50 protein-coding genes, 1 other RNA gene and 2 pseudogenes (2 of these 53 running past the window's edge) are annotated in these 56,898 nt (G+C 65.0%); 35 read left to right on the forward strand and 18 right to left on the reverse strand.

Going from position 1 to position 56,898, the window contains the following annotated elements:
• Both HLH45_RS05745 and HLH45_RS05750 read right to left on the reverse strand, forming a co-directional pair.
• A protein-coding gene (locus HLH45_RS05745) for a uroporphyrinogen-III C-methyltransferase (RefSeq protein WP_008572010.1) crosses the window boundary here: on the reverse strand, positions 1 to 761 show its 5' portion. Its footprint begins 217 nt before the window's first position; the window shows 761 of its 978 coding nt (coding positions 1-761); the start codon lies at positions 759 to 761; its stop codon lies off the left edge, out of view.
• Positions 762 to 864: 103 nt separating this feature from the next.
• Complete coding sequence (locus tag HLH45_RS05750) at positions 865 to 1,644, reverse strand: uroporphyrinogen-III synthase (protein WP_008572011.1); 780 nt, start codon at positions 1,642 to 1,644, stop codon at positions 865 to 867.
• A 203-nt stretch (positions 1,645 to 1,847) separates the two neighbouring features.
• Between HLH45_RS05750 and HLH45_RS05755 the strand changes: the two genes are divergently transcribed.
• The 7 genes from HLH45_RS05755 (at position 1,848) to HLH45_RS05785 (ending at position 6,218) form a co-directional block, all read left to right on the forward strand.
• Positions 1,848 to 2,663 carry a glycosyltransferase family 25 protein gene (locus HLH45_RS05755; protein WP_008572012.1) on the forward strand — a complete coding sequence of 272 codons (816 nt, stop codon included), beginning with the start codon at positions 1,848 to 1,850 and terminating at the stop codon, positions 2,661 to 2,663.
• Positions 2,664 to 2,987: 324 nt separating this feature from the next.
• The gene (locus tag HLH45_RS05760; RefSeq protein WP_017156408.1) at positions 2,988 to 3,458 is read left to right on the forward strand and encodes a YiiD C-terminal domain-containing protein; all 471 of its coding nucleotides are present in this window, start codon (positions 2,988 to 2,990) and stop codon (positions 3,456 to 3,458) included.
• A 28-nt stretch (positions 3,459 to 3,486) separates the two neighbouring features.
• Positions 3,487 to 3,909, forward strand: coding sequence for a hypothetical protein (locus tag HLH45_RS05765; RefSeq protein ID WP_008572013.1), 423 nt, complete (start codon positions 3,487 to 3,489; stop codon positions 3,907 to 3,909).
• A gap of 75 nt (positions 3,910 to 3,984) precedes the next feature.
• Complete coding sequence (locus HLH45_RS05770) at positions 3,985 to 4,419, forward strand: rhodanese-like domain-containing protein (RefSeq protein WP_005912207.1); 435 nt, start codon at positions 3,985 to 3,987, stop codon at positions 4,417 to 4,419.
• Between the two features lie 109 nt (positions 4,420 to 4,528).
• Complete coding sequence (secB, locus tag HLH45_RS05775; protein ID WP_003488515.1) at positions 4,529 to 5,041, forward strand: protein-export chaperone SecB; 513 nt, start codon at positions 4,529 to 4,531, stop codon at positions 5,039 to 5,041.
• A gap of 15 nt (positions 5,042 to 5,056) precedes the next feature.
• Positions 5,057 to 6,082: an NAD(P)H-dependent glycerol-3-phosphate dehydrogenase gene (locus HLH45_RS05780; RefSeq protein ID WP_008572015.1), complete on the forward strand. Its 1,026-nt coding sequence runs from the start codon at positions 5,057 to 5,059 to the stop codon at positions 6,080 to 6,082.
• A gap of 62 nt (positions 6,083 to 6,144) precedes the next feature.
• A non-coding RNA gene (locus HLH45_RS05785) (sX9 sRNA) lies at positions 6,145 to 6,218 on the forward strand.
• A 333-nt stretch (positions 6,219 to 6,551) separates the two neighbouring features.
• On the opposite strand, the gene HLH45_RS05790 is transcribed toward HLH45_RS05785, so the two are convergent.
• Positions 6,552 to 7,148 (reverse strand): OmpO family porin, encoded by a 597-nt coding sequence (locus tag HLH45_RS05790; RefSeq protein ID WP_003488520.1) that lies wholly within the window; start codon positions 7,146 to 7,148, stop codon positions 6,552 to 6,554.
• 394 nt (positions 7,149 to 7,542) lie between these two features.
• Here HLH45_RS05790 and poxB point away from each other — a divergent pair, with 394 nt between their 5' ends.
• From poxB to HLH45_RS05820, 6 genes are all read left to right on the forward strand, one after another.
• The gene (gene poxB / locus HLH45_RS05795; protein ID WP_029818263.1) at positions 7,543 to 9,252 is read left to right on the forward strand and encodes a ubiquinone-dependent pyruvate dehydrogenase; all 1,710 of its coding nucleotides are present in this window, start codon (positions 7,543 to 7,545) and stop codon (positions 9,250 to 9,252) included.
• Positions 9,253 to 9,301: 49 nt separating this feature from the next.
• On the forward strand, positions 9,302 to 10,744 hold the full coding sequence (locus HLH45_RS05800; RefSeq protein ID WP_008572018.1) for a sensor histidine kinase: 1,443 nt from the start codon (positions 9,302 to 9,304) through the stop codon (positions 10,742 to 10,744).
• Positions 10,729 to 12,075 (forward strand): sigma-54-dependent transcriptional regulator, encoded by a 1,347-nt coding sequence (locus HLH45_RS05805; protein WP_008572019.1) that lies wholly within the window; start codon positions 10,729 to 10,731, stop codon positions 12,073 to 12,075. The genes HLH45_RS05800 and HLH45_RS05805 overlap by 16 nt, the downstream gene beginning before the upstream one ends.
• A gap of 190 nt (positions 12,076 to 12,265) precedes the next feature.
• Entirely contained in the window at positions 12,266 to 13,018 is a 753-nt protein-coding gene (locus HLH45_RS05810) for a hypothetical protein (RefSeq protein ID WP_014089009.1), read from the forward strand.
• A 102-nt stretch (positions 13,019 to 13,120) separates the two neighbouring features.
• A complete protein-coding gene (locus HLH45_RS05815) occupies positions 13,121 to 13,738 on the forward strand; it encodes a hypothetical protein (protein WP_003488352.1) in 618 nt (205 codons plus the stop codon).
• A 92-nt stretch (positions 13,739 to 13,830) separates the two neighbouring features.
• Positions 13,831 to 15,060 (forward strand): MFS transporter, encoded by a 1,230-nt coding sequence (locus HLH45_RS05820; protein WP_008572189.1) that lies wholly within the window; start codon positions 13,831 to 13,833, stop codon positions 15,058 to 15,060.
• Positions 15,061 to 15,410: 350 nt separating this feature from the next.
• On the opposite strand, the gene HLH45_RS05825 is transcribed toward HLH45_RS05820, so the two are convergent.
• Both HLH45_RS05825 and HLH45_RS05830 read right to left on the reverse strand, forming a co-directional pair.
• Complete coding sequence (locus HLH45_RS05825; protein WP_008572190.1) at positions 15,411 to 15,887, reverse strand: tRNA (cytidine(34)-2'-O)-methyltransferase; 477 nt, start codon at positions 15,885 to 15,887, stop codon at positions 15,411 to 15,413.
• 26 nt (positions 15,888 to 15,913) lie between these two features.
• Positions 15,914 to 16,375, reverse strand: coding sequence for an XAC0231 family protein (locus HLH45_RS05830; protein WP_008572191.1), 462 nt, complete (start codon positions 16,373 to 16,375; stop codon positions 15,914 to 15,916).
• A gap of 386 nt (positions 16,376 to 16,761) precedes the next feature.
• Between HLH45_RS05830 and HLH45_RS05835 the strand changes: the two genes are divergently transcribed.
• The 4 genes from HLH45_RS05835 to HLH45_RS05850 all read left to right on the forward strand — a co-directional run bounded on the left by HLH45_RS05835 (position 16,762) and on the right by HLH45_RS05850 (position 20,474).
• Positions 16,762 to 17,082, forward strand: a complete 321-nt coding sequence (locus tag HLH45_RS05835) for a DUF4156 domain-containing protein (RefSeq protein WP_008572192.1) — start codon at positions 16,762 to 16,764, stop codon at positions 17,080 to 17,082.
• A gap of 101 nt (positions 17,083 to 17,183) precedes the next feature.
• The gene (locus HLH45_RS05840) at positions 17,184 to 18,200 is read left to right on the forward strand and encodes a 3-oxoacyl-ACP synthase III (RefSeq protein ID WP_008572193.1); all 1,017 of its coding nucleotides are present in this window, start codon (positions 17,184 to 17,186) and stop codon (positions 18,198 to 18,200) included.
• An 83-nt stretch (positions 18,201 to 18,283) separates the two neighbouring features.
• Positions 18,284 to 19,423, forward strand: coding sequence for a protein adenylyltransferase Fic (gene fic / locus HLH45_RS05845; protein ID WP_008572195.1), 1,140 nt, complete (start codon positions 18,284 to 18,286; stop codon positions 19,421 to 19,423).
• Between the two features lie 148 nt (positions 19,424 to 19,571).
• Entirely contained in the window at positions 19,572 to 20,474 is a 903-nt protein-coding gene (locus tag HLH45_RS05850; RefSeq protein ID WP_033478632.1) for an alpha/beta fold hydrolase, read from the forward strand.
• 155 nt (positions 20,475 to 20,629) lie between these two features.
• Here the strand turns inward: HLH45_RS05850 and HLH45_RS05855 are convergent, their stop codons facing one another.
• Complete coding sequence (locus HLH45_RS05855) at positions 20,630 to 21,013, reverse strand: YkgJ family cysteine cluster protein (protein ID WP_008572198.1); 384 nt, start codon at positions 21,011 to 21,013, stop codon at positions 20,630 to 20,632.
• Between the two features lie 319 nt (positions 21,014 to 21,332).
• Here HLH45_RS05855 and oleC point away from each other — a divergent pair, with 319 nt between their 5' ends.
• The 3 genes from oleC to HLH45_RS05870 all read left to right on the forward strand — a co-directional run bounded on the left by oleC (position 21,333) and on the right by HLH45_RS05870 (position 24,459).
• A complete protein-coding gene (gene oleC, locus HLH45_RS05860) occupies positions 21,333 to 22,994 on the forward strand; it encodes an olefin beta-lactone synthetase (RefSeq protein WP_033478640.1) in 1,662 nt (553 codons plus the stop codon).
• A 231-nt stretch (positions 22,995 to 23,225) separates the two neighbouring features.
• Positions 23,226 to 24,236, forward strand: a complete 1,011-nt coding sequence (oleD, locus tag HLH45_RS05865) for a 2-alkyl-3-oxoalkanoate reductase (protein ID WP_008572201.1) — start codon at positions 23,226 to 23,228, stop codon at positions 24,234 to 24,236.
• 64 nt (positions 24,237 to 24,300) lie between these two features.
• Positions 24,301 to 24,459, forward strand: coding sequence for a DUF1328 domain-containing protein (locus HLH45_RS05870; protein WP_003468167.1), 159 nt, complete (start codon positions 24,301 to 24,303; stop codon positions 24,457 to 24,459).
• Positions 24,460 to 24,647: 188 nt separating this feature from the next.
• Here HLH45_RS05870 and HLH45_RS05875 read toward each other — a convergent pair.
• A pseudogene (locus tag HLH45_RS05875) lies at positions 24,648 to 25,391 on the reverse strand (D-alanine--D-alanine ligase family protein); the annotation flags it as partial.
• Positions 25,392 to 25,508: 117 nt separating this feature from the next.
• Between HLH45_RS05875 and HLH45_RS05880 the strand changes: the two are divergent.
• From HLH45_RS05880 to HLH45_RS05895, 4 genes are all read left to right on the forward strand, one after another.
• A complete protein-coding gene (locus HLH45_RS05880; RefSeq protein WP_008572220.1) occupies positions 25,509 to 26,153 on the forward strand; it encodes a ubiquinone biosynthesis accessory factor UbiJ in 645 nt (214 codons plus the stop codon).
• Positions 26,150 to 27,823 (forward strand): ubiquinone biosynthesis regulatory protein kinase UbiB, encoded by a 1,674-nt coding sequence (ubiB, locus tag HLH45_RS05885; protein WP_008572222.1) that lies wholly within the window; start codon positions 26,150 to 26,152, stop codon positions 27,821 to 27,823. The genes HLH45_RS05880 and ubiB overlap by 4 nt, the downstream gene beginning before the upstream one ends.
• Before the next feature lie 9 nt (positions 27,824 to 27,832).
• Positions 27,833 to 28,336 carry a cupin domain-containing protein gene (locus HLH45_RS05890; RefSeq protein ID WP_008572223.1) on the forward strand — a complete coding sequence of 168 codons (504 nt, stop codon included), beginning with the start codon at positions 27,833 to 27,835 and terminating at the stop codon, positions 28,334 to 28,336.
• Between the two features lie 260 nt (positions 28,337 to 28,596).
• Positions 28,597 to 29,349: a pseudouridine synthase gene (locus HLH45_RS05895; protein WP_033478642.1), complete on the forward strand. Its 753-nt coding sequence runs from the start codon at positions 28,597 to 28,599 to the stop codon at positions 29,347 to 29,349.
• Between the two features lie 183 nt (positions 29,350 to 29,532).
• Here HLH45_RS05895 and HLH45_RS05900 read toward each other — a convergent pair whose 3' ends face one another.
• Complete coding sequence (locus HLH45_RS05900; RefSeq protein ID WP_033478643.1) at positions 29,533 to 30,111, reverse strand: DUF2059 domain-containing protein; 579 nt, start codon at positions 30,109 to 30,111, stop codon at positions 29,533 to 29,535.
• 55 nt (positions 30,112 to 30,166) lie between these two features.
• Here HLH45_RS05900 and arfB point away from each other — a divergent pair, with 55 nt between their 5' ends.
• The 4 genes from arfB to dcp all read left to right on the forward strand — a co-directional run bounded on the left by arfB (position 30,167) and on the right by dcp (position 34,633).
• Positions 30,167 to 30,598, forward strand: coding sequence for an alternative ribosome rescue aminoacyl-tRNA hydrolase ArfB (gene arfB / locus HLH45_RS05905; RefSeq protein ID WP_005912264.1), 432 nt, complete (start codon positions 30,167 to 30,169; stop codon positions 30,596 to 30,598).
• A 2-nt stretch (positions 30,599 to 30,600) separates the two neighbouring features.
• Positions 30,601 to 31,230 carry a lysophosphatidylcholine acyltransferase gene (locus tag HLH45_RS05910; RefSeq protein ID WP_011345965.1) on the forward strand — a complete coding sequence of 210 codons (630 nt, stop codon included), beginning with the start codon at positions 30,601 to 30,603 and terminating at the stop codon, positions 31,228 to 31,230.
• Positions 31,231 to 31,318: 88 nt separating this feature from the next.
• Positions 31,319 to 32,335: an isoaspartyl peptidase/L-asparaginase family protein gene (locus HLH45_RS05915; RefSeq protein ID WP_033478634.1), complete on the forward strand. Its 1,017-nt coding sequence runs from the start codon at positions 31,319 to 31,321 to the stop codon at positions 32,333 to 32,335.
• Between the two features lie 108 nt (positions 32,336 to 32,443).
• Complete coding sequence (gene dcp / locus HLH45_RS05920; RefSeq protein ID WP_008572233.1) at positions 32,444 to 34,633, forward strand: peptidyl-dipeptidase Dcp; 2,190 nt, start codon at positions 32,444 to 32,446, stop codon at positions 34,631 to 34,633.
• 396 nt (positions 34,634 to 35,029) lie between these two features.
• On the opposite strand, the gene HLH45_RS05925 is transcribed toward dcp, so the two are convergent.
• Positions 35,030 to 36,085, reverse strand: coding sequence for an MBL fold metallo-hydrolase (locus HLH45_RS05925; protein WP_033478636.1), 1,056 nt, complete (start codon positions 36,083 to 36,085; stop codon positions 35,030 to 35,032).
• On the opposite strand from HLH45_RS05925, the gene HLH45_RS21740 reads away from it, so the two are divergent.
• Together HLH45_RS21740 and HLH45_RS05935 are read left to right on the forward strand one after the other, a co-directional pair.
• Complete coding sequence (locus HLH45_RS21740; protein WP_031420688.1) at positions 36,084 to 36,305, forward strand: hypothetical protein; 222 nt, start codon at positions 36,084 to 36,086, stop codon at positions 36,303 to 36,305. The two genes, HLH45_RS05925 and HLH45_RS21740, sit on opposite strands and share 2 nt — an antisense overlap.
• A gap of 9 nt (positions 36,306 to 36,314) precedes the next feature.
• Positions 36,315 to 36,947: a TetR/AcrR family transcriptional regulator gene (locus HLH45_RS05935; RefSeq protein WP_008572236.1), complete on the forward strand. Its 633-nt coding sequence runs from the start codon at positions 36,315 to 36,317 to the stop codon at positions 36,945 to 36,947.
• Positions 36,948 to 37,118: 171 nt separating this feature from the next.
• Here HLH45_RS05935 and HLH45_RS05940 read toward each other — a convergent pair whose 3' ends face one another.
• The 4 genes and pseudogenes from HLH45_RS05940 to HLH45_RS05955 form a co-directional block, all read right to left on the reverse strand.
• On the reverse strand, positions 37,119 to 37,466 hold the full coding sequence (locus HLH45_RS05940) for a VOC family protein (RefSeq protein ID WP_008572238.1): 348 nt from the start codon (positions 37,464 to 37,466) through the stop codon (positions 37,119 to 37,121).
• A gap of 68 nt (positions 37,467 to 37,534) precedes the next feature.
• Positions 37,535 to 38,263 (reverse strand): annotated as a pseudogene (locus tag HLH45_RS05945) (helix-turn-helix domain-containing protein).
• Between the two features lie 144 nt (positions 38,264 to 38,407).
• A complete protein-coding gene (locus HLH45_RS05950) occupies positions 38,408 to 39,670 on the reverse strand; it encodes a cation:proton antiporter (protein ID WP_008572243.1) in 1,263 nt (420 codons plus the stop codon).
• A 353-nt stretch (positions 39,671 to 40,023) separates the two neighbouring features.
• Complete coding sequence (locus HLH45_RS05955) at positions 40,024 to 40,980, reverse strand: LysR family transcriptional regulator (RefSeq protein ID WP_081397845.1); 957 nt, start codon at positions 40,978 to 40,980, stop codon at positions 40,024 to 40,026.
• Between the two features lie 118 nt (positions 40,981 to 41,098).
• Between HLH45_RS05955 and aceB the strand changes: the two genes are divergently transcribed.
• The 4 genes from aceB to HLH45_RS05975 all read left to right on the forward strand — a co-directional run bounded on the left by aceB (position 41,099) and on the right by HLH45_RS05975 (position 48,044).
• Entirely contained in the window at positions 41,099 to 42,715 is a 1,617-nt protein-coding gene (aceB, locus tag HLH45_RS05960; RefSeq protein WP_008572247.1) for a malate synthase A, read from the forward strand.
• A 158-nt stretch (positions 42,716 to 42,873) separates the two neighbouring features.
• The gene (gene aceA, locus HLH45_RS05965; RefSeq protein WP_008572248.1) at positions 42,874 to 44,169 is read left to right on the forward strand and encodes an isocitrate lyase; all 1,296 of its coding nucleotides are present in this window, start codon (positions 42,874 to 42,876) and stop codon (positions 44,167 to 44,169) included.
• A 299-nt stretch (positions 44,170 to 44,468) separates the two neighbouring features.
• Positions 44,469 to 45,527, forward strand: a complete 1,059-nt coding sequence (locus HLH45_RS05970; RefSeq protein WP_008572249.1) for a GGDEF domain-containing protein — start codon at positions 44,469 to 44,471, stop codon at positions 45,525 to 45,527.
• A 3-nt stretch (positions 45,528 to 45,530) separates the two neighbouring features.
• Entirely contained in the window at positions 45,531 to 48,044 is a 2,514-nt protein-coding gene (locus HLH45_RS05975) for a putative peptide modification system cyclase (RefSeq protein WP_008572250.1), read from the forward strand.
• Between the two features lie 27 nt (positions 48,045 to 48,071).
• Here HLH45_RS05975 and HLH45_RS05980 read toward each other — a convergent pair whose 3' ends face one another.
• On the reverse strand, positions 48,072 to 48,371 hold the full coding sequence (locus HLH45_RS05980) for an NHLP-related RiPP peptide (protein WP_008572251.1): 300 nt from the start codon (positions 48,369 to 48,371) through the stop codon (positions 48,072 to 48,074).
• A 161-nt stretch (positions 48,372 to 48,532) separates the two neighbouring features.
• On the opposite strand from HLH45_RS05980, the gene HLH45_RS05985 reads away from it, so the two are divergent.
• Positions 48,533 to 49,693 carry a putative peptide maturation dehydrogenase gene (locus HLH45_RS05985; protein WP_033478644.1) on the forward strand — a complete coding sequence of 387 codons (1,161 nt, stop codon included), beginning with the start codon at positions 48,533 to 48,535 and terminating at the stop codon, positions 49,691 to 49,693.
• A 229-nt stretch (positions 49,694 to 49,922) separates the two neighbouring features.
• On the opposite strand, the gene HLH45_RS05990 is transcribed toward HLH45_RS05985, so the two are convergent.
• The 4 genes from HLH45_RS05990 to HLH45_RS06005 form a co-directional block, all read right to left on the reverse strand.
• A complete protein-coding gene (locus HLH45_RS05990; protein ID WP_008572258.1) occupies positions 49,923 to 52,007 on the reverse strand; it encodes a S9 family peptidase in 2,085 nt (694 codons plus the stop codon).
• Positions 52,008 to 52,106: 99 nt separating this feature from the next.
• Entirely contained in the window at positions 52,107 to 54,134 is a 2,028-nt protein-coding gene (locus HLH45_RS05995) for an acetyl/propionyl/methylcrotonyl-CoA carboxylase subunit alpha (protein WP_008572260.1), read from the reverse strand.
• Positions 54,135 to 54,374: 240 nt separating this feature from the next.
• On the reverse strand, positions 54,375 to 55,985 hold the full coding sequence (locus HLH45_RS06000; protein ID WP_008572262.1) for a carboxyl transferase domain-containing protein: 1,611 nt from the start codon (positions 55,983 to 55,985) through the stop codon (positions 54,375 to 54,377).
• A 10-nt stretch (positions 55,986 to 55,995) separates the two neighbouring features.
• Positions 55,996 to 56,898: the 3' portion of an isovaleryl-CoA dehydrogenase gene (locus HLH45_RS06005; protein WP_008572264.1), read on the reverse strand. 261 nt of this gene lie beyond the right edge of the window; only the last 903 of its 1,164 coding nucleotides appear in the window; the start codon falls outside the window, past its right edge; its stop codon occupies positions 55,996 to 55,998.

Raw genomic sequence — 56,898 nt, forward strand, 5'->3', positions numbered from 1 at the left:
CGGGCCAGGCTGATTTCGATCTGCACTGCATCGCGCGCAGCACGCCGGTCGCCGCCGGTCAGCAAGGCGTCGCCGCGGCTGGGGCGGATGTCCACCAGCGGCGCCAGCGCCTTTTGCCACCACGGTTGCGCCGCGGCGCTGGCCTGTGCGGTCTGTTCCGGCAGGCGCTGCAACTCGGCGGCCAGGGTATCCAGATTCTTGCCCGCCTCCGCCTGCGGGCCAGCCCCCAGACGCTCCAGCGCATCGCGTTCCTGTACCAATGCCTGACGCAGATTGAGGTAACCGGGGTCGTCGATGCCGTTGAGTGCGCCGTTGGCCAGCGCATAGGCGCGCCGCGCGCCATCGGCATCGCCGGCGATACTCAGGCGCTGCTGGCCGAGCCGCAGCAGCAGCTCCACTTCATCCAGGCGCAGCGCCTGTGCGCCATGACGGTTGGGGTCGGCCAGCTTTTGCACGGTGTCTTCGAGCAACGCGCTGCGCTGACTCAAGCCCAGCATCTCGTCGCGCAGGACGCGGTTGGTGGCCGCCGCGTCCTGCAGACGCTCGTTGGCCAGGCGCTGATCGCGGCGCAGCGTCTCCAGCATCTGCTGGGTGCCGTCCCAGCGTTGCTGCTGCGCCTGCGCGGCCTGCAGCTGCGTTGCCTGATAGTTCTGCCACGCGCGCCAGCCCAGGAACAGCGCCACGCCAACGGCCGCCACGGCGACGACAAGCAGCAGCCATGCCAAGGGAAAGCGTCGCGCAGGAGCGGGCATTTCGGTCATTCGGACATCCTCGGGCAGTCACGACCGGCGCAGGCGCCGCAGTCATCGCACACAGCATGGCGTGCAGCGCCGGACGGCGGCAAGCTGTGCTTGAGTTCGCAGTTCAGCAAGGTCGTGGTGGTGTCATGATTGCCGCCTCAGCAGCAGCGGCGAGCTGCTGCGGCAACGGGCCTGCTGCGCGCATGCCATGCACGAAACCGGCTGCACGTGCGGCGTCGAGCATGCGATCGCTGGATGCCACTACCGGACGCTGTTGCCACGCAGCGACCAATTCGGCAGGCAGCTGTTGCAGAACCAGCGTCAGCGCTTCGGCGCTACTGAGCGCCAGCACGCTGCGCGGCAGTGCAAGCGACAACGCCTGGATGGACGAGGCGCGCAAGCGCAGCGGGACGCGTCGATAGACATCGGCACGCACGATGCGTGCACCGCGCTGCTGCAACGTGGGCGCCAGCATGCCGCGCCCGCCGGGGGCAGTGATCAGCCCGACGGCCTGTAGCGGTGCCTGCAGCAGCGGCAGCGCAAGCAGGCCTTCGCTGTCCATGCGCGCCGGCCGCACCACGCTGTCGATGCCGCAGGCGTGCAATGCGCGCGCAGTGCCGTCGCCCACGCTGACCCAGTGCGCCTGCGCCGGGCGCTGCAGCGGCGCCAGACGATGCGCTGCCTGCACCGCGGCCGGGCTGGTGAAAATCGCAATCGGCGCTGCCAGCGCCTGCCGCAGCGCGTCTCGCGCCTGTGCGGTGTCATGGGTCTGCAGGCGCCATGGCGACAGCGCAAGTACCCGTCCGCCATGCCGCGCAACTGCCCGCCGCAACGGCGCATGTTCACCGCTGGGGCGCAGCGAGATCAGGGTCCAGGCAGCATCGGGATGGGCAAGGCCGGTCATGAGGCGATTATGCGAGAGCGTGGGCCACCTGCGGCCCACTGTCGCCGCATCCGGGGATGCCAGTACGAATCGATGGCGCAATGCCGGCAGCCGGAGCGATGATTCGGCTGCCTGACTGGCGCCCTTCGACTCGATCCGGAACCTATTGCAACCGCCGGGAATCCGGTCACGATCCTGGCCGACAACCGTGCTGGAGCGGCGAAGTGATCAAGTCCTACCTTATCAACATGCAGCGCAGCGGCGACCGGTTGCAGGCCATGTCGGCGCGCTTCGATGCGCTGGGCCTGCCGTTCGAGCGCATTGCTGCCATCGATGGCGCCACGTTGACGGACGAGCAGATCGCCGACTTCGTACGCGATCGCCCGTTGGAAGGGTCGGGCGATGCCTTCAGCGCCGGCCCGCGCAAGTGGACGGCGTCCAACATCGGCTGCTTTCTCAGTCACCAGGCAGCGTGGCGCATTGCGGCCGATTCCGACGACGCCTACACGGCGATTTTCGAAGACGACATGCATCTGTCCGATGCGCTGCCGGCGTTGCTGGGCAGCACCGATTGGCTACCGGGTGGCCGCAGCATCGTGCGGCTGGAGCCGTCCTACAACCGCATCAAACTCGATGCCAAGGTGGCGGATGTCGCCGGACGCCAACTGCGCCTGGTGCGGCCATCGACGTATCAGCATTGCTGGCCGGTATGCGCCGGCGCGCTGATCATCAGCAGGGATGCGGCGCGATTGCTGCTGGCTGCGAAGGCGCGCTGGCACACCATGGCCGATATCTTTTTGTTCGGCTGGAACGAGTCGCCGGTGGCGCACCAGTTGTCCACCTATCAGCTCTCGCCGGCTGCGTGCATCCAGGACAAATTCTTCCATGCAGCTGCGGAAAACATCGTGTTTACCAGCACCATCGATGCGCCGCTGACGCTGACGCAGGCGCAGAAGCAGCGCAGCACGCATTGGAAAGCCAAGGCCACCGCGCTGTTGCGGGTGGCGCAGGGCTATCGCAAGGTGGTCTTTGCGCCTTAGCGCGGCAAATAAGCACTCGCGCGCAGGCGTCGGTCGTGCCGGGCGGTTGCGCGGTCGTTGGCGGGCGGTTTGATGCATGGCGCGCTATTTGCAACGCCACCGGCAGGCATCGTGGCGGATACCGCGTGCTGACCGAGCGCGTGATCCGGGTTGGGCCAAGGTGTCGAAAAAGTTGTTGCATGCGGCCAGCGCGATGCCGGCCCACACATCGCACGTGGCGATGACTGCATTCACCATGCGGTACCGCATGTCATGCAGGTGCACAAGACGCTCGCAGAACATTGCGGCATGATGCCGCCCTTCGCCGTCTTTCAGTCTTTGCCGATGACTCCTTCGTGCACGCTCGCATCCGCCCTGCAGTCGCTGCAGCAGCAGTTCATCGCCATGCCGCCGGTCCTGTCGATGGGCATTGCCGTGGACGGTCTGCACGATGGTGCGTTGCGCCTGCGGGCGCCGCTGCAGGCCAACGTCAACGACAAGGCCAATGCGTTCGGCGGCAGCCTGGCCTCGCTGATGACGCTGGCCAGCTGGGGGTGGCTGACCCTGCAGCTGCAATTGGCCGGGCACCACGCCGATGTCTACGTTGCAGACAGCCAGCTGCGCTATGTCGCGCCTGTGTACGAAGACCTGGTCGCCAATGCCGAGCCGTCCGAGTTGGGAAGCTGGGAGGCCTTTCTGGCGACGTTCCGGCAGCGTGGCAAGGCGCGCATCGGCATGCGCGCGCAGATCGCACTGGGCTCCGGTGCCGCCGCGGCCACGTTGAGCGGGCGCTTCGTGGCGTTTCCAAAACGGTAGGATGCCGGCTGGATCCGGGGGAATACGCATGCGTGCAGTCATTACAACGATCGTGCTGCTTGGGCTGGCACTGCTGAGCGGGGTGGCCAATGCCGGCAGCCGTGCCCAGGCGCGGGCGCTGGAAACCACCCAGGCTGCCTACACGGCCGCCGTGCGCTGGAACGATTTCGATGCCGCGCAGGGCTTCGTCGAGCCGGCCTATGCCCAGGCGCATCCGCTCAGCGACCTGGAACGTTCGCGCTACGAGCAGGTGCAGATTTCCGGCTACCGCGAGGTGCGCGTGGGCCAAGACCCCAATGGCGATCTGCGGCGCGAGGTCGAGTTGCGGGTGATCAACCGCAATACCCAGGCCGAACGGCTGGTGCGCAGCATCGAGATCTGGCGCTGGAATCCCGAGCAGAAGCGCTGGTGGCTGGCCAGCGGCCTGCCCGACCTGTGGAAGGGCCAGTAGCCTGGCCCCTGCGCGCCGGGCGTCGCGTGCGCCAGCTGTGCGACAATTCCCGCCCGCTCGACTGACCCTGACCCCGTGAATTTCGAAGAGCTGCAGGCCTTTGTCGGCCGCAACCCCATGTTGTCGCTGGCCCTGGTGGGCCTGACCATCGCCCTGATCGTCACCGAGGTCGCGCGCCTGTTCCGCGGCTATCGCGCGCTCAAGCCGGCCGAGCTGACCCGTCTGATCAACAGCGAAAATGCGCTGGTGATCGACCTGTCGCCCACTGCCGACTTCGAAAAAGGCCACATCGCCGGCAGCCGAAACGTGGCGCTGGCCAAGTTCGACCCGGCCGGCAAGCTATTGGCCAACGCCAAGGCCTCGCCGGTGGTGGTGGTGTGCCGCAGCGGCACCACCTCCGCCGGTGCAGCCAAGACGCTGAAGAAAGCTGGTTTCGAACAGGTGTACTGGCTCGAAGGCGGCGTGGCCGCCTGGCAGATGGCCGAGCTGCCACTGATCAAGGGCCGCTGATCCGCCTTGTGCGGCAACCGGCACGCCCCCATTGCTGGCGTGAGAGACTTGCGCTTTCACGTTCGCATCACTCAACGCTGCATCCACCGAACCGTTTCTGGAGTTAGGAATGTCCGACGAAATCCTCAACGGCGCCGCTGCGCCGGCCGACGCCGCTGCTGGTCCCGCCTTCACCATCGAAAAGATTTACGTCAAGGACGTGTCCTTCGAATCTCCGAACGCACCGGCCGTCTTCAATGACGCCAACCAGCCCGAGCTGCAGCTGAACCTCAACCAGAAGGTGCAGCGCCTCAACGACAACGCCTTCGAAGTGGTGTTGGCCGTGACTCTGACCTGCACCGCCGGTGGCAAGACGGCCTATGTGGCCGAAGTGCAGCAGGCCGGCGTGTTCGGCCTGGTCGGCCTGGACCCGCAGGCGATCGACGTGCTGCTCGGCACCCAGTGCCCAAACATCCTGTTCCCGTACGTGCGCACCCTGGTCAGCGACCTGATCCAGGCCGGCGGCTTCCCGCCGTTCTACCTGCAGCCGATCAATTTCGAAGCCCTGTACGCAGAAACCCTGCGTCAGCGTCAGAACGAAGGCACTTCGCTGGCCGATTCCGAGCCGGCTGGCAACGCCTAAGCGTTGATTGCGCCGATGAGCGATTGGACCCACAAGATCGCCGTTCTCGGCGCCGGTTCCTGGGGCACGGCCCTGGCCGCGCTGCTCGCCAGGCATGGTCATCCGACCGTGCTCTGGGGGCGCGATGCGGCGATGGTGGATACCATCGACCGCACCCACGAGAACGCGCGCTATCTACCGGGCATTGCGCTGCCCGACAGTCTGCGTGCCACCACCGACCTGCAGGCGGCGGTGGCTGACGCCACCTGGATCCTGGTGGTGGTGCCCTCGCATGCGTTCACCGAGACCATCCGGCTGATCGCACCGCTGCGTCCGGCCGGTGCCGGCGTTGCCTGGGCGACCAAGGGCTTCGAACCCGGTTCCGGGCGGTTCCTGCATGAAGTGGCACGCGACATCCTCGGCCCCAGCGTTCCGCTGGCCGTGGTGACCGGGCCCTCCTTCGCCAAGGAAGTCACGCTCGGCCTGCCGACCGCCATCACCGTGCACGGCGACGATGCGGCGTTCGCACAAGTGGTGGCCGATGCGATGCACGGCCCCACCTTCCGCGCCTACACCGGCGACGACATGGTGGGCGCCGAGCTGGGCGGGGCGATGAAGAACGTGCTGGCGGTGGCCACCGGCGTGGCCGACGGCATGCAGCTTGGTCTCAATGCACGGGCCGGTCTGATCACGCGTGGCTTGAACGAGATGCTGCGTCTGGCGGCGGTGATCGGCGCACGTCCGGAGACCCTGATGGGCCTGGCCGGATTGGGCGATCTGGTGCTTACCTGCACCGGCGATCTGTCGCGTAACCGGCGCCTGGGTCTGGCCCTGGGGCGCGGGCAGAGCTTGGACGATGCGATCCGCGAGATCGGCCAGGTGGTCGAATCGGTGCAGACGGCCGATGAGGTCATGCGTCAGGCCGAACACCACGGCATCGAACTGCCGATCTCCAATGCCGTGCGCGCGGTATTGCACGGTGAAATCACTCCGGAAGCAGGCCTGAAGGAACTGCTGGCACGCGAGCGCAAGCCAGAGTACCCGCAGACCTTGTTTACCTGAGAACAGCCGACAAACCGCTGCGCTTACTGCCAGTCGTGCGTGGGCCGGTGCTTAGAATCCTCGTGCGCCACCCTTGCGTGACGGTTCCGCGCGCTGTCCACGCCACCGGATGATTGCTCGCTCCGTCTTGTTCGCCGCGCCAAGACCGGTAGCGCCTCGGCATCCGATGCGAAAATGCACAACACAACGCCCGGCAGTACCGGGCGTTTTTTTTGTTTGGCCGCTTGCCGCGCGGCGCAAGCACGGCCTTGGCGGATCGGGCGCCAGGTCGTTGGGGCACCCAACGCGAGCGCGGCCCACCCTCGTGACGCAGATGCATCGTTGGCGAGGTTTCCTGTGCGAAGTGACGCGCATCGTGACGTGCATGTCCAAACCGCCAACCGATCGCCCAAAAGAAAGAAGCCCGGTCGGAGGACCGGGCTTCCAGTGCAACGCGGGAGAGAGAGCGCGCTGCAGTCAAACGTGCGGCTTACCAGCTGAAGCGCGGGCCGACCGACCATTCCTTGTTGCCGTCGCCATCCATACGGATGTCGCCGTTGATGCCCCAGTTCTGGTTCAACTTCACCTGGGCGCCAAGGCGGCCGTAGAAGTTGTCGCCGATGTCGATGCCACGCTTCTTGGAGAAATCTTCGTAGCCAGCCAGGGCATAGACTTCGAAGTGCTCGCCGAAGGCGTTACGCAGACCGGCTTCAACGCTGTAGCCGTCGAAATTGATGTTCGGGGTGTCCAGGTCCAGCTTGCGGTAGGCAACGCGCGCAACGAAGTCGGTGCTCGTGGCGATTTCGTGGTTGAAGCCCACGCCGACGCCCCACTGCTGGAAGTCCGAGTCGGTGTTCTCGAACACGTTGTTGTTGTCGTCAGCATTCTGCTTGCTGTAATCGCCGAACACGTGGAAGTTCGGAGCGATGGCGTAGGAGGCCTTCACGCCCCAGCCGTCCGCATCGCGACCTTCGGTCGGCGTGCGCACGTAGTCGCCTTCGACGAAGTTGTAGGAGAGGTTTTCAGCAGCCGAAGCCGCAAACGGCAGAGCTGCGAGAAGGCCGAGGGCCAGCAAAGAAGTCTTCATGATCGGGATACCTGTACTTATTTGATTGGACCGGCGCTGAGGCGGATGCCGTTCGCTGCCGAGATGTAAATTCTCCGTTATTCGATGGAACGCGACATGAATTTTGGACTGACCAGTTGATGAATCATCGCGCCAGATTCAGCTGCGCTTTCTTGTGTCGCGTGCAGATGCGCGTACAGCACGTGCAAAACGTGATGCTCTAGCGCTTACATGGCGCCGACGTGAGGCATGTGTACACAAACGCGGAAGATCGTACGGCTTCCAACGCTTCGTATGGCTTCCAACGTTTTACGCGCGCTCGCTCCACCAGCACATTGCACTGACACCGCCGCTGGGAGCATTGCACGCCTGTTGAACACACCTGTGGAGCTGCATCGTGGCGAAGAAAAAAACGTTGGCGCGCTTTCTGGCCGAGACGCTGCAGAGCGCCGGGGTCGAGCGGATATGGGGCGTGACCGGCGACAGCCTCAACGGCTTGACCGATGCCTTGCGCGAGATGCAGACCATCGCGTGGATGCATGTGCGGCACGAAGAAGTGGCCGCGTTCGCCGCAGGTGCAGAGGCGGCGGTGACCGGCCAGCTGGCGGTGTGTGCCGGCAGTTGCGGGCCGGGCAATCTGCACCTGATCAACGGGCTGTTCGATTGCCATCGCAGCCGCCAGCCGGTACTGGCGATTGCCGCGCATATTCCGTCGTCCGAGATCGGGCTGAGCTATTTTCAGGAGACCCACCCGCAGGAGCTGTTTCGCGAGTGCAGTCACTTCGTGGAGTTGGTGACCAACCCGGCGCAATTGCCGGAAGTGCTGCATCGGGCGATGCGCACGGCCATCCTGCAGCAAGGCGTGGCGGTGGTGGTGATTCCCGGCGATATCGCGTTGCTGGAGGTGGACAAGCATGTCTCCAGTGCGTGGCCGGCGCTGCGTCAGCCGCGGGTGCTGCCCGCCGCCGAGGACGTGCGGCAATTGGCCGAGCTGCTGCAGCAGAGCAAGGCGGTAACGCTGTTGTGCGGCAGTGGCTGTGCCGGCGCGCATGACGCAGTCGTGGCGTTGGCCGACACGTTGGGTGCGCCGGTGGTGCATGCGCTGCGCGGCAAGGAATACGTGGAGTGGGACAACCCGTTCGATGTCGGCATGACCGGCCTGATCGGTTTCAGTTCCGGTTATCACGCCATGCTCAATTGCGACACCTTGCTCATGCTGGGCACGGATTTTCCGTACCGGCAGTTCTACCCGAAGGACGCGACCATCGTGCAGGTGGATCGCGACCCGAGCGCGCTCGGTCGGCGCACGCCGTTGCAGCTGGGCATTGCCGCCGATGTGGGTGAAACCATTGCAGCATTGCTGCCACAGCTGCAGCGCCGCGAAGAACGTGGCTTTCTGGAAAAGTCGCTTGCGCACTACCGCAAGGCGCGCGAAGGGCTGGACGATCTGGCGGTGCCGGCAGATCCTGGGCAGCCGCTGCACCCGCAGTTCGTGACCCGGCTGATCAGCCAGATTGCCGATCAGGATGCAGTGTTCACCTGCGATGTCGGCACGCCCACGGTGTGGGCCGCCCGCTACCTGCGCATGAACGGCAAGCGTCGCTTGCTGGGGTCGTTCAATCACGGTTCGATGGCCAACGCAATGCCGCAGGCGCTTGGTGCGCAAGCGGCATTTCCCGGTCGGCAAGTCATTTCGCTATCGGGCGATGGTGGCTTTGCGATGCTGATGGGCGATTTCATCTCGCTGGCGCAATTGAACCTGCCGGTGAAGGTGGTGGTGTTCAACAACGCTTCGCTGGGATTTGTGGCGATGGAGATGAAGGCTGCCGGTTACCTGGATACCGGTACCGAGCTGCGCAATCCGGATTTCGCGGCGATGAGCAACGCGATGGGCATCCTCGGCATCCGTGTCGATGAGTCGTCGCAACTGGAGCGTGCATTGCGCCAAGCCTTCGCGCATTCGGGTCCGGCGCTGGTGGATGTGCGCATCGCCACGCAGGAGCTGGCGGTGCCGCCGGCGATCAAACTCGAACAGGCCAAGGGTATGGGCCTGTATCTGCTCAAGGCAGTGATGAGCGGGCGTGGCGATGAGGTCATCGAGTTGGTGAAGACCAACCTGCGTTAATTCAGTTGCACTCACGCACACTGGCTGTCCTCTTCAGGCCGCTTCGTCCATGCCCCGTTCGCTGCTCCGGCAACTGTTGCTGATCTGGATGGTGATCGTGGCCGCCTGTGTGGGCGTGGCCACGATGTTGTACGGCCTGTATCGGCAGACCGAGGGTGTGCGGCTGGAAGAGGCGCGCCAGCAATTGGGCGGGCAATGCGCGCGCATCGTGCAACGCTATGCCGGGGCAAGCGAGGCGGCGCGTCGCGGCGACGATGGCGCAGGCCTGGCAGCGGTGGTGGTGCAGTTGGTGCTGGCCGATGCGCCAGGCGTCGAAGGCGGTGTCTGGGACCTGCACAAGGGCTTTGTTGCCTATGCCTACCCGACCTACGACGGCAGCGATCACAAGACCGATATTCCCGCCGCGGAGTGGGCCAACATCGTCAACACGGCGCAGCAGAGCGTGACGACAAGGCAGGCGGCGCAATACCGTCGCGACGGTCGCCGCGAGGTGCTGCTGATCAGCGCTTGTCCGTTGGCATCCGGCAGCGCGGCATGGACAATGACGCGGGTGCCGGCCAGCAAGGCCGACGCATGGCGGCCATTGGTCGTTGGCATGCTGCTGATCTTCGCGATGGTGGCGATATCGGCCATTGCGCTGGGCGTGCTGGTACGGCGCTGGAGCCAGCGCCTGCAGCGGATCCAGCAGGCGCTGGCCGCCGACACCCAGACGCCGCACATTCCGCCGACCGGTGCGCCGGAACTGGACCGCCTGGGCGCGGCGGTCAACGACTATGCGCAGCGCAACGCGCAGGCGCTGGCGCAGACGCGCCGGCTGGCCGACGAGCTGTCGCGGCACGAACGGCTTGCCGCACTGGGGCGCATGACGGCCACGGTGGCGCATGAGATCCGCAACCCGATCGCCACGATGCGGTTGGCGCTGGAAAACGAGATCGCGCGCCGCGATGCGACGCCGGACGATGCGGCGCATGGCGAGTTGATGCTGGCGCAGATTCGTCGCCTGGATGGCGTGGTCGAGAGTCTGCTCGGCATGGTGCAGCCGATTCGTCTGCACCTGGAGACGGTGGTGGTGCAGGACTGGTTGGCGACGCTACTGGAACACAGCCCATTACCGCCGGGCACGCCGCCGCCCCGCCTGCTGCTGCCGGCCGCGCCGTTGCGCTGGACCCTGGATCCGCAGCAACTGGGGCGCGCCGTGCACAACCTGCTGCGCAATGCTGCGCAGCACGCCGATCCAGGCAGCGAGGTCACGCTGCAGGCGGCAGCAGTGGAGGGCATGTTGCAGCTGCAGGTCTGCAACCGTGGCGCGCCGATCGCAGAACCGATCGCTGCGCACCTGTTCGAGCCGTTCGTCAGTGGCCGCGCCGACGGCAATGGCCTGGGGCTGGCGCTGGTGCGCGAGATCGCGCGTGCGCATGGCGGGCACGCGCGCTACGCACATGCCGACGGGCTGACCCATTTCATCCTGGAGTTGCCATGGCGCGCATCCTGATCATCGACGACGACGCGGCGTTTCGCACCACCTTGCAGGCCACCTTGCGCTCGCTCGGGCATACGGTCGTCGCCGCCGAGAACGGGCCGGACGGGCTGGCGCGGCTGAGCGAAGGCGGCATCGACATGGCGTTCGTGGATTTCCGCATGCCGGGCATGGATGGCATCGCGGTGCTGCGTGCGCGCCTGGACGATGCGCAGGCGCGTCAGGTGCCGCTGGTGATGCTGACCGCCCATGTGTCCAGCGGCAACACGATCGAGGCGATGACGCTGGGCGCCTTCGATCATCTGGTCAAGCCGGTCGGCCGTGCCGATATCGTGGAGGTGGTGGAGCGCGCGCTGCTCAGTCGTGCCGATGCGCAGGCTGCAGCGACAGACAGCTCGCCTGCGCCGGTCGAAGATGAGGATGCACTGGTCGGCCACAGCCCGGCGATGCGCACCGTGCACAAGCGCATCGGGCTGGCAGCGGCGTCCGATCTGCCGGTGCTGATCACCGGGGAAACCGGCACCGGCAAGGAATTGGCCGCACGCGCGCTGCATCGCGCCAGCCCGCGCGCCAATGCGCCATTTGTCGCAGTCAACTGCGCGGCCATTCCGCTGGACTTGATGGAGAGTGAGCTGTTCGGCCATCGCAAGGGGGCGTTTTCCGGCGCCAGCAGCGACCGACGCGGGCTGATTCGCGAAGCCGATGGCGGCACGTTGTTTCTGGACGAAATCGGCGACATGCCATTGCCGATGCAGGCCAAGCTGCTGCGTTTCCTGCAGGAAGGCGAGGTGACGCCACTGGGTGGCAGCGGCCCGCAGAAGGTGGATGTGCGGGTGCTGGCCGCCACCCATCGCGACCTGGCGGCCTGCGTGGCCGACGGACGCTTTCGGAGCGACCTGCGTTACCGCCTCAATGTGGTGCCGATCGAACTGCCGCCATTGCGCGAGCGTGGCCAGGACATCCTGCTGCTGGCGCAGCACTTCCTGAGCGCCGATGCAGCGCGTGCGCAGAGCCTGTCGCCGGCCGCGCAGGAGCGCCTGCTCGCGCATCGCTGGCCTGGCAACGTGCGCGAATTGCGCAACGTCATGCAGCGCAGCCAGGTCTTGGTGCGTGGCGCCAGCATCGATGCGGCGGATCTGGATGAAGCGCTGGGCGAGGCGGGCGAGTTGCCGCCGCAGGAGCCATCGGTGGTGACCGGGACCCTGCCCGAGGCCGTGGCGCGGCTGGAAACGCAGATGATCCGGTCGGCGCTGGAACACAGCCAGGGCAATCGCGCCGAGGCCGCGCGCCGGCTGGGGATCCATCGGCAGCTGCTCTATCGCAAGCTGGAGGAATACGGCCTGTGACACTTGTACGCACATCGATCGCAGGCTGCGGGACAGGTGTCCCCAAACCAGACAGGGTGGATGAAATGCAGACGTCTCCGTCCGGCTGCAGAGCAAATAAAGCTCTTTCAAAACAATCAGTTATTGGTTGGCACGATTGCTGCTTTGTCTCTGGTACGCGGCCCCTTCCCGCCGCGCAGGAGACATCCCCATGATGCGTCAGACTGTTCTTGCAATTGCCCTGGCCTGCACCATCGGCGCCGCCGCCGCACAGGTGGCCGCCCCGCCGCCGCCGCCGGCGCCCAACGGCCCGATCGGCGGTCCGCCAGCCCCGCCGACCCCGGTCGCCGCCACACCGGTGAGCGTGAGCGGTACCGTCGAGCGCTTCCTGCTCAACCCCAATGGCGAGGTCGACGGACTGTGGCTGCGCGACGGCACCCAGGTCGGGTTTCCACCGCATCTGTCCAGCGAGGTGAAGGCAGCCGTACGGGCCGGCGACAATGTCGTCGTCAAGGGCTTCCGTCTGGGCAATCTGCCGGTGCTGCAGGTCAGTTCGATCCGCTCCGGCCGTAGCGGCCGCGAGGTGGTCGACCGTCCGCCCACCTTCGGCGCCGCCCCGCCGCCGCCGCCGACCCCCGGCCAGCTGACCCCGTTGCAGTCCGATGGCACGATCCAGCGCCTGGTCTATGGGCCTGCCGGCGAGGTCAATGGTGCGCTGGTCAGCGATGGCACGGTGGTGCGGATGCCACCGCATCTGGCGCTGCAGTTTGCCGATCTGCTGCGCGTGGGCGAGCCGCTGAGCGCTAGCGGCTTCGGTGTGGCCACCCCGGACGGCCGTGCGATCGAGGCGACCCAGCTGGGGCGTGATCGCTCCTCGCTGCGTGCGCTGTTCACCGCGCCGCGTCCGGACGGCCCGCTGCCGCCACCGCCGCCGGGCGCGCCGGTTCCGCCGGCCGGCCGTTGAGTCGTACCGCTCCTGTTTTGTTCGTTGGTTTCCTCCGCTGGTCACGCAGCCGCGTGGCCAGCGGCTTGACCGGCAATGCCGGTCCTTTTTCGGAGTAACACCATGCATTGGGTCGACCCTGATTTCCTCCCCGCCACCCGCGGCACCCTGGCGCGTTTCCTGCTCAACCCCAAGGCCGATATCGACGGCCTGCTGCTCACCGATGGCACCGAAGTGCACACCCCGCCGCATCTGTCCGAGGCGCTGCTGAAGGCGCTCAAGCCTGGTAGCGCGCTCACCGTACGTGGCCTCAAGCCGCGCGACGTGGAGATGCTGGTGGCGCTGGCAATCGATCCGGAAGGCGGCAAGCGCATCCTCGATGAAGGCCCGCATGGGCCGCATGCCAAGCCCAAACCCAAACCGCCCGGCAAACCGCCCAAGCCGGAAGTGGCCCAGCACAGCGGCACCATCACCCGGTTGCTGCACGGTCCGCATGGGCAGGTGCATGGCGTGCTGCTGGACGATGCGGTCACGGTGCGGTTTCCGCCGCATGCCGGTGGCGACTTCGCCAAGCAGCTAGTGGTCGGCAAGCCACTGGTGGCCGAAGGCGAGACCAAGGCCACGCCGCACGGCGTGCTGATCCATGCCCATGCCTTGGGTGGCAAGGCGGCGACGCTGAAGCAGATCGAGCATCCACCGCACGGCCCTGCGCATAAACCCAAGCCCAAGCCCAAACACTAGGAGCCTAACATGCGGCCACCGCGCGCCACTGAGATGCCCGCCCCGTGGCCTGCCACGTGCGCCTTCGTGCGCGCTCGCAGCGGAGCGGTGCCATGCCGATGACCAAGGCCAGGCCCCGTGGGACACGCGCGCTGGAAGCACTGCATTTCAGCGTGGCCGATGTGCAGGACGGGCTGGGGCCGTTCCTCAGCGTGTTTTTGCAATCCAAAGGCTGGTCGGTGGCGGCGATCGGCACGGTGATGAGCGTGGGCGGCATTGCCGGCATGCTCGCCACCACACCGGCCGGCGCGCTGGTCGATGCCACCCGGCGCAAACGCGCCGTGGTGGTGGTCGGTTGCCTGGCGATCCTGCTTGCCACCGCCTTGATCTGGCTGCAGCCCACCTCTTCGGGCGTGGTCGCCGCCCAGATCGCCTCGGCGTTGGCAGCGGCCGGCATTGGCCCGGCATTGACGGGCATTACGTTGGGGCTGGTGCACGCGCACGGTTTCGACCATCAGCTGGCGCGCAATCAGGTGGCCAACCATGCGGGCAACGTGCTGGCCGCGGTGCTGGCCGGCTGGTTGGGATGGCGCTATGGCTTCGCCGCCGTGTTCCTGCTGACCGCCTTTTTCGGCGCCCTGGCGCTGGTGGCGGTGCTGGCGATTCCGGCTGCGGCCATCGACCACCGCGCAGCACGCGGTCTGGCAAGCAACAACGGTGGGGATGCGTTGAGCGGTTGGCGTGTGCTGCTGACCTGCCGCCCGCTGGCGCTGCTGGCGGTGACGCTGGGGCTGTTCCATCTGGGCAATGCGGCGATGCTGCCGCTGTACGGCATGGCGATCGTGGCGGCGCACGCCGGCGACCCGAGTGCATTGACGGCCACCACCATCGTGGTGGCACAGGCCACGATGGTGGTGGTCGCGTTGCTGGCGATGCGCTGGATACGCGTGCATGGGCACTGGTGGGTGCTGCTGGTGGCGTTCATGGCCCTGCCGTTGCGCGCCTTGGTGGCGGCATCGGTGATTCACGGCTGGGGCGTGTTTCCGGTGCAGATCCTCGATGGGCTCGGCGCCGGCTTGCAAAGCGTGGTGGTGCCGGCACTGGTCGCGCGGTTGTTGCAAGGCACCGGGCGCGTGAATGTCGGCCAGGGCGCGGTGATGACCGTGCAGGGCGTCGGTGCGGCACTGAGTCCGGCGTTTGGTGGCTGGTTGGCGCATGCCTTCGGCTACCGCATCGCGTTTCTGACCTTGGGTGCGATCGCGCTGCTGGCAGTGGCGTTATGGGCCGGCTGTCGCGGCATGTTGCAGGCAGCGGCTTCCATGCAGGCCGAGACAGTGCTGTGACCGGTGCGCAGGGCGCGCGCAAGCGGAGCGACCGATCGCTGTCCGTCGCGACTTGCGCGCTATCGATCGCACTGCGTTGGTAGGGACGAGCAAGTGCGCTCTGACCAGGGGCGTGTCCTGTCGGCCGGCAGGCCTGGCAGTCGCGCAGATGACGCGGCGCACATCATCGCCTCGTTGGTCCGGATCGATGCAGTGTCTGTCGCTGTCCAACGATAGCTACCACCACAGATGCCGCGTCCTGGTGAGAGATCAGGTGCGGTAGCCACCATCTCATCGCGCGTCCGTCGATGCGGTCTTGCCAGCAGGCACGCAGGCGCATGCCGTTGCGTACAGTCCCGGCTATCGCCTGGTTACTGGCCGCCAGCGAAATTCCATTGCCGCCAGGCTTCGAACACCATCACCGCAACGGTGTTGGACAGATTGAGGCTGCGGTTGTCCGGGCGCATCGGCAAACGGAGCCGGTGCTGCGGCGGAATTGACTCCAGCACCTCGGCCGGCAGGCCGCGGGTTTCCGGACCAAATAAAAACGCATCGCCATCGGCGAACTGCGGTGTGTCGTAGCGCACCGTACTGCGGGTGCTCAGCGCGAAGACGCGCTTGGGCGCGATCGCGGCCAGGGCGCTGGGCAGGTCGGTGTGCACCTGCAACGGCGCGTATTCGTGGTAGTCCAGGCCGGCGCGCTTGAGCTGCTTGTCGCTGAGGTCGAAGCCGAGCGGCTCGATCAGGTGCAGGCGCGCGCCGGTATTGGCGCACAAGCGAATCACATTGCCCGTATTGGGCGGAATTTCAGGCTGAAACAGGATGACGTCGAGGACAGGTGCTGGCATGCGCGCAAGTGTAGCTGCGCGCGTGCTTAAAGGCTGATGGCGGCGTTGACCAGCGCTTCCAGTTCGGCCGGCGAGGGCTGCAGCTGCGGCGTCGGCAGGTTCACGATGACCTGGCCCATCAGTGCACCGATGGCGCCAGCTGCCTGGCTGGAGGCGCTCTGCGCGCTGGCGGCGGCGCTGCGCACCACCAGGTCAGCACGCTGTTCAGCCGAAGGGCGCACCTGCACCGCCGCCAAGGTGACGATGCGCGGGCCGGCCTGTTCGGCGGCCAGTGCGGCCACTTGCTCGGCCGAGGGACGCACTTGCACGGCGGTCAGGGTGCGAATGGCGCTGTTGCGCTCCAGTGTCTGCTGGGCGATCTGGTCGGCGGCCGGGCGAACCTGGACGGTGTCCAGGGTGGTCAGGCTCGCGGCCTGGGCAAACCCGGCCAGGGTGGCGCCAGCGAACAGGGCGGTGGAGAGGGCGATGCGCAGGGTCTGGGTCTTCATGGCGGGGTCTCTTGGTGTTGTTAATCAGTGGTGTGGTAGTAAGGTAGTACACCGCTTCGGTACGCACAAGAACTTTCGCGTGGCTTTTTATTTTGTTCAGCGAAAAGTCAGTTTCAGCGGCTGCCGGCGGTTGCGAGATACAGAAGAGCAAACGGTGTGCCAACAAAAAGCCATTGTTTTTAAAGGGTCTTCAGTCGCGTAGGTGTGTCCGTGTCCGGACACCCGGACGCGCTGCAGGACGGCGGACACCGCGGCCAAACGGGTATGCACGCTCAAGGCAAGGCGGTTCGGTGCGCTGAATGGGTGGATGGCGGGTGCCACCGCGCGCCGGATCGCCAGCAGGCAACTGCGGCACAATCCGGCTTTCCCCACAGGTGTGATGACTTATGCGCGTGCTGATGCTGTCTGTTCTGGTTGCCACCACCACTGCGGCGTGCACCTGGGTGCCGATCGAACAAAGCGGCAAAAGTGTGCGGGTGCTGCCCGCAGGCCCTGTGCCAGCGGGGTGTCAGCAGCAGGGCGAAGTGGTGGTGACGGTCAAGAGCAAGGTCGGCTTCTACAACCGCAACCCGCTGCGCGTGCAGGAAGAGCTGGAAACGCTGGCGCGCAACGAGGCCCCCGGCGCCAACGCCAATGCGGTGCAGGCGCAAGGCCAGCCGGCCGACGGCAGCCAGCGTTTCAACGCCTTCCGCTGCCCCCCGCGCTGAACCGTTGGGCTGGGGCGCAGGCGATTCAATTGTAAAGATGCGGTAAAACCAGCCAGCGGCTAGACTAGCGCCCCCTCGCCTGACGCCATGGCGCTACTTCGATGCTCTTCCAGAATGTCTCCATCGCGGGACTGGCGCATGTTGATGCGCCGCACACGCTGACTTCCAAGGAAATCAACGAACGCCTGCAACCGACCTACGACCGCCTCGGAATCAAGACCGACGTGTTGGGCGACGTTGCCGGTATCCATGCACGGCGCTTGTGGGACCAGGATGTCCAGGCATCGGACGCCGCCACCCAGGCCGCGCGCAAGGCGCTGATCGATGCCGGTATCGGCATCGAGAAGATCGGCTTGCTGGTCAACACCTCGGTGAGCCGCGATTACCTGGAGCCGTCCACGGCGTCCATCGTGTCCGGCAACCTGGGCGTGGGCGACCACTGCGTCACCTTCGACGTGGCCAACGCCTGCCTGGCCTTCATCAATGGCATGGACATCGCCGCACGCATGCTCGAGCGCGGCGAGATCGACTATGCGTTGGTGGTGGATGGCGAGACTGCCAACCTGGTGTACGAAAAGACCCTTGAGCGCATGACCTCGCCGGATGTCACCGAGGAGGAGTTCCGCAACGAACTTGCCGCGCTGACCCTGGGCTGCGGTGCAGCAGCCATGGTGATGGCGCGCACCGAGTTGGTGCCCGACGCGCCGCGCTACAAGGGCGGCGTGACCCGTTCGGCCACCGAGTGGAACAAGCTGTGCCGGGGCAACCTGGACCGCATGGTCACCGACACCCGCTTGTTGCTGATCGAAGGGATCAAGCTGGCCCAGAAGACCTTCATGGCCGCCAGGCAGGTGCTGGGCTGGGCGGTGGAGGAGCTGGACCAGTTCGTCATCCACCAGGTCAGCCGCCCGCACACCGCCGCCTTCGTGAAGTCGTTCGGCATCGACCCGGCCAAGGTCATGACCATCTTCGGCGAGCACGGCAACATCGGCCCGGCCTCGGTGCCGATCGTGCTGAGCAAGCTCAAGGAGCTGGGCCGCCTGAAGAAGGGCGACCGCATCGCGCTGCTGGGCATTGGCTCGGGCTTGAACTGCTCGATGGCCGAAGTGGTTTGGTGATGCACGGAAAGACGCGTTAAAAAAAATGGATTTTTAGAACGCGTTCTTGCATCATGTTCGTTCTCGCAACATGAGCAGGTGCCATGGATGAACCACCCGCTTTCGACCCGGGTCAACCCCACAATGCTCTCCCGCCGCTACCGCCGGCGGGAGATATAGAAACCCGCAGCCTGCTCAAGGCTTGCATCGTCGCACGCACCGCCCTGGCCGAACTGAAACAGGCCACCGCGTTGTTACCCAGCCCGGCCGTGTTGATCAATACGATTCCGGTCCTGGAGGCGCAGGCCAGCTCGGAGATCGAAAACATCGTCACGACCACTGACGATTTATTTCGCTACGCAGACGACCAAGAGCGCGCCCAAAATCCCGCGACCAAAGAAGCCCTGCGTTACCGCAGTGCGCTGTACGAAGGCTTTCAATCGCTCAGACAGCGGCCGCTGTGTACCGAAACCGCAATTGTCGTGTGCAGTCGTATCAACGCGGTACAGATGCAGGTTCGTCGCGTGCCTGGTACTGCGCTGGCTAACGATCAGATCCAGCAGATCATTTATACCCCGCCAGTGGGTGAAACGCTGCTACGCGACAAACTCGCGAACTGGGAGCGCTTTATCCACGAACACACCGATGTCGATCCATTGATCCGGATGGCGGTTGCGCATTATCAATTCGAAGCGATCCACCCATTTACCGATGGTAACGGTCGCACAGGGCGGGTGTTGAATCTGCTGATGCTGATCGAACAAGGATTACTTGATGTGCCGGTGCTGTATCTGTCGCGCTACATTATTCGACATCGCAGCGACTACTACCGCTTGCTGCTGGACGTGACACGGCATGGACACTGGGCCGAGTGGATTCATTACATGCTCGCTGCCGTCGCTGAGACTGCTGCATGGACAACAGCCAAAATCCAGGCGATTCGCGGCTTGGAGGCACAGGCACAAGATCACGTCCGTAGCCTCGCACCGAAGGCCTACAGCCGCGAGCTTGTCGATGTGATCTTCAACCAGCCGTATTGCCGCATCCAAAATGTTGTAGAGGTGCTGGGCGTGACCAGGCAAACCGCTGCACGTCACCTCAAGGAACTGGTAGATATCGATGTCTTGAAAGAGCAGCGTTTAGGCAAAGAAAAACTGTTCCTACATCCGGCATTTCTACAGCTGCTGTCCAGCGACGAGCATCAACTGCCGCCGTATCGGGGGCATGCGAGGCAAGCCGAGTGACGCTTGGGATCTATGCGAATCTCCGCTACGGGCGGCGTGCCTTGGCCCGGACGCATCGTGACAATCAACGTAATCTGCACTTGTGTGCGGTACAGGGCAGCACCTGCACCCCGCGAAATTACTCGAACTGAATCGGACGCGTTTTTGCATGAATTACCCCGGCTACCCCTTTACCCCCAAGCGCCTTGAAGTGCGCCCCGGCGTTGCGATGTCGTATCTGGACGAAGGCCCGCGCGATGGCGAGGTGGTTGTCATGCTGCACGGCAATCCGTCGTGGAGTTATTTGTGGCGGCATCTGGTCAGTGGCCTGTCCGATCGCTACCGCTGCATCGTGCCCGATCACATCGGCATGGGGCTGTCCGACAAGCCGGACGATGCGCCCGACGCGCAGCCGCGTTATGACTACACGCTGCAATCGCGCGTGGACGATCTGGATACGTTGTTGCGGCATCTGGGCATCACCGGGCCGGTGACGCTGGCAGTGCACGATTGGGGCGGCATGATCGGGTTCGGCTGGGCGTTGTCGCATCACGCCCAGGTCAAGCGGCTGGTCATCACCAACACCGCAGCGTTCCCGCTGCCGGCGGAAAAGCCGATGCCGTGGCAGATTGCGATGGGTCGGCACTGGCGGCTGGGCGAGTGGTTCATCCGCACGTTCAATGCGTTCTCGTCCGGCGCTTCATGGTTGGGCGTGTCGCGGCCGATGCCGTCGGATGTACGCCGTGCGTATGTGGCGCCGTACAACAACTGGCGCAATCGCATCTCCACCATCCGCTTCATGCAGGATATTCCGCTATCGCCGGCCGACAAGGGGTGGTCGCTGCTGGAGCGCTCGGCGCAGGCGCTGCCTGCGTTCGCCGATCGCCCGGCCTTCATTGCCTGGGGCCTGCGCGACATCTGTTTCGACAAGCACTTCCTGGCCGGCTTTCGCAAGGCACTGCCGCAGGCCGAAGTGACAGCATTCGACGATGCCAATCACTATGTGCTGGAAGACAAGCATGAGGTGTTGGTGCCGGCGATTCGCGCGTTTCTGGAGCGCAATCCGCTCTAGCGCATTGCGCCGGCAGCAGCGTGCGGCTACGCGTCAGCTCACTGCACGCAATGACTGGAATGACTGCATCCAAATCCGATGCAGCGCATCGGTCATCTCGGCCAGATGCCTGCCGACGCGATTGCGAGCACGACACCAGGTGCTGCGCTACGGCATTACACCGGCGGCAGCGGGTTGCGTTGTGCGTCGTCCACGCCAACCCAATCGGCATCGGTCAGTGCGTGCAGGCCGTGCGCCAAACGCGATTTATCGCATTGCGCACTGCGCTGCCCGAATTCCAGCGAGGCCGGCACGGCCGCGCAGGACGAGGGGCGGCGGTCGTGGATGCTGCAGCGGCTGTAGCGCCCGATGTCCGCGTCCAGCGCGATGCAGCGCGGCTGCGACTGCGAGGTGCCGCGCATCACCCGCTCATGCGTGCGTAGGGCGTCGGTCAGCTCGATCGGCACCCTGCCGCCCAATGCAGGATCGGCTTCGCTCCAATGGAAACTGACGCGGAAATAGGCGCAGCAGGCGCCGCAGGTAAGGCAGGGGTGTGCCATGGAGTGCCGGGCCTGGCGCGGCGAAATCGCGTGGGAAGCGCGGCATTTTGACCGAACCGCGCCGCGATACAAGTAGCGTGCCGCGGTGACCGGTTAGCGATTCAGATGCGCGCCGCCATGCCTGGATGGCGGCGCTCCACGCGTGCCGCGCACCCAGGCATGCGCTGCGAACGCGTTGCGGCGATTGGGTCGGGTACTGCCGCGCATCGATGCGTCATGGCGTCAGGTGATGATGAGCCGCGCTTGCGCCCGCGCCGCGCGTCGCCTTCAGGCAGCCTGCAGCGGCCGGCGTCATTGGCGCATGGGTGATAATGCGCAGATGACGACCCTCTGCAATATCGCGGCCACCCTTCCGCAACTGGCGCGCGAGCGCCCCGACCAGATCGCCATCCGTTGCCCGGGCACTCGCGGCGCCAACGGGTTTGCCGCCTACGATCTGACCTTGAGCTATGCCGAGCTGGATGCGCGCAGCGATGCGATCGCCGCCGGGCTGGCACGCCACGGCATCGGGCGCGGCGCGCGTGCGGTGGTGATGGTGCGGCCGTCGCCGGAATTCTTCCTGCTGATGTTCGCCTTGTTCAAGGCTGGCGCGGTGCCGGTGCTGGTGGACCCCGGCATCGACAAACGTGCGCTCAAGCAGTGCCTGGACGAAGCGCAGCCGCAGGCATTTATCGGCATTGCGCTGGCGCAGCTGGCGCGTCGCCTGTTGCGCTGGGCGCGCTCGGCAAAGCAGATCGTTACCGTCGGCGGACGTTACGGCTGGGGGGGAGTCACGCTGGCGCGGGTGGAGCGCGATGGTGCCGGCGCAGGCAGCCAACTGGCCGACACCGCGCCCGACGATGTGGCGGCGATCCTGTTCACCAGCGGCTCGACCGGCGTGCCTAAGGGCGTGGTGTATCGCCACCGGCACTTTGTTGGGCAGATCGAATTGCTGCGCAATGCGTTCGGCATGCAGCCGGGCGGGGTGGATCTGCCGACGTTTCCGCCGTTCGCCTTGTTCGATCCGGCGCTGGGGCTGACCTCGGTGATTCCGGACATGGATCCGACCCGCCCGGGCAGTGCCGACCCGCGCAAGTTGCATGATGCGATCGCGCGCTTCGGTATCACCCAGTTGTTCGGTTCGCCGGCCCTGATGCGCGTGCTGGCCGACTATGGGCAGCCGCTTCCCAACGTGCGCCTGGCCACGTCGGCCGGTGCACCGGTGCCACCGGATGTGGTGGCGAAGATCCGCGCGCTGCTGCCGGCCGATGCGCAGTTCTGGACCCCGTACGGCGCCACCGAATGCCTGCCGGTGGCCGCGATCGAAGGGCGCACCCTGGATGCCACGCGCGCCGCCACCGAGGCTGGTGCCGGCACCTGTGTGGGCCAGGTGGTCGCGCCGAATGAGGTGCGCATTATTGCGATTGACGATGCGGCCATTGCCGATTGGAGTGGCGTGCGCGTGCTGGCGACCGGTGAGGTCGGCGAGATCACCGTTGCCGGCCCTACCGCCACCGACACCTATTTCAACCGCGATGCGGCCACGCGCATCGCCAAGATCCGCGAACGCCGCAGCGATGGCAGCGAGCGCGTCGTGCACCGCATGGGCGATGTCGGATATTTCGACGCCGAAGGACGCTTGTGGTTCTGTGGGCGCAAGACCCAGCGCGTGGAAACCGCCAGCGGCCCGCTGTACACCGAACAGGTGGAGCCGGTGTTCAACGTGCATCCGCAGGTGCGGCGCACCGCGCTGGTGGGCGTGGGTGCGCCCGGACAGCAGCAACCGGTGCTGTGCGTGGAGTTGCAGCCGGGGGTGTCTGCTCCCGCGTTCGCACAGGTGGAAAGCGACCTGCGCGCGCTGGGCGCTGCCCGCCCGCACACCGCAGGTATCGCGCGTTTCCTGCGCCACTCCGGTTTTCCGGTCGACATCCGCCACAACGCCAAGATCGGCCGCGAAACGCTGGCGGTGTGGGCAGCGCAGCAGCTGCATAAGAACGGATGACAACAGGCAGCGCCTAGTAGTCAGGCGGGTATGGATGGCGCACTCGTAAATTGCAGCGCGCAAGCGGTCGATTCCGATCACCGCACCCACCCGCCCGCCAGGGATTAGGCGCAGTGTCTGTTGGTCGCTGCGGCCCTCGACGGCAGCCTGCACGGCCGCGCGTCGACGCAAGATCGCCAAGTCGGGTGTGGCCGGCTATGGTGTCGTCCCTCAGAGGCGAGGTGTTGTGCGATGAAGGTATTGGTGACCGGTGGTGGCGGCTTTCTTGGCCAGGCGTTGTGCCGCGGCCTGCGCGCGCGTGGGCACGAGGTGGTGAGCTTCCAGCGCGGCGATTACCCGGTGCTGCAACGCCTGGGCGTGGGCCAGATCCGCGGCGACCTGGCCGACCCGCAGGCGGTGCGGCATGCCTTCGCCGGCATCGATGCGGTGTTCCACAATGCCGCCAAGGCCGGCGCATGGGGCAGTTACGACAGCTATCACCAGGCCAATGTGGTGGGCACGCAGAACGTGATCGAGGCCTGTCGCGCCAATGGCGTGCCGCGGTTGATCTATACCTCCACGCCCAGCGTCACCCATCGCGCCACCAACCCGGTGGAAGGACTCGGTGCCGACGAAGTGCCGTATGGCGAGAATCTGCGCGCCGCCTACGCGGCAACCAAGGCCATTGCCGAGCGTGCAGTGCTGGCGGCCAACGATGCCCAGTTGGCGACAGTGGCGCTGCGACCGCGCCTGATCTGGGGGCCGGGCGACAATCACTTGTTGCCGCGCCTGGCCGCGCGTGCGCGTGCCGGGCGGCTGCGCATGGTCGGCGATGGCAGCAATCTGGTCGACAGCACGTACATCGACAACGCCGCGCAGGCGCATTTCGATGCGTTCGAGCACCTTGCCGTGGGCGCTGCCTGCGCAGGCAAGGCGTACTTCATTTCCAATGGCGAACCGCTGCCGATGCGCGAGTTGCTCAATCGTTTGCTGGCTGCGGTGGACGCGCCGGCAGTCACGCGCTCGCTGTCATTCAACACCGCCTACCGCATCGGCGCCGTGTGCGAAACGCTATGGCCACTGTTGCGTCTGCCAGGCGAGGTGCCGTTGACGCGTTTTCTGGTGGAACAGCTGTGTACGCCGCATTGGTACAGCATGGAGCCAGCACGTCGCGACTTCGGCTATGTACCGCGCATCAGCATCGAAGAAGGCCTGCAACGGCTGCGATCCTCATCTTCCAACGACATCGCCATCACCGGATAAAGACCGGCATATCCACAAGATACGTCTGCGCCGATTCGGCACGACAACTTCTGGATACCTTGCCATGCTGCATTACGCCATCATCTTTTTCGTCATCGCCATCATCGCTGCTGTGCTGGGCTTTAGCGGTATCGCCGGTGCGGCGACCAACATCGCCTGGATCCTGTTCGTGGTGTTCCTGATCCTGGCAGTGATCTCGATGTTCCGTCGCGGCAAGGTATAACGCTTAGCTGCGATACGTCACGGCAGCGGCGCTGCCGGTTGGCGCTCACAGGGCCCGCTTCCGCAAGGATGCGGGCCCTGTGCGTTGTGGCCGGAGATGCGCGCATTTTGAATGTGCAATGGTGGTTACAAGCGCGGCGTCGTGGTCGTGGTCGCGCGCTTGTATGCGATGTAACGGCGGCAGCGCTATCAAGGCAATTGGACCGCACTGCGCAGTAATTGATCGCCGGCATGCCGTTCTAGTGCAAGCTCGATCAACCGCGTGATCAGGCTGCGATAGTCCAGCCCGCTTGCCTGCCATAATTTCGGATACATGCTGATGCGGGTGAAGCCCGGCAGCGTGTTGACCTCGTTGATCACGATGCGTCCATCGGCGCACAGGAAGACATCCACCCGTGCCAGGCCTGCACAGTCCAGCGCCTGGTAAGCCTGCACCGCGATTTGCTGGATGCGCTGCTGGGTCCGCGCATCGATGTCGGCCGGAATCACGATCTCCGCGCCGTGTTCGCTGATGTATTTGGTCTGGTACGAATAGAACGCGTCGTGCACCACCACCTCGCCGCAGACGCTGGCCTGGGGTGTGGCATTGCCCAGCACGGCACATTCGATTTCGCGCCCGGCAATGGCCGCTTCCACCAACACCTTGTGGTCGTAGGCCAAGGCCAAGGCGAGTGCAGCGGCGAACTGATCGGCGCTGCGCACCTGGCTGACGCCGACCGACGAGCCCTGGTTGGCCGGTTTGACGAACAGCGGCAAGCCCAACTGCGCGATCAACGCCTCTACATCGGCCATCGCGGCCGTGTGGCGGTTGAAGCAGACGAACGGCGCCACCGCCAGCCCGGCATCGCGCAACACGCGCTTGGCCATGTCCTTGTCCATCGCGACCGCCGAGCCCAGTATGCCGGAGCCCACGAACGGCAGGTTGGCCATACGCCGCGGTGCCCGGCAACCTGCCGTCGCAACGACCGCACGACCGCCGTACCGACAGCCGGCGCACGTGCCACACCGCCGTCAGGCAGCTGCGACATGCAGGGGCGGTAGAATGCGGGCATGCCCGGATCACTCTTCAATTCCCTCAAGCCGCTCGCCGGCCAGGCCCTGCAGGCAGCGCTCAACCGTGCGCTGGCGCTGGACCCGGATACCCGCGACGCCCTGCTGCCGCTGGAAGGCCAGCGCATCGCGCTGACCCTGGAGGCGCCCGCGCTGGCCCTGCAGATCCGCGTGCACGAGTGCCGGTTGCTGGTCGGCCCGGTCGATCAGGCACAGGAACCTGACCTGGCGGTGCGCAGCAGCCTGGCCGGCTTGCTCGGGCAACTGCCGCTGCTGGCCAACGCACGTCGCACCGGCGCGCCGGCCGGTCGGCTCAAGGTTTCCGGCGACGCCGAACTGGCGCGCCAGCTGCAGCAACTGGCCGGCCGCTTCGACCCGGATTGGCAGTTGCCGTTCGTTACGGTGTTCGGCGACATCCTGGGCGTGCAGATCGCCGGCGCGGTGCGCGCAGCGCTGCAGCAGGCACGTCGCAGTGCGGTGGATCTGGCGCAGAGCGCGGCCGAATTCGTCACCGAAGAATCGCGCGATGTGGTGCCACGCGCCGAGCTCGAGGCTTTCCATGACGACGTGGACGAGCTACGCGATGACGTCGAACGGCTGGCCGCGCGCGTGCGCCGCCTGCGTGCGAGCGGAGGCACAGCATGAAGGCGATCCTGCGGGCAAGCCGCATCGGCCGGGTGATCCTGCGCTATCGCCTGGATGCCTTGCTGGAAGGCACCCCGGCCGAGCGTTGGTTGCGTTTGGCCAAGCCCTTCGTGCCGCGTGCCAGCGCCGAAATCGCCGCGCAATCGCGCGGCGCGCGGCTGCGCCTGGCGCTACAGGAACTGGGGCCGATCTTCGTCAAGTTCGGGCAGATTCTGTCCACCCGGCGCGATCTGATTCCGGCCGACGTGGCCGAAGAACTCACCTTGCTGCAGGACCGGGTCAAGCCGTTCGATGGCCAGGCCGCGCGCCTGATCGTCGAAGCCGCACTCGGCCTGCCGGTCAGCGTGGCGTTTGCCAGCTTCGATACCGTGCCGCTGGCCTCGGCGTCGATCGCGCAGGTGCATGCGGCCACGTTGCCGCCCGATGCCAACGGCGTGCGCCGCGAAGTGGTGGTCAAGGTGCTGCGTCCGGACATCGAACGCCAGATCGATGCCGATATCGCGTTGCTGCACTCGCTGGCCACCTTGGTCGAGCGCACCCACCCGCGTGCCGACAAGATCCGTCCGCGTGAAGTGGTGGCCGAGATCGAAGGCACGCTGGCCGCCGAACTGGACCTGCAGCGCGAAGGCGCCAACGCCAGCGTATTGCGCCGGTTCTGGGAAGGCTCGGACGATCTGTACGTGCCGGAAGTGATCTGGTCGCACACCGCCGAGCGCGCGCTCACGCTGGAGCGCGTGTACGGCATTCCATCCGACGACATCGCCAAGCTCGATGCGGCGGGCATCGATCGCAAGGCGCTCGCGGCCAAGGGCGTACGCGTGTTCTACACCCAGGTATTTCGCGACAACTTCTTCCATGCCGATGCGCACGCCGGCAACATCTGGGTCGATTCGGACCCGGAACGCCGGCTCAATCCGCGCTTCATTGCGCTGGATTTCGGCATCATGGGCCAGCTCTCGCAGGAAGATCAGTACTACCTGGCCGAGAACTTCATGGCGATCTTCCACAAGGATTACCGCCGCATGGCCGAGTTGCACGTGGAGGCCGGCTGGATGCCCAGCAACGTGCGCATCGACGAACTGGAAGCGGCCGCGCGCTCGGTATGCGAGCCGTATTTCACCCGGCCGTTGTCGGAGATTTCGCTGGCGCAGGTGCTGATCAAATTGTTCCGCGTGGCGCAGCGCTATGAGTTGACCCTGCAGCCGCAGCTGATCTTGCTGCAAAAAACGCTGCTCAATATCGAAGGCGTGGGCCGGCAGCTGGACCCCAAGCTGGATATCTGGGCGGTGGCGCGACCGGTGCTCGAACGCATCCTGCGCGAGCGTTACAGCCCGCGCCGCGTGCTGCGCGAACTGGGCAAGCGGTTGCCGGAGATCATGACCCATGCGCCGGACATGCCGCGCCTGGTGCACAGCTGGCTGAAGCAGCAGGTGGAAGGCCGCCATCAGATCGACATCCGCTCGCCCGAACTGCTCGCCCTGGACCTGAGCCTACGCAAGCTGCAGACCCGCGTGGTGACCGCCATCACCGGCAGCGGGTTACTGGTGGTCGCGGCCGTGCTCTATGGACTGCATCCGGATGGTTGGTACCTGGGTACGGTGCCGGTGTGGAGCTGGATCAGCGGCGGCGCCGGTTCAGCCGCGCTGCTGGTCGCCTGGTTGCGGCGATAGGGGACGACCATGCCCGACGCAACCGATACCTTGGACGCAAGCACACCCGTAGCGGCGATTGCTGCGCTGGATGCGCCACCGCGCACGCAAGAATCCAGCTATCCGCCGGTGTTCGCCGCGCAGATGGGCGGCCGCCAGAAGCGCGCACTGGGCGAGGTGTTCGGGCTGCGCAACTTCGGCGTCAACCTGACCACGCTGGCGCCGGGTGCACGTTCGGCGCTGCGGCACGGGCATTCGCAGCAGGACGAGTTCGTCTACATCGTCAGCGGCGCGCCCAGCCTGATCACCAACGCCGGCGAGCAGTTGCTGCAGCCGGGCATGTGCGTTGGCTTCCGCGCCGGCGACGGCGATGCGCATTGCCTGATCAATCGCAGCCAGGCGGTGGTGACGTACCTGGAAGTGGGCGACCGCAGTGCCGGCGATTGCGTGACCTATCCGGACGATGACCTGATGCTGGTCCCCGTGGCGGACGGGCAGCGCGCGTACCGGCACAAGGACGGCACGCCCTACTGAGCGCGCCGGTGGTGGTCCATCTGTTGGCGTTGCACGATGGCGCAACACACCGCAATACGCGCATCCTTCTGCTGCCCTGACGCTGGCGTGGTTGGGGCAAGTGAGACGTGAAGCAACCACCCATGCAGCGGGCAGGCATCAGTTGCGTGTGGAGCGCGCAGCAATTGCACCGTGCGAGCGGTCCAGGCCGCAGCCATTGCCGTGCGCGTGGCCTGGTGACAGAACAGTTGCGGTGTTCGCCGCTCGGCAGCGGCGATGCAGTGGCATGCGGTGTCGGCGATGCGGATAATCCGCCGGTGAGCATATCCCCCAAGCATCTGCAGATTCTCTACCAGGACGATGTCCTGGCCGTCGTCGACAAACCCGCCGGCCTGATGGTCCATGACAGCAAGCTGGCGCGTGGGGAGGACGACTTCCTGGCCGACCGTCTGCGCGAGCAGCTGGGCAAGCCGATCTTTCTGGTGCACCGGCTCGACCGCGCCACCAGCGGCTGCCTGCTGCTGGCCTTCGATCGCGACAGCGCCAGTGCGCTGGGCAAGGCCTTGATGGCGCGCGAGGTGGAGAAAGATTATCTCACCGTCTGTCGCGGCTGGCCGGCCGAGGAGCGCTTCATCGTCGACCATGACCTGGACGGCGGGCCGGGCAAGCCGGTCAAGAAGCCGGCCGTGACGCATTTCCAGCGTCTGGCCACCGGCGAGCTGGAGATTCCTTCCACCGGGTTCACCACCTCGCGCTACGCACTGCTGCGCTGTCAGCCGCAGACCGGCCGCTTCCGGCAGATTCGCCGGCATATGAAGCACCTGTCCCATCACATGATCGGCGACACCAGCCACGGCGACGGCCGCCACAACCGCAGTTTCCGCATGCTCGGCATCCACCGCATGTTGCTGCACGCCGAACGCCTGGGATTTCCGCATCCGGGCGGTGGCCGGCGCATCAGCATCACCGCGCCGCTGGATGCGGAGTTCACCAAGGCGTGTGCGTTGTTTGGTTGGGACGTGGCGCAGTTGTAGGTGGCGCCACCGCTGTCGCGCGGGAGCGCCCTGATCGTCCTACGGGGGAGGGGCGCCGCAGAGGCGGATGAGGGCGCGCGCTCAGCCCGCCTGGTCAACGCGCGTGCCACTCTCCGCTAACTCAAGGCCCCAGCAAAGCAAGCTCTGACGATTCCCCATTCCCCATTCCCCATTCCCCGCCTCTCAGGGCTTCTTGGTCGGCGCAGGTTCGTTGACGATCTTCTCCAGGTCCTTCTGCAGGTCGGCAAACAGCGGCAGCATCCTTTGCTGGATGGCGCCCATCAGGTTCTGGGTCAGGGCCGGGGTCTTGTCGAGCAGGCTCTGGCCGGCCGAGCTCTCGTAGAACTCGGCCATGGCCAGCACGTCCTCGCGCGAGAACGAGCGCTTGTAGATATCCACATACATCGGGCGCAATTCCGACCACGACAGCGCCTTGCGCACGGTCTGGCGGGTCCGTTCCTGGATGCGCTGCAGCTGCGCCTGTTGGTCGGGGTCGAGCTGGCGCTGTGCGGTGAGCTGGGCGAATTGCTGCTGCTGCAGTGCTTCGATCTGCGGCAGCATCGTATCCAGCATGGTCTGCGCGCGCGAGGCGGCCAGCAGACGGTTGATGTCGGCATCGCTGGGCGCCTGCGCCAATGCCGCCGGGGCGGCCACGGCCAGCAGGGCCGACAGCAGCAGCCGGCACGCGAGGTGGCGCCTGGCAGTGAGCGAACGAGTAGGTGTCATCGGAGCATCCTGCAAACGGGGGACCGGCCGCAGCATACGGGAGCCGGCGTTCGCGCGCGCGTCCACGCCGCTGCCGATACAATCGGCGCACATGGCCAGCGACCCGATCCAGATCACCCCCAGCCTGACGATTCCGCCCAGCGAACTCGTCGAACGCTTCGTGCGTGCCAGCGGCGCCGGCGGGCAGAACGTCAACAAGGTCTCCACCGCGGTGGAGCTGCGTTTCGACGTGGCTGGGTCGCCGTCGCTGCCCGAGCCGCTGCGGGCGCGGCTGCTGTCGCGGCGCGACCGCCGCATGACGGCCGACGGCGTGCTGGTGATCGACGCGCAGCGCTTCCGCACCCAAGACCGCAACCGCGACGATGCGCGCGAGCGGCTGGTCGAAATCATCAGTGCGTGCCTGTCGGTGCCCAAGCGCCGGGTCGCCACCAAACCGAGTCATGGTGCCAAGCTGCGGCGGCTGGATGCCAAGCGGGAACGCAGCCAAATCAAGCGTGGACGCTCTGCGTCCCACTGGGAGTAAGCGTGAGTCAACCCGACCCGTCGTTGCCACCGGTAACACAGGCCAACATCCTGCTGCAGCCATCTCCGCCCCGGATGCCGCGTGCCCATGGCCGCTTCATCCGTTGGCTGGGCCGTACCGCCTTGCGCGTGACCGGCTGGCGCCTGCTCGGGCGGCTGCCCGACGAGCCCAAGCTGGTCATGATCGTGGCCCCGCATTCGTCCAACTGGGACGGCTTTTTGGGCTTTGCGGCCAAGTTCGCGCTGGGTTTTGAAGTGCGCGTGCTGGGCAAGGCGCAGCTGTTCTGGTGGCCGCTGGGCCCGCTGCTGCGCAAGCTCGGCGGCATTCCGCTGGACCGCAGCTCGCCACAGGGCACCATCGGCCAGGCGGTGCGGCTGATCCGTAACTCCGAGCAGATGTGGTACGTGATCACCCCCGAAGGCACGCGCAAGCGGGTGGAGCAATGGAAGGCCGGCTTCTGGAAGATCGCTTCCGATTCCAACGTGCCGATCCTGCCGGTGTATTTCGACTACCCCAGCAAGACGGTGGGCATCGGCGAGCCGTTCTGGACCGGTAACGACATGGCCGCCGATATCGCCGCCATCCGCACCTGGTACCGACCGTGGCGCGGCAAGCATCGCGATACGTTGTGAGTGGCGTGGCGCGCGGTTGAAGGATCGTCGGCGTTGGTTGGTGAACTGGTGCGCCTGTCGTCGAATATGCATTCCATCGAGGCACTTCATGATCGCTAGGTGCGCACGCGCGTTGTGTCTGTCGCTTTCTCTGCTGCTCATCGCCGGCCCGGCGCTGTCGGCCACGCCGATGCTGGTGATCCACGGTGGTGCGGGCGTGGAGAAATCCAGCCTTTCCAAGGACGAGCAGGCGCAGGCGCGCGAGGCGATGCAACGCGCACTGCGCACTGGGCACGCGGTGTTGAACCGCGGTGGCAGTGCGGTGGATGCAGTGGCCGCCACGATCACCGTGCTGGAGGACGCACCGCAGTTCAATGCGGGGCGTGGTGCGGTGTTTACCCACGACGGCAGGAACGAACTGGACGCGGCCATCATGGACGGCGCCAGCGGCAAGGCCGGCGCGATTGCCGGCGTGCACACGGTCAAGAACCCGATCCAGCTGGCACGCCGCGTGATGGACCACTCCAGGCACGTCATGCTGGTCGGCAACGGCGCCGAGCAATTCGCGCGCGAGCAAGGCATCGCCCTGGTCGACCCCAGCTATTTCCGCACCGACAAGCGCTGGCAGCAGCTGCAGAAGGCGCTCAAGGCCGAGGCCGGCGACCGCCAGGCGCAGGCGCAGCTGGACCTGGAAACCGCCAAGCATTTCGGCACGGTCGGTGCGCTGGCGCTGGACCGCGACGGCCATCTGGCCGCTGGCACCTCCACCGGCGGCATGACCAACAAGCGCTATGGCCGCGTGGGCGATGCGCCGATCATCGGCGCCGGCACCTATGCCAACAGCCAATGCGCGGTGTCGGGCACCGGCTGGGGCGAGTTCTACATCCGCGCCGTGGCGGCCTACGACATCTGCGCGCGCATGAAATACGCCGGACAATCGCTGCAGCAGGCGGCCGAGACCGTGATCGACCAGCAGATCCCAAAGGCCGGCGGCGACGGCGGCGCCATCGCGCTGGATGCACAGGGCAACCTGGCGTTTCCCTTCAATACCGAGGGCATGTACCGCGGCTGGATCGATGCCGACGGCACCCCGCATGTGGCGATTTTCAAGGACGAGACGCTGTAGCGCCGCCATCCCCAACCGCGTCCGTCGACCCAATCCAACGGCACATGCCAGCGGGCGCGAAACCCGCTAGCGTGGCCGGCTGCACTACCCACTCAGGAATCACACGCCATGTCGCGTACCGTCGTTCTGGCCGCTGCCATCACCTTGGCACTGGCTGCTTGTTCTGGAAAAGAGTCGTCCGGCCAGGAGTCCACCACCGTGACCGAGAAAACCGCCCCGGCCCCGGCCCCGGCCGCGGATGCTGCATCCAACCCCTTGCTGACTGCCAGCACGCTGCCGTTCCAGGCGCCGCCGTTCGACAAGATCAAGGACGCCGATTACCTGCCGGCGTTCGAAGAAGGCATGCGCCAGCATCTGGCCGACATCCGCAAGATCGCCGATAACCCCCAAGCGCCCACCTTCGACAACACCATCGAAGCGATGGAGCGTGGTGGCGAAACGCTTACGCGCGTGTCGCGCATCTTCTTCGGGCTGGTGCAGGCCGATACCAGCGACGCACGCCAGAAAATCCAGGAAGAGATCGCGCCCAAGCTGGCCGCGCATCAGGACGAGATCAATCTGGACCCCAAACTCTTCGCACGCGTCAAAACCATTTACGACCAGCGCGACACGCTGAATCTGGACCCGGAGCAGAAGCGTCTGGTCGAGCGCGACTACGAAGAGCTGGTACGCGCCGGCGCGCAGTTGTCCGATGCCGACAAGGACAGCCTGCGCAAGCTCAACGTGGAAGAAACCACCCTCTCCACGCAGTTCCATACCCGCCTGGTCGCCGCCTCGGCCGCCGGCGCGGTGGTGGTGGACGACAAGGCCAAGCTCGATGGCCTGAGCGAAGGCGATATCGCCGCCGCGGCCGATGCCGCCAAGGCCCGCAAGCTCGATGGCAAGTATCTGCTCACCCTGCAGAACACTACCCAGCAGCCGGTGCTGGCCTCGCTGAAGGATCGCCAGCTGCGTGCCGAGGTGTTGAAGGCCTCTGAAACACGCGCAGAAAAGGGCGATGCCAACGACACCCGCCAGACCATCCAGCGCCTGGCGCAGCTGCGCGCGCAAAAGGCCAAGTTGCTCGGCTTCGACAACTACGCCGCCTACAGCCTGGGCGACCAGATGGCCAAGACGCCGGATGCTGCGCTCAAGCTGCTGACCGACACCGTGCCGGCGGCCACCGCCAAGGCGCGCCGCGAAGTGGCCGACATGCAGAAGGTGATCGACGCGCAACGTGCTGATGCAAAGACCGGCGATTTCAAGCTCGCCGCGTCCGATTGGGACTTCTACGCCGAGCAGGTGCGCAAGGCCAAGTACGACCTGGACGAGGCGCAGATCAAGCCGTACTTCGAGCTGGACAACGTGCTGCAGAACGGCGTCTTCTACGCCGCCACGCAGCTGTACGGCATCACCTTCAAGCAACGCACCGACATCCCGACCTATCACGCGGATATGAAGGTGTATGAGGTGTTCGATGCCGACGGCACTTCCATGGCGCTGTTCTACACCGACTACTTCAAGCGCGACAGCAAGTCCGGTGGCGCGTGGATGGACGTGTTCGTCGAGCAGGATGGCCTTACCGGTGCCAAGCCGGTGGTCTACAACGTGTGCAACTTCACCAAGCCGGCCGCCGGCCAGCCGGCGTTGCTGAGCTTTGACGACGTCACCACCTTGTTCCATGAGTTCGGCCATGCGCTGCACGGCATGTTCTCCAAGGTGAAGTACCCCTCGATTGCCGGCACCAGCACTTCGCGCGACTTCGTGGAATTCCCCTCGCAGTTCAACGAGCACTGGGCCTCCGATCCGAAGGTCTTCGCCCACTACGCCAAGCACTACCAGACCGGCGCGCCGATGCCGGCCGAGCTGGTGGAAAAGATCAAGAAGGCCAAGACCTTCAACAGCGGCTACGCCACCACCGAATACCTGTCGGCAGCGCTGCTGGATCTGGCCTGGCACACCCAGCCGGCCGACGCGCCGCTGCAGGACGTGAGCAAGTTCGAAGCCGACGCCCTGAAGCGCTTCAAGGTGGATCTGGCCGAAGTGCCGCCGCGTTATCGCAGCAGCTACTTCGACCACATCTGGGGCGGCGGTTATTCGGCCGGGTACTACGCGTACTTCTGGTCGGAAGTGCTCGACGACGATGCGTTCGAATGGTTCAAGGAAAACGGCGGCCTGACCCGCAAGAACGGCGACACGTTCCGCGCCAAGATCCTCTCGCGCGGCAACACCGTCGATCTGGCCACGCTGTATCGCGATTTCCGCGGCAAAGACCCCAGCGTCAAGGCGCTGCTGGAAAACCGTGGATTGACCGAGTAAGCGTGTGCGTGCGTAGGCGATGTTTGCATGCGAAGGCATGCATGCCTGGCCAGTGCTGAGCAATCAAGACGGGATGGCCGCGTGCCATCCCGTTTTTTGTTTGTGCGCATGTGACGCGCTACATGACGGTATTGCCACTTTCAGGATCAGCATTCAGTTTTTAACGCACCGTGCGCGGGTACATGCCACATCATGCCGGTCGTATCCGCATGTCTGCCGCTGCAGTGCGAGACGCGCAGATCGAGACACGTGGCAGTGGCACTCGCGATGTCGAAGAGACCGACCTTGCCGATCTTTGCGTCACGCTGTGCACGCGGTCACCAAGGCGTCGACAAGCATCACACGCACCATGGCGTAGCCACACCCGCAACCCACGCCGGCCCCGCAGCCGGCCATTTACGGCGTTGCCACCACTCCATCCGACGCAATGGCCGCAGCGTCCTGCCGCCACCAACGCACGCGGTTGCCGGGGGCATTCAAGTCCACGCGCTCGCCTATGCACGGGGTGATCAGTGCGACACCAGCAGCGTCGGCCAGCGCCACGATCCGGTCCAGCGGCTCCTGCCACGCGTGCATGGCCAGATCGAAGGTGCCGTTGTGGATCGGCAGCAGGCTACGGCCGCCGACGTCGATGAACGCCTGCAGGCTCTGCTCCGGCTGCATGTGCACGTGCGGCCACATGTGGTCGTAGGCGCCGTTTTCGATCAATGCCACATCGAACGGCCCGAGCTGCTCGCCGATGGTCTTGAAGTGCGGGCCATAGCCGCCGTCGCCGCTGAAGAACAAACGCAGGTCACCTGCCTGGATCACCCAGGAACACCACAGCGTGCGTCCATTGTCGAACAGCCCGCGGCCGGAAAAATGTTGCGACGGGGTGGCGGTGAGCTGCAGGCCGGCAATGCTGATCGACTCCCACCAGTCCAGCTGCCGCACCTTGGCCGGGTCTACGCCCCAGCGCACCAGCAGGTCGCCCACGCCCAACGGGGCCACAAACACGCCGACACGGTCGGCCAGCGCACCGATGGTGGCGCGGTCGAGATGGTCGTAGTGGTCATGCGACAGGATCACCCCAGCCAGCGGCGGCAGCGCGTCCAGCGCAATCGGCGGGGCGTGGAAGCGCTTGGGTCCGGCGAACGGCACCGGCGAGGCGCGTTTGGAAAACACCGGGTCGGTCAGCCACAGCCCGCCCGCCAGCTTCATCAGCAGGGTGGAATGGCCCAGCCGGTACAGGCTGCGATCCGGTGCGGCCAGCAGTTGCGCGCGTGTCAGCGGCTGCACCGGCAAGGGCGCGGAGGGCACCGTGGTGCGGGGCTTGCCGAATACCATGGCCCACATCAGGCCGAGCTGCTCGCGCAGGGTCATGACGGTGGTCGGCAACGGCATCGCATTACGGAAGCGGCCAGCGCGAAACTGCGGCGAATCGACATACGGGGAAGGGCGTGGGGAAGCCATAGGAAGTCCGGGCAAGACGTGGGAGAACAGAAGGACGAGCGATCAGGCAACGGCGATGCAGCAAGCACTGGGTGGACCTGGCGTCAGGATCGGCATGGACGGGCGTACAGGCAGCTTCCTACAGACCAACGGCGGCGGGGTGACAACAACACAGCGCACCAGCACTGATTACACTACACAGTGTAGTTTTATTTTAGTGAAAGTAAACTACCCGGTGTAAAATCGCCCGATGTCGACCGCATCTTCCTCTCCGGCCACGCCCCAGCGCCTGACCGACCGCAAGCGCAACGCCATCGTCGAGGCCGCCATTGCCCAATTCCGGCAGCACGGCTTCGAAGCGACCAGCATGGACCGCGTGGCCGCCACCGCCGGCGTTTCCAAACGCACGGTCTACAACCACTTCCCCAGCAAGGACGCCTTGTTTGGCGAGATCTTGCGCGGACTGTGGCAACGCAGCGCCGAGGCGGTGAACCTGGCCTATCGGCCCGACCAACCGCTGCACCTGCAGTTGATCGCCCTGCTGCAACAGAAACTGCGGCTGTTGGACGACCCGGCGTTCATCGATCTGTCGCGCGTGGCCATCGCCGAAGGCATCCACTCGCCGGCGCGTGCGCGCGAATTGTTGTCGCAGCTGGGCAGCAAGGAAGAGGGCACCACCGCCTGGCTGCGTGCCGCACTGGCCGATGGCCGGCTGGCAGGCGTAGAGCCTGAATTCGCCGCGCAGCAGTTGCAGGCGCTGGTGAAGGGCTTTGCGTTCTGGCCGCAGATCACCATGGGCCAGCCGCCGCTGTCGCCGCAGCAACAGACGCAGGTGGCCGAATCGGCGGTGGCGATGTTCCTGGGGCTGTACGCGCGCAAATGAGCGCGGGCAGCCCGTTCATTTGCGCTCCTGGAGTAACAAAGCGTAGCGAGTAGTCGTCAGGTGAGCGCAGCCGGCGCACTCACAGGCGCAGCGGACGAGTGGGACATGCCCCGATTTCGCGCACCGGCCGCGCCCGCCTGGCGGCGCGCGTAGGCGTTTTGCCAGCTGCGCTTAGTCTTTTGACCACACTGCCAAGGGATAGCCGTGCGGGTCGGCAAAGTGAAAACGGCGCCCGCCCGGGAACGCGAACACCGGTTGGGTGATGCGTCCACCTGCCGCTTCGATGCGCGCCTGGCTGCGCGCCAGATCATCGGAGGCGAGCACCACCAGCGCGTCACCCGGCTGCGGCGTGCCATGGAAGAAACCGCCGCTCAGGCGGCCGTCGCGGAATTCGCAGTAGTCAGGGCCGTAGTCCTGAAATGTCCAGCCGAAGGCCTGCCCATAAAAGGCTTTGGCGACGGCGATCGAGTCGAAGGCAAATTCCAGATAATCGATGCGGTGCTGCGTGGTGTCGGTCATGGCGTGCTCCTGAGCGAGTGCACAGCATGCAGATGGCGCACGCCGGTGGCTTGGCGAAAACGGCCAACTCAGCGTGCATGCTGCTGCACCAGTGCGCGCGGACTTAGCCCTGTGAGTTGACGTGCATCGCGCACCAGATGCGGCGCATCGCCGTAGCCGGCATGCAGCGCGGCCTCGGTCAAGTTGCGGTGCCGTCGCACAATCCGCAGGAAGCGCTGCAGGCGCAGGACGCGCTCCAGCGTCTTGCTGCCGTAGCCGAATGCGTCCTGACAGCGGCGGCGCAGCGAGCGCTCGCTGATTCCCAACGCGTCGGTCAACGCGCTTAGCCGGGTCGGCGCGCCGACGGACAGTTGTTCGAACAGCCAAGCCATCTGCGGATCGCGCGCTACGGCGTGCTGTTGGCACAGTGCCTGCAAGGTCTGTAACGGGTCGGCGCCGTCTTCCAGGCGATGCTGCCATGTGCGGCCCCGCTCGCCCCACAGCGTTTCCAGCGCAACGCGTTGGTCGGCAATGGCGTGTAACGGCAGCTGCAGCAGACCGGCTGCCACGCCCGCTGCCAGGCGGACACCGGTCAACGTCGTGCCTGCCGCCACCGATGCGGGATTGGCAATGCGATCCGGCCCGGCGACGAATACTTCGCTGCCGTTCCAGATCAGATCGACGCTGCCATCGGGCAACACCAGCACCGGTTGCGGCGCGCAATCGCCCTGGCGAAATTGTCAGCTGCACTGCAGCTGCGCGCGTAACGCAGGCGGTGCCGCGCTTTCGGCATAACACGGCTCAGCTGGGTCGGACATGACGGCACTCTGCGTGGGAGCGGATGCGGGCGCGTGCAGTGCCGCAACGTGGAGCGCGCCATGATTCAATGCCGTGCGCTGCACGGCAGCCCAGTTGCATGCACGGTATCGGGCCTGACGCGGCACCGCAGCACCATCGCGCCCTCATCCGTGAGGTGAATTGCTTGCGGCCAGCGCATCGGCTGCTGCGTGCCGTTTGCGCTGGAACCAGGCCACCATCGGCGAGGCCATGACCGTGGTCACCAGCGTCATGCCGAACAACAGCGTAAACAGATCCGGCCCGATCACGCCGCTATCCAGGCCGATCTTGATCACCACCAACTCCATCAGCCCGCGTGCGTTCATCAGCGAGCCCACGGTAAGACTGTCGCGCCAGTGATGGCCGCTCAGGCGCGCACCCAGCGTGCAGCCGAGCAACTTGCCGCCCACCGCCACCCCGATCACCAGCACAAGTCCGCTCAGGCCGGCGCCGGCGAATGCACCAGGGCTGGTGGCTTGACCGGCAACCGCAAACAGCACCGGCATCAGCAGGGTGATGGCCAGCGGCTCGATACGCCCGGCCAGATGTTCCAGCAGGCGGTCATCGCGCGGCAGGCAAATGCCGAACAGGAAGGCGCCAAAGATCGCATGCAGCCCGATCCACTCCGCCAGCGCGGCGCACGCCAGCAGACCGATCAAGACCCATACCAGCGCGCTCGGTGCATACCGGCCGTCATGCGCATGTGGCCGCAGCACGCGCGCATAGGCAGGCCTGAGCACACCGAACACGGCGGCGATCAAGACCAACGCACCGATGGCCGTGAACGCCACGCCGCCATGCGCGTTGTTGCCGGTCAGGGTCAGCACGATCGCCAGGAAGATCCATACCGTGGCGTCGTCGATCACGGCCGCGCCCAGCGCCAGGCGGCCGGCGGGCGTCCGCGTCATGTTGCGGTCCTTGAGGATGCGCGCCAGCATCGGAAATGCCGTTACCGACATCGCCGCGGCAATGAACAGCGCGAATGGCCAGAAGCTGACGCCTTGCGGTGCGAAGCGCGGGAACAGCCACGGCGCGGCAGCCAGTCCGAGCAGCAGCGGCAACACGATGCCGGACACGCCCACCAGGATCGAGGCGCGCACTTGCGCCTTGGTGCCTTCCGGCGCACGCAATTCGACACCGACCACGAACATGAAAAGCACCACGCCCATCGTGGCCAGGCCGGACAGCGGCGGCAGGCTTCTGGCGGCGAACAACGCCATGTGCAGGTCGGGCAGCCAGGCACCGAATGCGATCGGACCGAGCAACAACCCGGCCGCCATTTCGCCGATGACCGGCGGCTGCCCAATGCGTTGCAACAACGCACCGCACAGGCGCGCAGCGCCCAGGATCACTGCCAACTGCACCAGCAACAACGTGGTCGGATTCATCGCGTGAGCATTCCAGTGGTTGAGTCGGCTCAGCCGCGCGTCCTGCAGGGCATCGGCAAGTTCCCCCCCAACCGACGACACGGCGATGCGCGGCATGCCGGCGCTTAGTGTATGCATGGCGACGCGCTGCGATCAGGTTGGTGATCAACGCGCGCAGGCAATGCGTCCTGACGTAAGGGATAGATGGTCGAATGCAGGTCACGCATCTTGTCGCGTTCGCTCGCATTGCTGCAGGGCACACACGTTTGGCGCGCTTGATCCAGCATCTTCCGGCGGATGTGCGTGATGGATGGCGCGACGCGTGCTCGCATGGCCGCGATGCCAGACGATGACGCCGGGCCATCGCGAACGACTCAACGCTCCGAATCGCCGCTCTCGTCATAGCCACGCGGCGTGAACAGATCCGGCTGAATCAGCTCGATAAACGCGCGTGCTTGCGGCGACAGATACTTGCCCTTGCGCACCACCACGCCGTAGCTGCGGGTCGGGAAAAAATCCTTCAGCGAGCGCGTGGCCAGCTTGTCGCGGTCGGCATCGGTGAGGCAGATCGCGGTGACGATGGAAATACCCATGCCCATCGCCACGTATTGCTTGATCACCTCCCAGCCGCCCACCTCCAGTGCCACGGTGTAGGGCACGCGCGCCTGCTGAAAGACCAGATCGACCAGGCGGTAGGTCACCTGCCGGCGCGGCGGCAGGATCAATGGATATGGCGACAGATCCTGCAGCGAGACCTCGGCCTTGCCGGCCAATGGATGATCGGGCGGGGTGATCAGCAATTGCTCGAAACGGTAGACCGGCGCGTAGTTGAGGTCGGCCGGCACATCCAGCATCGAGCCAACCGCCAGATCCACTTCATCTTCGCGCAGCAGGTCGGTGCCATCGGCGCTGATGGCGTTGTGCAGGGTCAGCCGCACGTCCGGGTGGCGCGCGCGGAAGTTGGCCACGATGCGCGGCAGCAGGTACAGGATGGTGGAACTGTTGGCGGCGATATTGAGCTCGCCGGCATCCAGCCCGCGCACCTTTTCGCGAAAGCTCGCTTCCAGCCCATCCAGGCTTTCCACCAGCGGTTGCGCCATGTCGTACAGCAACTGGCCTTCGCGGCTGGGTGCCATGCGTCGACCGGAGCGTTCGAACAACGGCACGCCCAGATCACGCTCCAGTGCCTGCAGCTGCAGGGTCACGGCCGGCTGGCTGACATAGAGCGCCTCAGCGGCCCGTGAGACAGGGCCCAGCCGCACTGTCTGGCAGAATGCGCGCAGCGGCTTGAGGCGATCAGATTTGTAGGAAAATCGCGGGGTTGGCGCCATGAGCGTGCGTTGCGCTGGTCTAATATAAGTCGAGCTTATTTACAGCATTGATAAAACTGCTTTGTCAAATAATTGTATCGGGCGCACGGTGCAGGTCCGGATGCACAAGGACCCCCACATGGCTGCCACCGCGTTTGCTCCCCGTCCCACCGACCACGCCACGCCCGGCATTGCGCTGACCACCCAGATCGCCGGCCAGGCAGAGCTGCTGCCGGCCGCCGCGCTGGCCCTGCTGGTTTCGCTGCACCGGGCGATCGAGCCCGGCCGCCAGCAGCGTCTGGCCCAGCGGCGCCAGCGCCAGGCCGCTTTCGATGCCGGTCAGCTGCCGGACTTCCGTACCGATACCCAGGCCATCCGTGCCGGCGATTGGCGTGTGGCTCCCCTGCCGGCGGCACTGCAGGACCGCCGTGTCGAAATCACCGGCCCGACCGACCCGAAGATGGTCATCAATGCGCTGAACTCCGGCGCCAAGGTGTTCATGGCCGACTTCGAAGATTCCACCGCGCCGACCTGGCGCAACCTGCTGGCCGGCCAGCGCACCCTGGCTGCGGCGGTGCGCGGTGACCTCAGCTTCGATGCGCCCAACGGCAAGCACTACGCCCTGCGCCCGGAGGCCGAACGTGCAGTGCTGATCGTGCGCCCGCGCGGCTGGCACCTGGACGAAAAGCACGTGTTGATCGACGGCCAGCCGTTGGCCGGCGGCCTGTTCGATGCGGCGCTGTTTGCCTTCCACAATGGCCGTGCGTTGCTGGCCAAGGACCGCGGCCCGTACCTGTACCTGCCCAAGCTGCAGAGCATGGAAGAAGCCGCACTGTGGGACACCGCGCTGGCGCATATCGAAGCGATGCTGGGCCTGCCGCATGGGCAGATCAAGGTCACCGTGCTGATCGAAACGCTGCCGGCGGTGTTCGAGATGGACGAAATTCTCCATGCGCTGCGCGAGCGCATCGTGGGCCTGAACTGCGGGCGTTGGGACTATATCTTTTCCTACCTGAAAACCTTTCGGGCGCACCGCGACCGCGTGCTGCCCGAACGCGGCCAGGTCACCATGACCCAGCCATTTTTGAAGGCCTATTCGGAGCTGCTGATCAAGACCTGCCACCGCCGCGGTGCGCATGCGATGGGCGGTATGGCCGCGCAGATTCCGATCAACCACGATGAAGCCGCCAACGAACAGGCCATGGCCCGCGTGCGTGCCGACAAGTTGCGCGAAGTGACCGCCGGCCACGATGGCACCTGGGTGGCGCATCCGGCGCTGATTCCGGTGGCGATGAAACTGTTCGACGAACACATGCCCACCGCGCATCAGCAGCATGTAGTGCGCAATGACGTGCAGGTGACGCGCGACATGTTGATCGCGCCCTCGCCGGGCAATGTCACCCGCGCCGGGTTCGAAGGCAATGTCGAAGTGTGCGTGCGCTATCTGGCGGCCTGGCTGGACGGCAATGGCTGCGTGCCGATCCACCACCTGATGGAAGACGCCGCCACGGCCGAAATCAGCCGCGCGCAGCTGTGGCAATGGTTGCATCACGGCCAGCACCTGGACGATGGCACCGCCATCGATCAACACCTGCTGCAGGCCACCTTGCGCGCACTGCCTGCACGGCTGGGAACCGCCACCGCGCTGCCCGGCGCTGCACGGATCGATGAAGCGATCGCCTTGCTCGAAGAGTTGAGCCGCGCCGACGAACTGGCGGACTTCCTTACCGTACCGGCGTACCGCCTGATCGATTGATTTCACCCTGCGGCGACGCCTGCCACCGGCGTCGCGCAGTTTCCACTTCAACGCATTCCAACGCCCGTTGCGCACACGCGCGCAACGACGGCCTTGCCATGCCGCATGCCCACCATTCTTCCTCGTTCCATCCGTCGTACCTCTCAGGAGAACGCAAGATGAGCACTACACTGCAAAGCGCCGAACAACTGCAGCAGGACTGGGCCAACAACCCGCGCTGGAGCGGCATCACCCGCAATTACAGCGCTGCCGATGTGGTGCGCCTGCGCGGCACCGTGCATGTCGAGCATTCGCTGGCGCGGTTGGGCGCGGAAAAATTGTGGGCCTCATTGCATGCCACGCCGTTCGTCAATGCGCTGGGCGCATTGACCGGCAACCAGGCCATGCAGCAGGTCAAGGCCGGCTTGAAGGCGATTTACCTGAGCGGCTGGCAGGTTGCCGCCGACGCCAATCTGGCCGGGCAGATGTATCCGGACCAATCGCTGTACCCGGCCGATTCGGTGCCGGCGGTGGTCAAGCGCATCAACAACACCTTGCTGCGCGCCGACCAGTTGCATCACGCCGAAGGCAACGATGCCATCGACTTCCTGCAGCCGATCGTGGCCGACGCCGAAGCCGGCTTCGGTGGCGTGCTCAACGCCTTCGAACTGATGAAGGCGATGATCGAAGCCGGCGCGGCTGGCGTGCATTTCGAAGACCAACTGGCCTCGGTCAAGAAGTGCGGCCACATGGGCGGCAAGGTGCTGGTGCCCACGCGTGAGGCGATCGAAAAATTGAATGCCGCGCGCCTGGCCGCCGATGTGCTGGGCGTGCCGACGGTACTGATTGCGCGCACCGACGCCGAAGCCGCCGACCTGATCACCAGCGACGTGGATGCCAACGACCAACCGTTCACCACCGGGCAGCGCACGGTCGAAGGCTTCTTCAAGACCCGCAATGGCCTGGACCAGGCGATCAGCCGCGGCTTGGCCTATGCCCCGTACGCCGACCTGATCTGGTGCGAAACCGGCAAGCCGGACCTGGAATTTGCGCGTGCGTTTGCGCAGGCCATCCATGCCAGGTTCCCCGGCAAATTGCTGGCCTACAACTGCTCGCCGAGTTTCAATTGGAAGAAGAATCTGGACGATGCCACCATCGCCAAATTCCAGACCGAACTGGCGAGCTATGGCTACAAGTTCCAGTTCATCACCCTGGCTGGCTTCCACGCCTTGAACTACGGCATGTTCCATCTGGCGCACGGCTATGCGCGCCGGCAGATGAGTGCGTTCGTCGAATTGCAGCAGGCCGAGTTCGAGGCGGCGGAGAGGGGATTTACCGCAGTCAAGCACCAGCGCGAAGTAGGCACCGGCTATTTCGATGCAGTGACGCAGGCGATCCAGCAGGGGCAATCGTCCACCACCGCCTTGCGTGGCTCCACCGAAGAAGCGCAATTCCATAGCGACAAGGCGGCCTGATGGCTGGCGGCACCGCAACGGCAGCGGCTGTACATGAGGCAATGCAGTGCAGCGACACCTGGCGCTGAGTTGATGCAGCTGTTGCTACAGCAATAGCCGACCAAGGCAGATTCAACCGGCGCCACATTGCGCCACCCTGGGAGGGGGAAGGGCTCGGAGAACCGAGCCCTTTTTTTACGTCCGATACCCGTCAATTCGTCTCTTTCTTGGTGAGAAATAGTGTGATCTGGTGCTGAACAAGGGGGTCCTGTAGGATTTGTCCATGGGCTAATGGTGCAGGCTGGCCTAAGGGAAAACCGATGACGTGCCACAACACCGCAGGCGCACTCGAGCCGACAGGGAACGTTGCCAAAACGGTCCCCGATGGGCTGCATGCGCTGATGACTGCCGAGGAACTGGCGTTTTTCGCCCGTTTCGGCCGTTCGCGTGAGGTGTCCGCGGGCCAGTCGCTGTTCGAGCGCGGTGCGGTGGGCACGCAGATGTACATCGTTGTCAGCGGCCAGATCGACCTGGATTTCGGCGAGGACCTGATGCTCAAGCATCTGGGCCCGGGAGAATTCTTCGGCGAGCTCGGCCTGCTGATCGGCGATCACGCGCGCAGCGCCGGCGCCAGCGCCTCCACCGACAGCCGTCTGATCGAGCTGGCACACGAGGATTTCCAGCGTCTGGTCGACCAGGACCCCTCGATGGTGGCGCACTTCCTGCGCCGCTCCATCGTGCGGGTGGTCAACAACGAACAATTGCTGATCCGCCAGCTGCGCCGCCGCAACCACGATCTGGAAGCGGCGCTGGACAACCTCTACGTCACCTCGCACCAGCTCAACCACACCGAAGAACTGAGCCGGACCGACGAGCTCACCGGCCTGCACAACCGGCGCGGGCTGGCGTTGCATCTGCAGGAATGCCGGCGGGCCGGCCACATGCCGGGTGTGGGCCTGATCCTGATCGACTGCGACCGTTTCAAGCGCATCAACGACGAGTTCGGTCACCTGGCAGGCGACCGCGTGCTGCAGAACGTGGCCCATGCCCTGCGTTCGGTGATCGCCGAAGGCGACCTGGCCTGCCGTCTCGGCGGCGACGAATTCTGCGTGCTCGTCGCGCAAGGCACCAGCGAGCTGGTGCACCACATCGGCGAATGCATCGTGCGCGCGGTGGAAGCGCGGCTGTGCAACGGCCAGGGCGAACAAGGCTGCTCGGTCAGCGTAGGCTCGTGCATGATCGACGCGGACGCGGCCTGGAACGACTGGTACACGCTCGCCGACAGCGCCTTGTACGAGGCCAAGCGGCAGGGCGGCAATGTGCTGTGCATGCAGGAGACGCTGGCCCTGGATCAACCGCCTGCCACCGGTCACCGCTGAGCGATGAGCAGCCGTACCCACGCACGCAAGGACGCGTCGTCGGAAGCGATCCAGGCGCCGCGGCTGCGCACCTTGCTGTTGACCGATCTCTGCGATTCGACCGCGCTGGTCGAACGTATCGGCGACAACGCCGCAGCCGCCTTGTTCCGCGAGCACGACCGCCTGGTGGTCAAGCTGCAGCAGCACTGGCGCGGCCGCCTGATCGATCGTTCCGACGGGCTGCTGCTGCTGTTCGACCGCCCCATCGATGGCCTGGGTTTCGCGCTGGATTACGCGCGCGGGCTCAAGACGATGGGCGATGCGCATGCGCTCACGCTCTGCGCACGTCAGGGCCTGCATGTGGGCGAAGTGCTGACCTGGCGCAATAGCGACGAAGCGATCAGCATCGGCGCCAAGCCGCTGGAAGTCGAAGGGCTGGCCAAGCCCACCGCCGCACGCCTGATGTCGATGGCACGGCCGGGGCAGATCTTGCTCTCGGCGGTAGCCGAGTCGTTGACCCATCGCGCCGCACGCGAACTCGGCAACCGGGCCGACCGGTTATTGTGGAAATCGCACGGGCGCTGGCGCTTCAAAGGCATGCCCACCGCGATGGAGATCTACGAAGTCGGCGAAGTCGGCCTGACTCCCCTGCGCATGCCGAAGAACTCGGCAAAAGCCTGGCGCGATGTGCCGCTGTGGCGCAGGCCGGCCGCGTTGGTGGCTGAGGTGGGGGTGGTGCTGGGGATTGGTTTCGCAATCTGGCTCTTTGCACGGCCGCAACCAGCGCTCGCGTTTGCAGAACGCGACTGGGTGGTTGTCGGGACGGTCCGCAACCTCACCAATGACGTGATGCTGGACGGAGCACTCGATCAGGCATTTCGGATCAGCCTGGAGCAGTCGCGATACGTCAACGTTCTCAGTGAAGACAGAACACTGAAACTGTTAGCACTGATGCGCAAAGATCCCACCAAAGATCCGCTGGACCGCAAGAACGCGTCGGATGTCGCATTACGCACCGGTGCGAGAGCGGTGTTACTTCCTTCCGTGGGTTACGTTGGGGGGCGCACACGTTTCGTCGTGGAAGTGGTCGACCCGAAAACTCAGCAGACTGTTGCTGTAAGTACCGCATTCGGCTCAAATCCGTCGATTCTTTCTGCTGTTGATACAGTGACGGGCGAACTGAGGACGCAGCTCGGCGAAAACCGTGACAGTATTCGACAAAACAGTCCTGCCTTGCCGGATGTCACCACATCTAGTCTCGATGCGTTGCGCGCTTATGCACTAGGACAACAACGATACTCGGAAGGGAAATACGGTGCTGCTTTGGATTTCTTCCAGAAAGCAGTCGATATCGATCCGCACTTTGCGCTGGCCTGGCTTGGTCAAGTGCGCGCCCATTTTGCCAATGTCGATTACAAGAAGGCGACCGAAACGCTCAGAGTTGCTGAGCAATTCAAGTCCAGGCTCCCCCCGCGCGAGGCGCTTTACGTAAAAAGCTGGGGCGTGCAGATTCTCGATCCAGCGCAGGCGGCCGATTCCTGGATACAGATGGCGGAGTTGTATCCCGACTATGCACCTGCCCAAGCGAACGCAGCGATGGACTTGTTCGTCGCTAATCGGTTCGCTGACGCTCTGCCGTACGCGCGTGCTTCGGCGCAGGGGAAGTACGATCTTTCCAGCGTATCGCTCGATATGTATGGGCGTATCTTGCTGGCTCTTGGTCAATACGACCAAGCCGATCAGGCAGTGAGAAAGGCGGTCGGATCAGGATGGAATGGCGCGCTGCTGCGTCAGGCTGCTGTCGCGGCTGCGAAGCGTGACTACTCGGGCGCACGCGATGCGCTTGCTCGAGTCGACAAGACGAATTTCCATGCCGACATCACGCGAACCACTATCGCTCTTGATGAAGGGGATCTGCACGCGGCGGTCGCGCATGCCCAAGTCGGACTGAGCGCAGGATTGAACAGGAGAGGAACTGATCGGATCAACTATTACGTCCCGCTAGCAACTGCGTTGCTTGCCTCCGGGCAGCGACCAAAAGCCGCGGAGGTCGCCGAAGAGGGGGCAAGGTTGGCATTGCGGGATTTAGGCGCAGATGTCCCAATCGATAGGATCGACAACCTGTCCACCGCATTGGCTGCCGCGCTCATCATGGCCCGCGCCGGCGATACCCAAGGTGCCGCTAGGGTCCGGCAGCAGGTCAAGGTGGCGCCACTGGCCTACGCCAACCGCTTGGTGGTGGAACTGGGTGCGGTTGTCGATGCGGAAATTCTATTAGCCGAGCAGCGGCCAGACGATGCATTCCGCATGCTCAGTCCCTATCTGGATTCGATGTCGCGATTTCAGACAAGGGCAACCGCAATGCGCGCTGCCCAACTTGGACAGCGTAACGCAGATGCGCGGATTCAACACGACTGGATCCGCCAGCATCGAGGTTTGGCTTACGCGGAGATCGAATGCGGATACTGTCTGCAGCCGCTCAATCTGGTGGATCTTAGAACAGCAGAAGATTCGTGGATAGCAGAGACGCAGGGGTGAACCTGCAGCGTGCCAAAAAGCTGTTCTTTATTTGAGCGTCCTATCGCCGTTGTAACCGGCATCCAGCTGAGGGACGATGTGTGAGGTCCCAGACGTCAGCATGGTGTTGATCTGCTCACGCGCACCTGCGATTACATCCTTATCTGCCAACTGGATATTGCATGCGCAATCGCGAACGAATGCCTCGATGTCGTCGCCAGGTGCGGCGATGTGCCCAACCTGTCGTAGTGCCTCTAATGTGTCTGAGACGAATAATGCACGAAAGGCATCATCGGTAGATAGTAGATCGATCAGGTTGCTTGCAACAGCAGGTTCAAGCTTCAGCATTGGCATCGCTGGCACTTCAGTGGGATGAAGTAACACATAGCGGCTCTAACGGGGCTGGCTTGAGCGGTATCAGGCATTGGCTCAAGTTAGGCAGCGGCGGGGCGTTATCCCTGGAGCAGAAATATCTGCACACGGTGTACCTCAGATCGCTGGAGAAGATGATGCTGGTCAAGCGTTGCGCAATTGTCGTGCTGGAGCCACGTGAGACCGTGTCTTACACATTGGACAGTCTTCTACGAGGCGGCAATGGGCTGGACCATTCGATGCAGTGGTTTGCGCTCGCGCCGCATCTCGATGCCCCGGTGGCCGTGTCAGAAGCTCAGCGGGCGTTGCTGGGTGAGCTTAGTCCCTCGCACTGGACGACCCGCTTGCCATACGAGAGTGAAGCGCTTGACGGCTTGATCGCGCAGGGCCTGGTGCTGGAGGAACAAACGCAAGGCAGCAGGTTTGCTCAAGCCGATTCGCGTCTGAGGGCCTCGCACTGGCATCCGCTTGCCGCGGTGCTGCACGCATTTACGCGATGGGATGGGGTAGATGCGGTCAAGAACACCCGGGATTCTGGCACCGATACAGCGGTGGCAATGCGGCGTGTCTTGGGGCCTGCGCCCCCGGAAGTGTTGCCGGCAAATGACCGTCGAACACTCATCGGCCTGCCGCCCATGGTCGCAAACGATTTCGATGACCTGCTGGGACGGCGTGTCACTTGTCGTAATTTCGATCAGAGCAGACCCGTTCCTCTACCGACGTTCGCCCACATGTTGCAGCGGGTGTTCGCTGCTCATGCCAAGGTAAAGGTGGGCGACGACCTGGTTTTTCTTAAAAAGAATGTGCCTTCCGGTGGTGGCTTGCATCCTATCGAGGCATACATTTTGGTGAGGAACGTCCAAGATCTGGAATCTGGCGTCTACCACTATCGTGCAGATAGTCACGCCTTAGAGCGTATGTCAGGTCTTGAGTGCTCCGATGACTTCGTCATGCAGGCTGTAGGACAGCAACACTGGTTCGCAGACGCGCATGTACTGGTTGCCTTGGTGCCGCGCTTTGATCGAACCTTCTGGAAATACAGGCAGCATGCCAAAGGGTATCGCGTGGTTGCGTTGGAAGCCGGGCACTTGTCGCAGACGCTGTATCTGGCGGCAACCGACCTCGGTTTGGGGGCGTTTATCACCGGTGCGGTGAACGAAAAACATCTTGAGCGCGCGCTTGGGTTGGACCCGACTTCGCAAGGCGTTCTCGCCGTATGCGGCTTTGGCTGGCGCGCCACGACCATGGTGACGGCAGAGCTGGATCCTACGGGCGCGATTTGGTCCGCAGCGACTTGAGACGTATCGGACAATCGCGTGAGGTCAGTTTGCTCGCTTTCTCGCTATGTCCGAGCGTGTGCTGTTGACGTATTGGTAGCTGCCCTTGATACACCCGGTTTACCCGCCGGTATCTGGCGCCGCTTACTGACAATCCGAGCCGCGCTCCGGTGTTGCGTAGCACCTGCGAAGGCCGACGGCAGAGTGCCGTCGGCTTTCGTGTCCCGGCTAAAGCAAGTCCCGCGCAGGCTTACTTCCGAATCGCCTGCGTATGCGTCTTCAAGGCCTCGCTCAGGCCGTTGATCTTGTCGGCGCCTTCCGGGACGGTGATGCTGGAGCCTTCCAGATCTGCACCGATCGGTTGCACGCGGCCGCCCAGGCACTGGCTCAGGAAGCTTTCGGTCACGGCGTTGAAGGCCTTGCTGTTTTCCGGGCGGCGGAAGCCGTGGCCTTCGTCGGGGAACAGCACGTAGGTGACCGGAATGTTCTTGGCCTTCATTGCGTTGACGATCTGGTCGCTTTCGGCCTGCTTGACGCGCGGGTCGTTGGCGCCCTGGCCGATCAACAGCGGCTTGCTGATCTTGTCGACATGGGTCAGCGGAGAACGGTCGGTCAGCCACTGCTTGCCGGCTTCGGTGGCGGGGTCGCCCATGCGCCGGGTCAGCTGCTTGTAGAAGCTGGCCCAATACGGCGGCACGGTGCCGAGCAAGGTGTTGAGATTGGCCGGGCCCACGATATCCACGCCGCATTTGAAGGCGTCCGGGGTAAACGTCATGCCGACCAGCGTGGCATAGCCGCCGTAGCTGCCCCCCATGATGGCGACCTCGTCCGGTTTGGTGACGCCTTGCTTGACCGCCCATTGCACCGCGTCGAGCAGGTCCTCGTGCATCTTGCCGGCCCACTCGCCATTGCCGGCGTTGGTGAATGCCTTGCCGAAGCCGGTGGAGCCACGGAAGTTCACCGACAACACCGCATAGCCGCGGTTGGCCAACCATTGCTCGTACGGCCCGTAGCCGTAGCTGTCGCGCGCCCACGGGCCGCCGTGCACGAACAGCACCAACGGCACCGGCTTGTCGGCCTTGCCGTCGTGGTTGGCATCGGCTTCGGCCGGCAGGGTGAGGTAGCTGATCAGTTTGAGGCCGTCGCGTGCGGTCAGCTCCTGTGGCCACATCGGCACCAGTGGCTTGCCCTCCAGCGCGGGTCGTGCGGAGAACAGTTTGGTCAGCTTGCCGCCATCGGCGCGATCGTAGCGGTAGTACGTGAGCGGGGTTTCTGCCGCGGAATAGCCCACGATCCAGATGCGGTCGTCGAGCGTGCGCGCGGCCACGCTGGCATCGCCGCCGCCAAGGGATTTGAGTTTCTGCAGATCCGCGGCAATGCCGTTGTCCAGCGGCTTCCATTCTTCGCGCAGGTAGTCGGTGGACACCGCCTGCACCGCCCCGGTCTTGGGGTCGTTCAAGGTGGCGCCGACGTCGGCGCGCGGGTTTTCGAACAGCAGCGTGCGTGTGTTGCTGGCCGTGTCGATGGCATACAGCGCTGCGGTGTCGCGGTTGCGCGAATCCTGCATGTACAGCGTCTTGCCATCCTCGGTCAGGCCCTCCGGCGCGGTATTGGTGACGTCCTCGAACGGGATGCGGTCCACGCTCTTCCAGCGGTTGCCATCGGGCACCAGCAACTCCCTGCCGGCATCGTCTGTCGCGCGCGTGGCGTAGCGCAGCTGGTAGTCGCCATCGAGCAGGTACGCATCCAGGCTGTCGGTGTTCTTCTGCACCAGCGTGCGCTTGCCGGAGGCAAGGTCCACGCGGTACAGGTCGTGCCACTTGGCATCGCGGTCGTTCATGCCGACCATGATCGATTCGGGATGTTGTGCGCTGACCCGATACACCTCGGCATTGGTCTTCTTGAACGGAGTGAGATCCTTGCTGCTGCCGTCAGCCAAATTGACCGAAAACAGGTGGAAATCTTCATCGCCGCCGTTGTCGCGCAGATACAGCAAGGTATTGGGTTGATAGGTCCAGAAGTAATTGCGAATGCCGCGTGCGGTGTCCTTGGTGATCGCACGCGCCTGGTCGGGCGCATCCACCGGCGCCACCCAGACATTGAGCACACCCTCCAGCGGCGCCACCCAGCTGAGGTACTTGCCGTCCGGACTGATGCTGACATTGGCCCGCTCGGGATTGCCGAACAGCGCATCGCGGGTGATTAACGCAGGCGGCGCTGCGGGCGCTGCTGCCGCCGGTGCAGGTGCTGCCGCTTTCTCGGGAGCGGGCGCAGGTTTGTCGCTGCACGCAGACAGCGCGAGCAGCATGCTGGAAACAAGAAGCAGGCGTTGCATGGGAACTCCGGTGGCAAGGCGGCCGGGCCGGCCGATTTGCCACGCTAGCGGCAGCGTGCGTGCAGGCGAACGTGCCGTTGGTCACCCTGCCATGCGCCGCTACGCAGACGCGGACACAAATTCCACCAGCGCCGCACCGTCGTTCACCAGGTCGCCTTCGGCCACCAGGTACGCCTGCACGGTGCCATCGCTGGGCGCGTGCAGGGTGTGCTCCATTTTCATCGCTTCCAGCACCACCAGTGCCTGCCCACGGGCGACCGGCTGGCCCACTGCTGCGGGCAGGGACACGATGCGGCCGGGCATCGGTGCGGTCAGTCCGCCGGTGTCCTGGGTGGGCTGGTCGGCTTCTGCCAGTGCATCGTGGTGACGGAAGGCGGCCCGCTGCGTGGCCCCGATCAGGGTCAGCGTGGCGCCGTCGCGCAACACCTGTGCACGCCATTGCCGGCCGTCCATCTCCACGCGCACGTCCGTCTCGTGCCGGTGGTAGCGCACGGCATGCGTCTGGCCTGCGTCGGTGACTTGCCAGCCATCGGCATCCGGGCGCACAGCAAGTTGGCGGCGCTCGCCGTTTGCTTCCAGGACGATGTGCTGCGCTGCATGCGCACCGATGCGCCAGCCGTCCGCGTGCTGCCACGGCGAATGCGGATCGGCTGGATCAACGGCCGCTGGCGGCAATGCATCGGCAATCAACACCGCTGCCAAACACCACCAGGCGTTGTCGGGGCTGCGCGCCTCTGGAAACAGCACGGCGTGTTCGCGCTCGATCAAGGCGGTGTCCAGATTCGCCGACGCGAACGAATCGGTCGCGATCAGGCGCGACAGAAATGCACTGTTGGTGGTGACCCCTACTGCGTGGAATTGCGCCAATGCCGCGCGCATGCGGGCCAATGCAGCCGTGCGATCGGTATCCCAGACGATCAGCTTGGCAATCATCGGGTCGTAGTACGGACTGATGGTGTCGCCTTGCTCCACGCCTGCATCGACGCGCACATGCGCGCTGGCAGCAGGCATCTGCAACTGACGCAGCGTGCCGGTGGACGGCAGGAAACCGCGCTCGGCATCTTCGGCGTACAGGCGCGCTTCCAGTGCATGCCCGTGGATGCGCAGCTCGTGCTGCCTGCGCGGCAAGCGCGCGCCAGCGGCAACCCGCAATTGCCACTCGACCAGGTCGGTGCCGGTGATCAATTCGGTCACCCGGTGCTCCACCTGCAGACGGGTATTCATTTCCATGAAATAGAAATCGCCGTCCGGGCCGGCGATGAATTCCACCGTGCCGGCACCGACGTAGCCCACCGCCTGTGCCGCATCTACCGCCGCCTTGCCCATCGCCGCGCGCCTGGCTTCGCTCATGCCCGGTGCGGGCGCTTCTTCCAGCACCTTCTGGTGGCGGCGCTGCACCGAGCAGTCGCGTTCGAACAGGTACACCACCTCGCCATGCGTATCGCCGAACACCTGGATTTCGATATGCCGCGGCCGCTGGACATATTTCTCCACCAGCACGTGCGCATTGCCGAATGCCGACTGCGCTTCACGCTGGCAGCTCGCCAACGCGTCTTCGAACGCTGCGCTGGTATCCACCCGACGCATGCCCTTGCCGCCGCCGCCGGCACTGGCCTTGATCAACACCGGGTAGCCGATGGCGTCGGCTTGCGCACGCAGGAATGCCGGTGCCTGCTCGTCGCCGTGGTAGCCCGGTGTCAGCGGCACGCCGGCCCGTTGCATCAGTGCCTTGGCCGCACTCTTGTCGCCCATCGCGCGGATCGCCGCTGCCGGTGGGCCGATGAAGACGATGCCAGCGTGTGCGCAAGCCTCGGCAAATGCCGCGTTTTCCGACAGGAACCCATAACCGGGATGGATCGCCTGCGCACCGGTGGCGCGTGCCGCTTGCAGGATTGCTTCGCCCCGCAGATAGCTCTGCTGCGCGGGCGCGGCGCCGATGTGCACCGCCTCGTCCGCCAGGCGCACATGCCGTGCATTGCGGTCTGCATCCGAATACACCGCCACCGTCGCAATGCCCAGGGTGCGGCAGGTGGCGATGACCCGGCAGGCGATCTCGCCGCGATTGGCGATCAGGATCTTGTCGAAGGGCGCTTGCGTTGCTGCGGCGATAGGGTCGCGCTGGGTCATCGGATCAGTCTCTGCACGTCGCCGTAGCGGCGGGTCGTCTTACGAAGATAAACGGCTTGCCTGTTGCACACCGGCATCGAGCGCAAGCAGGTTTGTTGTCACACGGCGCTGTGTTGCTGCAAGCCACCTGCGCAAACGTCGACGATTGCCGGCACGCATACACACAACCTCACTCCCAGCCTGCACACCAGCATCGGGTGCCGCAGCACGCAGAACCGCGGCTGCAATGCTCCCCCTCACTCACATACGAAATACGCCAAAGCGCGTGGGTTCGATCGGCGCGTTCAAGGCCGCCGACAATCCCAGGCCCAGCACGCGGCGCGTATCGGCCGGATCGATGATGCCATCGTCCCAGAGCCGAGCACTGGCGTAATACGGATGGCCTTGCTGCTCGAACTGCGCGCGGATCGGCGCCTTGAACGCATCCTCGTCTTCGCCCGACCATGCACCGCCCTTGGCTTCGATACCGTCGCGACGCACCGTGGCCAGCACGCTGGCCGCCTGCTCGCCACCCATCACGCCGATACGCGCATTCGGCCACATCCACAAGAAGTTCGGCGAATACGCGCGCCCACACATGCCGTAGTTGCCCGCACCGAACGAGCCGCCGATCACCACGGTGAACTTGGGCACCTTGGCGCAGGCCACCGCCATCACCAACTTGGCGCCGTCCTTGGCGATGCCGCCATGTTCGTATTTGCGCCCGACCATGAAGCCGGTGATGTTCTGCAGGAAGACCAGCGGAATGCCGCGCTGCGTGCACAGCTCGATGAAGTGCGCGCCCTTGAGCGCGGACTCGGAAAACAGGATGCCGTTGTTGGCAATGATGCCGACCGGGTAGCCATGCAGGTGCGCAAACCCCGTCACCAGCGTGCTGCCATAGCGCGGTTTGAATTCATCCAGGCGCGAATCGTCGACGATGCGCGCGATCACTTCGCGCACATCGAACGGCTTGCGCGTATCTGCAGGAATCACGCCATATAGTTCGTCGGCGGCATAGCGTGGCGGCAACGGTGCCTGCAGCGCCAGCGATGCGGCAGGTTTGCGCCAGTTGAGCTGCGCGATGATGGCGCGCACGCGCGCCAGCGCCTGCAGATCGTTGTCGGCAAAGTGATCGGCCACGCCGGAAATGCGCGTATGCACATCGGCGCCGCCCAGGTCTTCGGCACTGACTTCTTCGCCGGTGGCGGCCTTCACCAGCGGCGGGCCACCCAGGAAGATGGTGCCTTGCTCGCGCACGATCACCGTTTCATCGCTCATTGCCGGCACATAGGCGCCGCCAGCGGTGCACGAGCCCATTACGCAGGCAATCTGCGGGATGCCGTTGGCCGACAGGTTGGCCTGGTTGTAGAAGATGCGCCCGAAGTGGTCGCGGTCCGGAAACACTTCGTCCTGCAACGGCAGGAATGCACCGCCGGAATCGACCAGATAGATGCACGGCAACCGGTTTTGCTGCGCGATCTCCTGCGCGCGCAAGTGCTTTTTCACCGTCATCGGGTAATAGGTGCCGCCCTTGACGGTGGCGTCGTTGGCCACGATCACGCATTCCACGCCGGACACGCGGCCAATGCCGGCCACCACGCCCGCGCACGGGACCTGGTCGTCGTACATGCCATGGGCGGCCAGGGGGGCGATCTCCAGCAATGGGCTGCCCGGATCCAGCAAGGCATCGATGCGCTCGCGCGCCAGCAGCTTGCCGCGTGCGGTGTGCTTGGCGCGTGCGGCGTCGCTGCCGCCACGCGCGGTCCGGGCGAGGGTGTGGCGCAGGTCGTCGATCACCGCGCGCATCGCGGCGGCGTTGTGTTGGAAACTCTCGCCGCTGACCTGCAGCTGGCTATCGATCACGCTCATGGTGGCTCCGTCAGGCGGTGCGTTCGAACAACTCGCGGCCGATCAGCATGCGCCGGATTTCCGAGGTGCCCGCGCCAATCTCGTACAACTTGGCATCGCGCCACAGGCGTCCGGTGGGGTACTCGTTGATGTAGCCATTGCCACCCAGCACCTGGATGGCCTGGCCGGTCAGCCAGGTTGCCTTCTCGGCGGCATACAGGATGGCGCCGGCTGCGTCCTGGCGGGTGGTACGCCCGGCATCGCAGGCGCGCGCCACTGCATACACATACGCGCGGCAGGCATTGAGTCCCACATACATGTCGGCCAGCTTGGCCTGCATCAACTGGAAGGTGCCGATCGGCTCGCCGAACTGCTTGCGCTCGTGCACGTACGGCAACACCACGTCCATTGCTGCGGCCATCAGCCCGAGCGGCCCGCCGGCCAGCACCACGCGTTCGAAATCCAGCCCCGACATCAGCACACGCACGCCGCCGTTGAGCGTGCCCAGCACGTTTTCCGCCGGTACTTCGCAATCGGTGAACACCAGCTCGCAGGTGTTGGAGCCGCGCATGCCCAGCTTGTCGAGCTTCTGCGCCGTAGAAAAGCCCGGCATGCCCTTCTCCACGATAAAGGCGGTGATGCCGCGCGCGCCGGCGTCCGGGTCGGTCTTGGCGTACACCACCAGCACGTCGGCATCCGGGCCGTTGGTGATCCACATCTTGCTGCCGTTGAGCACAAAGCGGTCGCCGCGCGCATCGGCGCGCAGCTTCATCGACACCACGTCCGAACCGGAGCCGGCTTCGCTCATCGCCAGCGCGCCCACATGCTCGCCACTGCACAGCTTGGGCAGGTAGCGTTGCTTCTGCTCGTGGCTGGCGTTCTTGCGCAGCTGGTTCAGGCACAGATTGGAATGCGCGCCATACGACAGCCCGAT

The sequence above is a fragment of the Xanthomonas euvesicatoria genome (assembly GCF_013112235.1).
GTDB lineage: Bacteria > Pseudomonadota > Gammaproteobacteria > Xanthomonadales > Xanthomonadaceae > Xanthomonas > Xanthomonas euvesicatoria.

Coding starts and splice junctions, on each gene's coding strand:
- HLH45_RS05790 (WP_003488520.1), bottom strand. CDS start 7,148: ATGAAGACTTCTTTGCTGGCCCTCGGCCTTCTCGCAGCTCTGCCGTTT.
- HLH45_RS05855 (WP_008572198.1), bottom strand. CDS start 21,013: ATGGCACACCCCTGCCTTACCTGCGGCGCCTGCTGCGCCTATTTCCGC.
- HLH45_RS05870 (WP_003468167.1), top strand. CDS start 24,301: ATGCTGCATTACGCCATCATCTTTTTCGTCATCGCCATCATCGCTGCT.
- HLH45_RS05900 (WP_033478643.1), bottom strand. CDS start 30,111: ATGCTGCGGCCGGTCCCCCGTTTGCAGGATGCTCCGATGACACCTACT.
- HLH45_RS05880 (WP_008572220.1), top strand. CDS start 25,509: ATGCCCGGATCACTCTTCAATTCCCTCAAGCCGCTCGCCGGCCAGGCC.
- HLH45_RS05975 (WP_008572250.1), top strand. CDS start 45,531: ATGAGCAGCCGTACCCACGCACGCAAGGACGCGTCGTCGGAAGCGATC.
- HLH45_RS05815 (WP_003488352.1), top strand. CDS start 13,121: ATGCATTGGGTCGACCCTGATTTCCTCCCCGCCACCCGCGGCACCCTG.
- HLH45_RS05780 (WP_008572015.1), top strand. CDS start 5,057: ATGAGCGATTGGACCCACAAGATCGCCGTTCTCGGCGCCGGTTCCTGG.
- HLH45_RS05805 (WP_008572019.1), top strand. CDS start 10,729: ATGGCGCGCATCCTGATCATCGACGACGACGCGGCGTTTCGCACCACC.
- HLH45_RS05760 (WP_017156408.1), top strand. CDS start 2,988: ATGACTCCTTCGTGCACGCTCGCATCCGCCCTGCAGTCGCTGCAGCAG.
- HLH45_RS05985 (WP_033478644.1), top strand. CDS start 48,533: ATGCTGGTCAAGCGTTGCGCAATTGTCGTGCTGGAGCCACGTGAGACC.
- HLH45_RS05750 (WP_008572011.1), bottom strand. CDS start 1,644: ATGACCGGCCTTGCCCATCCCGATGCTGCCTGGACCCTGATCTCGCTG.
- HLH45_RS05840 (WP_008572193.1), top strand. CDS start 17,184: ATGCTCTTCCAGAATGTCTCCATCGCGGGACTGGCGCATGTTGATGCG.
- HLH45_RS06000 (WP_008572262.1), bottom strand. CDS start 55,985: ATGAGCGTGATCGATAGCCAGCTGCAGGTCAGCGGCGAGAGTTTCCAA.
- HLH45_RS05955 (WP_081397845.1), bottom strand. CDS start 40,980: ATGGCGCCAACCCCGCGATTTTCCTACAAATCTGATCGCCTCAAGCCG.
- HLH45_RS05820 (WP_008572189.1), top strand. CDS start 13,831: ATGCCGATGACCAAGGCCAGGCCCCGTGGGACACGCGCGCTGGAAGCA.
- HLH45_RS05800 (WP_008572018.1), top strand. CDS start 9,302: ATGCCCCGTTCGCTGCTCCGGCAACTGTTGCTGATCTGGATGGTGATC.
- HLH45_RS05940 (WP_008572238.1), bottom strand. CDS start 37,466: ATGACCGACACCACGCAGCACCGCATCGATTATCTGGAATTTGCCTTC.
- HLH45_RS05925 (WP_033478636.1), bottom strand. CDS start 36,085: ATGGCTTCCCCACGCCCTTCCCCGTATGTCGATTCGCCGCAGTTTCGC.
- HLH45_RS05950 (WP_008572243.1), bottom strand. CDS start 39,670: ATGAATCCGACCACGTTGTTGCTGGTGCAGTTGGCAGTGATCCTGGGC.
- HLH45_RS05890 (WP_008572223.1), top strand. CDS start 27,833: ATGCCCGACGCAACCGATACCTTGGACGCAAGCACACCCGTAGCGGCG.
- ubiB (WP_008572222.1), top strand. CDS start 26,150: ATGAAGGCGATCCTGCGGGCAAGCCGCATCGGCCGGGTGATCCTGCGC.
- HLH45_RS05915 (WP_033478634.1), top strand. CDS start 31,319: ATGATCGCTAGGTGCGCACGCGCGTTGTGTCTGTCGCTTTCTCTGCTG.
- HLH45_RS05970 (WP_008572249.1), top strand. CDS start 44,469: ATGACGTGCCACAACACCGCAGGCGCACTCGAGCCGACAGGGAACGTT.
- HLH45_RS05935 (WP_008572236.1), top strand. CDS start 36,315: ATGTCGACCGCATCTTCCTCTCCGGCCACGCCCCAGCGCCTGACCGAC.
- HLH45_RS05980 (WP_008572251.1), bottom strand. CDS start 48,371: ATGCTGAAGCTTGAACCTGCTGTTGCAAGCAACCTGATCGATCTACTA.
- HLH45_RS05850 (WP_033478632.1), top strand. CDS start 19,572: ATGAATTACCCCGGCTACCCCTTTACCCCCAAGCGCCTTGAAGTGCGC.
- HLH45_RS05810 (WP_014089009.1), top strand. CDS start 12,266: ATGATGCGTCAGACTGTTCTTGCAATTGCCCTGGCCTGCACCATCGGC.
- oleD (WP_008572201.1), top strand. CDS start 23,226: ATGAAGGTATTGGTGACCGGTGGTGGCGGCTTTCTTGGCCAGGCGTTG.
- oleC (WP_033478640.1), top strand. CDS start 21,333: ATGACGACCCTCTGCAATATCGCGGCCACCCTTCCGCAACTGGCGCGC.
- aceA (WP_008572248.1), top strand. CDS start 42,874: ATGAGCACTACACTGCAAAGCGCCGAACAACTGCAGCAGGACTGGGCC.
- HLH45_RS05995 (WP_008572260.1), bottom strand. CDS start 54,134: ATGACCCAGCGCGACCCTATCGCCGCAGCAACGCAAGCGCCCTTCGAC.
- aceB (WP_008572247.1), top strand. CDS start 41,099: ATGGCTGCCACCGCGTTTGCTCCCCGTCCCACCGACCACGCCACGCCC.
- HLH45_RS05835 (WP_008572192.1), top strand. CDS start 16,762: ATGCGCGTGCTGATGCTGTCTGTTCTGGTTGCCACCACCACTGCGGCG.
- arfB (WP_005912264.1), top strand. CDS start 30,167: ATGGCCAGCGACCCGATCCAGATCACCCCCAGCCTGACGATTCCGCCC.
- fic (WP_008572195.1), top strand. CDS start 18,284: ATGGATGAACCACCCGCTTTCGACCCGGGTCAACCCCACAATGCTCTC.
- HLH45_RS05990 (WP_008572258.1), bottom strand. CDS start 52,007: ATGCAACGCCTGCTTCTTGTTTCCAGCATGCTGCTCGCGCTGTCTGCG.
- HLH45_RS05830 (WP_008572191.1), bottom strand. CDS start 16,375: ATGAAGACCCAGACCCTGCGCATCGCCCTCTCCACCGCCCTGTTCGCT.
- dcp (WP_008572233.1), top strand. CDS start 32,444: ATGTCGCGTACCGTCGTTCTGGCCGCTGCCATCACCTTGGCACTGGCT.
- HLH45_RS05765 (WP_008572013.1), top strand. CDS start 3,487: ATGCGTGCAGTCATTACAACGATCGTGCTGCTTGGGCTGGCACTGCTG.
- secB (WP_003488515.1), top strand. CDS start 4,529: ATGTCCGACGAAATCCTCAACGGCGCCGCTGCGCCGGCCGACGCCGCT.
- HLH45_RS05825 (WP_008572190.1), bottom strand. CDS start 15,887: ATGCCAGCACCTGTCCTCGACGTCATCCTGTTTCAGCCTGAAATTCCG.